Here is a 57671-nt window from a genome sequence, read left to right on the forward strand (position 1 = left end):
CGCCAAACCGGGCCCCCCCCCGCCCCCCCCCCCGCCCCCCCCCCCCCCCCCCCGGGGGGCCCGCGGGCCCCCCCCCCCCCCCGCCCCCCCCCCGGGGGGGGCCCCCGCCTCCCAGGCGGTGCTCAGACGGCGCTCAGCCCGTGCGGCGGCGGTTGCCGCCCCCGCCACGGGGCTGGCGGCGCTGCTGCTTGCGCTCCGTGGCCGCCGACGGGGCGATGTCGTCGTCGTCCGAAGCCAGGTCGGGCGACTGGAAGATCACCGTGAACGGGTTCGGCGGGACGATCCGCTCCTGCTCCGTGCGCACCGGCGGAGGCGGCGTCGAGAGGAAGCTCGGCGCCGGCTCGCTGACCGGAGGAGCGGGCGGGGCCTCGGCGACCGGCACCGGGTCGGCGGCGCGGCGGGAGCGGGTGCTCTTCGCCGGCGTCTCCTCGACGGTGTCGGCCTCAGGGGCCGCCGTGACGGCGGCGGCCCGCCGCGACCGGGTGGCCTTGACGGGTGCCTCGGGTGCCTCGGCGAGCGCCTGCTTCGACCGGGTGGCCTTGACGGGCGCCTCGGGGGCCTCGGCGAGCGCCTGCTCGATGGCAGACGAAGCCGCCCCCCTCCGCGTACGCGTCCGCTTCGGCTCGGCGGCCGCCTCGATCTCGTCCGTCGAGAAGATCGCGGGAGTCTCCTCCGTCTTGGCATCCACGGGCTCGACCTCCTGAGTCTCGACGGCTGCGGTCTCAGCCAGCTCCTTGCCGCCACGGGTGCGGCGGCGCTGGCGCGGCGTACGGGCAGGGCGCTGCTCGCGCTCTTCGCGCTCGTCGCGGCGACGGCCGCCGCCACGAACACGTGCCCTGCCGGTCTCCCCGAGATCCTCGAGGCGCTCCGCGGACAGCCCCGCACGCGATCGGCTCGCGTGCGGCAGGACGCCCTTGGTGCCCTCGGGGATGTTCAGCTCGGAGTAGACGTGCGGCGAGGTGGAGTAGGTCTCCTCGGGCTCGGCGAACTCGAGCCCGAGCATCTGGTTGATCATCTTCCAGCGGGTCAGCTCCTCCCACTCCACGAACGTGACCGAGATGCCCGTGCGCCCGGCCCGGCCGGTGCGGCCGATGCGGTGCACGTACGTCTTGTCGTCCGTGGGGCAGTCGTAGTTGACCACGTGGGTGACGTCGTCGATGTCGATGCCGCGGGCCGCCACGTCGGTGGCCACCAGCACGTCGATCTTGCCGTTGCGGAACGCGCGCAGGGCCTGCTCGCGCTGGCCCTGACCGAGGTCGCCGTGCACGGCCGCGACGGCGAAGCCGCGCGTGTCGAGCTGTTCGGCGACCATGTCGCAGGCTCGCTTGGTCTCGCAGAAGACCATCGTGAGCCCGCGGCCCTCGGCCTGCAGCAGCCGCCCGAGGATCTCGATCTTGTCCATGCGGTGCGCGCGCCACACGAGCTGGCGGACCTGCGGCGTGGTCTCGCCCTCGCCGCTCTCGTGCTCGGCGCGTACGTGCGTCGGACGGTTGAGGTACTTACGGGACAGCGTGACGATCTCGCCCGGCATGGTCGCCGAGAACAGCATCGTCTGCCGCTGTCCGGGGATCAGGTTGAAGATCCGCTCTACGTCGGGCAGGAAGCCCAGGTCGAGCATGCGGTCGGCCTCGTCGAGCACCAGGGTCGTGACCTGGCTCAGGTCGAGGTGCTTCTGCTTGACCAGGTCGAGCAGGCGTCCGGGGGTGCCGACGATGACGTCGACCCCGGCCTTGAGCGCCTCGATCTGCGGCTCGTACGCGCGCCCGCCGTAAACGGTCAGAACCCGGGACCCGAGCTTGCCGGCGGCGGTGACGAGGTCTTCGCTGACCTGCGTGGCCAGCTCGCGGGTCGGTACGACGACGAGCCCGCGGGGCTTCTTGCGGTTCTTGCGCGGCTTGCCGATGCTCTGGAGCATGGCGATGCCGAACGCGTAGGTCTTGCCCGTGCCGGTGCGCGCCTGACCGATGAGGTCCTGGCCGCTCAGGGCAAGCGGGAGAGCCATCTCTTGGATGGGGAACGGTGTGACGATGCCCTCGGTCTCGAGGGCATCGGCGATCTCTGGTGTGACTCCGAGGTCTCGGAAAGTCGTCAGCGTGGCCTGCCTCAGTTCTCAAATGAAGGCGGGCCTGCCGGGACCGACGGGCATGAAACAGCCCCCGTTACGTGGGTCCTCGCGGTAGAGCCAGCCCTCTCGCGTCATCAGCGACCGCGCACCCGGAAGTGGGGGTATTCGGGAGAAACCCCCGAATTTGCACAGTGCGGTCGCACTTTCACAGAGCAGTGTACTCGATACCACAACGCTGGCCGAGCTTACGTATGTTCCCGAAGATTCACGGAAGTACGCTGCCACTCATGAAGGAGTCTCCAGGAGTCGTCGATCTGCTCGGGGTGCTCGCCTACGCCGAGCTTAGTGCGTACGCGCGGATGACCGAGGACGCCGCCACGCTGGCGCCCTCGCTGGCCGACCGCGCGGCGCTGAGCGAGCTGGCCGTGACCGAGTACGCCCATTTCCGCCTGCTGCGTGACCGCCTGGCCGAGTTCGGGGCCGATCCCGACGAGGCGATGTCGCCGTTCGTCGGCGCGCTCGACGCCTGGCACACGCAGACCAGGCCGGCCGACTGGCTGCAGGCGCTGGTCAAGACGTACGTCGGGGACGGGATCGCGCTCGACTTCTACCGCGAGGCGGCCAGGCACCTCGATCCCTCGATCGCCAAGCTGGTGGACGAGGTGCTGGTGGACGAGGGGCGCTCGCAGTTCGCGGTCGAGCGGGTCAGGGCCGGGATCGAGGCGTCGCCCGCGGTCGCCGGACGGCTGGCGCTGTGGGCGCGCCGGCTCGTCGGCGAGGCGCTGAGCCAGGGGCAGCAGGTCGCCTCGGCACGGCCCGAGCTGGCGCTGTTGCTGGTGTCGGGGGAGGGTGCCGCCGATATTTCCCGACTTTTCGCGACGTTGACGGAGGCCCACAACAAACGCATGGCCACCCTGGGCCTCTGACCGGCCCCGAATACGGCCCCCGAAACCACCGGGACGGCGATGGTTGCCGCGCGGGCCACGGCCAGCGTTGCGCCATCCCTGCCGCTCCACCGGCGCCGAGGTGGGTGTGAGGGCCGTTGTTCGGGTCGCGCCACCCGGCCGCTCCGCTGGCGCAGAGGTGGGTGTGAGGGCTCGGGTCGCGCCACCCCGGTCGCTCCAGTGGCGCCGAGGTGGCTGTGGGGCCGTTGCGCCGCTCCCCGCACGCCTTCTCGCCGACGCAGCGCTGAGGGCGTGCTTTGGGGTGGCCGTTGGGTGCGCACTGCCCCGCGAGCCCGGGGCGATCGGGCGCGGTCGCCATGCGCCGACCTCTCGCAGCCGCATTGCCCCACGGGGGTGGTGGCAAGCCCTGGGAGGGGTACGGCGGGTGAGCCGTACCCCTCGGTCAGGAAACTCCTAGAGGGTGCCGCCGAACCCGACGGGCCGGGCCTGGTCCTCACCGATCTCAACGAAACCGATCGAGGCCACCGGCACCACCACCCGCCTGCCCTTCACGTCGGTCAGGGCGAACACGCCACGCTCGACCGACAACGCGTTCCTGATCTCCTCTTCGACCTGCTCAGCGGAGAGTTCGGTCTCGACAACGATTTCGCGGTGTACGGAGCGTACGCCGATCTTGACTTCCATGTGGCTCCCTAGTCGACGGGCTGGCTCACTCCCATCGTGGCGGCTCTAACCCGGGAAAGGGGCAAATGATCGCGCCCAGCGAACGGGTTATGCCGTACGCGGAAAACCGCTGATGCCGCGCCAGGCCAGCCGGGCCATGAGTTGTTCGGCCGCGTCCTTCGGGATCGAGCCGTGCTGGGTCACCCAGTAGCGGGCGCTCACCTCGGCCATGCCGACCAGCCCCACGCCGAGCAGGTGCGCCTCGTCGCTGGTGCAGCCGGTGTCCTCCTGGATGAGCACGCTGACCATCTCCGCGCACTCCTGCAGCGAGCGTTCCACGCGCTGCCGCACCGGCGCGACGTTGCGCAGGTCGGACTCGAACACCAGCCGGAACGCCTCGCCCTGCGTCGAGACGAAGTCGAAGAACGCGCTGAACGTGGCCTGCACGCGGAGTTTGTTCTCGTGGGTGGAGGCCAGCGCCTCCCGGCAGCGGTTGACCATGTCGTCGACGTGGAGGTCGAGCAGCGCCAGATAGAGCTCGAGCTTGCCGGGGAAGTGCTGGTAGAGCACCGGCTTGCTGACCCCCGCACGATCGGCGATCTCGTCCATGGCGGCCGCGTGATAGCCGTTCTCCACGAACACTTCCTGCGCGGCGCTCAGGAGCTGCCGGCGGCGGGCGAGTCGGGGCAGCCGGGTGCCCCGGGGCTTAGCGTCCGGGGTTGCGGTCACGCGGGTCTCCATAGGTCTCTCAGCGGGCTGTGCGGACATCCTACGTGCGGGCAGAGCAGATGTTCATTGCCTTGCTCCGCTCCCCGGTCCGGGCAACGGCGCTCCTCAGCGCCACGAGGCGGGCTCGGTCGCCGCGGAGCCGTACTCAGCGATATTCGTCGTCGTCGAGATCCACCACGCGGTCCTGATCGGCCGCGTCGGCGGGGTCGACGTCGAGCGGCAGCTCGCGGCGCTGCCTCCCGGCGCTCTGGCGGATCTCGAAATGCTGCTCCGCGGCGTCGGCCTCGGGCGTCTCGATCGACAGCTCTGCCTCGTCCTGGTCGTAGGAGAGCTCGTCCCCGCGTGTGTCCATCTCCGACATCTTCTGGTCCCCCTCTTGGTGTGGACGGCACCAGCCTACGCCCGGCCGAAAAGGTCGCCGCGTTTCTCCACTCTGGCGAGTACGTCGGCCGCCGTGAACACCAGCTCCTCAGGCCGTTCGCAGCCCTCGACCTCCGTCCACCTCAGCGGTGTCGAGACGGTCGGCAGCTCCCTGGCCCGCAGCGAGTAGGGCGCCACGGTGGTCTTGGCCGGGTTGTTCTGGCTCCAGTCGATGAACACCTTGCCGGGCCTGGCCTTCTTCGTCATCACGCTGACGACCTGCCGGGGATGCTCCTTCTCGAGGAACTGGGCCAGCCTCTTGGCGTACGCGGAAGGCTCCTCGCGGCCGTCCCAGTCCGCGTACAGCTGCATGCCCTTGTTCCCGCTGGTCTTCGGCAGGGCGGTGAGCCCGTCGGCCGCCAGCACCTCGCGCAGCATGAGGGCCACGCGGCAGCACTCCACGATGGTCGCGGGCGGGCCGGGATCGAGGTCGAACACGAGCGTGTCGGGCGGCAGCGCCTCGCCGTCCTCGTCGACGCGCCACTGGGGCACGTGCAGCTCGAGCGCGGCCAGGTTGGCGTAGTAGACGAGCGTGGGCAGGTCCTCGATGACGGCGAAGTCGATGGCCTCGCGGTTCTTGGTGCTGCCGGGGACGGGGAGCTTGACCCGCCTGACCCAGTCCGGGGTGTGGTCGGGGGCGTTCTTCTCGAAGAAGGACTGGCCGCCGACGCCGTTCGGGTAGCGCTTGACGGTCAAGGGTCTGCCCCGGAGGTGGGGGAGGAGCACGGGGGCCACGCGGCTGTAGTAGTCGATGACCTCGGCCTTGGTGAAGCCGTGCTCGGGGTAGAGGACCTTGTCCAGGTTGCTCAGCGTCAGCGCTCGCCCGTCGACCTTTACCGGCACCTTCGCCGGGCTGTTCACAGCGTCACCTCCGAGGGGAGCTTGTCGGGGCGCAGACCACGCCACACGGGGTGGCGCAGCCGCTGCTCGTCGGTCCACATCGTGTAGGCCACCTCCCCGACCAGATCCGGCCTAACCCACCGATTTCGCCACGGGACCGCGTTGCTGAACGGGCTGTGCGGGATCTCCAGAGACCGCATCCGCCGGTGGAGCTCGTCGAGCACGGTGTCGGTGAACCCGGTCCCGACGTGCCCCACGTACGCGAGCCCCCGATCGGTGAACATCCCCATCACCAGCGAGCCGATCCCGCCCGCCCGGCGCCCCTTGCCGGGCTTCCAGCCGCCGATCACGACCTCTCTGGTACGCAGGTGCTTCACCTTGATCCACCACGGGGACCGGGTGCCCGGCCGGTAGGGGGAGTCCAGCCGCTTGGCGACCACACCCTCCAGGCCCTGCTCGGAGGTGGCCGTGAGCAGGTCGGAGTCTCCGGGGAAGTACGGGGGCGCGCCGACGTCCAGCTCGTCGAGCAGCGCCCGCCGGTCGCGGTAGGGCAGGTCGAACATCGGCGTGCCGTTGAGATAGAGCAGGTCGAACGGCATGTACGTGATGGGGTAAAGCTCCAGCATGACCGGCTCGGGATCGGTCAGGTGCATCCTGTGCTGCAACCGCTCGAAGCTGGGCCTGCCGCGCTTGTCGAGCGCGACGACCTCGCCGTCGATGATCGCGTTCTTGATCCCGAAACCGGATATTTCCGGATACCTCCGCGTGTATTCGACCCCGTGCCGCCCCGTCACCCTCAGTCCGCCGTCAAGATGGACGACGGCGCGGATGCCGTCCCACTTGACCTCCAGTCCGTACCTCTCGCGATCGGGAGGTAGTTCCCCAGGTACGGCCAGCATCGGTTCGACGGGGTATGGCATTGGTTGCCCCATGACGGGTATGTGCCCATTGGCGAACGATTGAGAGCTGAGGAGTGACCATGCGCAGCATCTGGAAGGGTGCGATCTCCTTTGGCCTGGTCACGATACCCGTCAAGCTCTACTCCGCCACCGAGCAGAAGGACGTGACGTTCCACCAGGTCCATCGCGAGGACGGCGGCCGGATCCGCTACAAGCGCGTGTGCACGCAGGACGGCGAAGAGGTGCCGTACTCCGACATCGCCAAGGGCTACGAACTGCCGACGGGCGAGATCGTCGTGCTCACCGACGAGGACTTCGAGGATCTGCCGCTGAGCACGTCCCGCAGGATCGACGTCCTCCAGTTCGCCCCGGCCGAGCAGATCGACCCGATCTACTTCGCCAAGTCGTACTACCTGGAGCCCGACGCGCAGGGGGCGAAGCCGTACGTGCTGCTGCGCAACGCCTTGGAGAGCTCGGGCCAGGTGGCGGTGGTCAAGGTGGCGCTGCGCCAGCGCGAGTCCCTGGCCACGCTGCGGGTACGGGACGGCGTCTTCGTCCTGGAGACCATGCTCTGGCCCGACGAGATCCGCACGCCGGACTTCGGCTTCCTCGAGGAGGACATCGAGGTACGGGCTCAGGAGCTCCAGATGGCCGAGTCCCTGATCAGCACCATGGAGTCGGACTTCGACCCGGGCGAGTACCACGACACGTACCGCGAGGCGCTGCAGCAGGTGATCGAGGCGAAGGTGGCGGGCAAGGAGGTCATCCCGGCCCGCGAGGAAGAGGAAGCCGGACCGGCGGTCGACCTCATGGCCGCGCTGCGCGCCAGCGTGGAGGCCGCGAAGCGGGAGCGGGAGGGCGGGGCCGCCAAGCCCAAGAAGGCCGCCGCCAAGCCCAAGGACGAGGAGAAGGCTCCCGCCAAGCGCAAGCCCCGCAAGACGGCCTGAACACTTTCAGAACCTCTCTCAGCGGTTCCGTATGCCTCCGTAAGGGAGGCGCTCCACGGCCTCGCCGACGCTTCTCGCGTTGAGCCTCTGGCCGCCTTTCCCAGGCATTCACCCCACCGCGAGGTGGGGTTTTCCGTGCTGCCCTTGGGGTCTCTTCGACGCGATCACCGAATAGGACATATCCGGATAAGTCATGTCATTTCGCTCTATAAATCTTTAATGCAAGCAATAAGATTGTTAATGCATAGCAAAACCGGCTAGGTGTCGTTTGTTGGGCTGCTGTCTGGAAATGACACATCATGGATGGCTCTTCGGCAGGCGTCCAAGACCTCTTTCCGGGATAACCGGAAATGTCGAGAACGGGGCAATCGATCCTTTAGGGGGAAAACGCAATGCCCAAGCTCAAGACTGTTTTCGCGGGTCTCGCCGTCAGCACGGCGCTGACCGGTGGCGTGGTAGCCGCGGGCGCGGCCACGACCTCGGCCAGCGCCGGCGCCGCCGCTCAGGTCAAGTCCGCCGCCTCCGTCCTCGCCAATGGCTGCGGCGGCGGGGGCTGGCGCCGCTGCGGCTGGGGCGGCGGCTGGGGCGGCGGCTGGGGCTGGCGTCGTCACCACCAGAACAGCCGCGTGCGGGTCAACGTCCACAACCGGAACATCAACATCAACCGGTTCGAGCGCGAGCGCGAGCACGACCACCACCACCACAACGGCGACAACTGGTCATAGCCGTGTGCTGACGGCGCGGGGATGACCGCGTTCTCGCGGTTGGGGGATTTCTCCGCGCCTCCACGGCGGCCTTTCGACAAGGGCTCCCCAGACCTTAGGGCTGGGGAGCCCTGCTGTGTCCGGATCTATGTGAGGTGCGGCGTTTGCGCAGAATCATGGGGATGTCTGTGGTGGGCCAAATGACGGCAATTCCAGTTTGCTTGCTGTTTCAGCCGGAAATATGCATGATGCGGATGATTCGTTAAGGATCATCCGGGGCGTTTCCTAGTCGATCGGGTTTTCGGGGATTGGCCGGGAACGTGAGGAACGGGGCAATCGAACCTGTAGGGGGAAAACGCAATGCCCAAGCTCAAAAGTGTTATGGCCGGCCTCGCCCTGAGCACGGCCTTCTCCGGCGGCGTGGTCGGCGTGGGCGCGGCCATGTCCGCGGCCGACGCGGCGACCCAGGTCGGCACCGCCACCTCCGTCCTGGCCAAGGGCTGCGGCGGCGGCGGGGGCTGGGGCCGCTGTGGCTGGGGCGGCGGCTGGGGCGGCGGCTGGGGCGGCGGACGCTGGGCCAACTGGCGCCACCACCGCATGCCCCGCATCAAGATCATCATCATCAACACGAACCGCAACCGCAACGTGCAGCAGCGCATGGACGAGCGCCACGAGATGGACCACCACGAGGACAACAACCAGCCCACGTGGCAGTAGAGCTCACCGCACAGGCGAACCGGTGGCGCGGACCGCGCCACACCAGGAGTCCCCTGAGCGATGAAGCTCCGGCCACGCCGATCGAGTGCCCGTATTCACCGGGTCCCGACGTCTGCCCCGACAGCGACGACGTCGACCCACCGAATACGGGCACTCGACGTGTCTCCTACCGCCGGCGCCCGAAGACGGTCCCGGCCGGGGTCGCCCCGAAGACGGGCCTCGCCGTGGCCACCCGAAGACGGGCACAATCCGGGGCCACCCCGAAGAGGGCCGGGACCGCCCTCTTCTCGGGGAACGGACGGTCCACGGCGATGACGGCCGGCGCCGGGGGACAGGGGCGCTCGGCTTGTGGGGGCCGCATGAGACGGGGCGACGACCGTAGAAAACAGAAGTGAGTGCCCGTATTCGCTTGGGCGGCGCCGGTCGGAGGGTGGCGCCGGGTCCCGATGAATACGGACACTCGTTTGGCGTGGGCGGAGTGTCATCGCTCGGGGACTCCGCCCGCTACGGCGGCCTCAGAGGCGCGCCAATGCTCAGCTCAGTGTCTGAGTCCTACCACTCGTCACGGTGGCCACCGTTGATGTTGTGGTTCTGGTTGACGATGACGATCCGGACCCGGGCTCCCCTGTTGTGACGGCCCCAGCCGCCGCCCCAGCCGCGACCGCCCCAGGCCCAGGGGCCGCCCCAGGGGCCGCCCCAGCGGCCGCCCCAGCCCCCGCCGCACCGGCGCCAGCCCCCGCCGCGGCAGTTGCCGGCGAGGACGGGTGCGGCGGACTTGACCTGGACGGCCGCGCCGGCCGGCGACGTGGCCGCGCCCGCGGCTACCACGCCACTGGTCAGCGCCGAGCTGACGGCGAGACCCGCAATAACACTCTTGAGCTTGGGCATTGTTTTCCCCCTAAAGGTTCGATTGCCCTGTTTCACGCCCCCCGGCACAGACGGATACAGATCCGGCCGCATCGGGGAAACGCTACGGACGATTCCTAGGGAATCTCCCGCACGCTGCATATTTCCGGACAAATCACCAGCAAACCGGAACTGCCTTGATTTGGTGGACCACAGACTCCCTCATGGCCGAAACAAAAGATTCCACCCCACTTAGCCCCGTCCCCTGCTGTACTGGTATAAGTCCGCCGGCACTGCAGCCTCGCCGTACAACGCAGTGAGGGCTCCCCCGGCCAAAGGCCGGGAGAGCCCTCACTAAACCCCCCGCGGAAGACGAGAAGATTGGACCTACCCGAAGGTGCGGACGTTCATCCTCCCGCCATTAACACACGGCTTTGTTACCAGGTACGCCGGCGGCGCTCCGGCCTGTTGTCGTTGACGTTGTCGTTGCGGATGACGACGCAGACCTCGCCGCCACGGCGGTGGCGACCCCACCAGCCGCCGCCCCAGCCGCCGCCCCAGCCGCCGTGGTGACGGCGGCACTGCCGGCGGTGACGGTCACGGTCGCGACGGTCGATGACGATGTTGCGGCCGAGGTCGTCATCGAGAAGGCCGTCGTCGATGCCGTCGTCGAAGTCGTCGTCGGTGCCGGTGAGGATGGATGAGGTGTTGAGCTTGATGGCGTCGGCGCTGACCGCAGTGGTGGCCGCGCCCGCGCTGACCATGCCGCCGGTCAGCGCCGTGCTGACGGCGAGGCCTGCGATAACACTCTTGAGCTTGGGCATTGCGTTTTCCCCCTAAAGGATCGATTGCCCCGTTCTCGACGTTTCCGGGTACCTGAAAACAGGTCTTGGACGGCTGCTGAAGAGTCATCCATTGAATGTCATTTCCGGGGCGACGGGCGGGCAAACTGGAGAGACCCTATTTTGCTATGCATTAACAATCTTATTGCTCGCATTAAAGATCTATCCAATGAAATGGCATGATATGTCCGATTGTGGCGCAATTGATAGGGCGGCCACGCATGGCAATGCTCGCGCGCCGGCCTGGCCTGTCGTCATCGGCCATGCCGGTTCTGCGAGTGGTGATTTGCCTGCTGCGGTGCCGCCCCCGGACCGATGAAAGTCCGCGAACATATCGATGGCCATTACCCCGGACGCTTCGCCGACGCCCGGCGTCATTATTCGGAGGACGCCATTGTGCGCCCTCCGAAAATGTCTCCCGCTTTTTGCGGCACCCGGCAGTGGTGCGTTCGAGGCTGGTCTGTCCCGCCATTAACGGTGCGTTCCTCAACCGTCACGCTAAGTGCTGCTGGTTGTCATGCTTTCCGACCTTGGTGCGCCATAAACGATGAACGGTGCCTTTTGCCACACTCTTGGCATGCGATGAGATCGATTAGACCTCTAAGCCGCGATATATGGCGATATGTCCGAACACGGCGATGATCGCCACCGATCCGCCCGCCGGCCCGGTTCCGGGTGTCGCACCGGGCCCCGAGGCGCGGCCGCCCTCGCTGGGGATCGCATCAGCGGGGTGTTTGAGGCATGTGTGACGGTGTGTACCTGATGCCGGAAAAGGTGATGTAAGCAGGCTTCTGTACGGAATCCAGACCTCACCCAGACGGGGTGGTTATCGTTGAGAGAACGAGAAGGAACGGCGGGGAGGACGCATGATGGCGAAGCCGGTCCCGGACTGGCCGGGTCGCATGGTCGGGTCGGTGCACGTCCGATCGACGAGTGACCACAGGGGACAACGCGAGCAGGCCGTCTTCGTGCACGGCCTGGCCGGGTCGGCCACCAACTGGACCGACCTCATGGACGAGCTCAAGGACACGGTCACCGGCCACGCCCTCGACCTCCCGGGCGCGGGCTTCTCGCCCGCCCCGGCCGACGGCGACTACACCGTCGCCGGCCACGCCAGAGCCGTGGCCGAGCTGATGGAGCACACGGGCCCGGCCCACCTGTTCGGCAACTCGCTCGGGGGCGCGGTCGCCGTCCGGGTGGCCGCCACCCGCCCCGACCTGGTCCGCTCGCTCACCCTCGTCTCCCCGGCCCTGCCCGACCTGCTCCCCAGGTACGGCCCCGTCCGGGTGGCCGCCGCCGCGGTGCCCGTACTGGGCGAATGGGTGGCGAGCAGGCTCCGCCTGGTGCCCGCCGAGCACCGCGTCAACGCCTCCGTGGCCATGGTCTGGGCCAACACCAGCTCCGTCCATCCCGTACGCCTGCGCGACGCGATCGACGAGCTCCGCAGGCGCGACGACCTCCCCTACTCCGGCGAGGCCATGATCGGGTCGGCCAGGGGCATCGTGGCCGAATACTTCCGCCGCGGCGAGGACAACCTGTGGCGCCAGGCGGCCAACGTCAAGGCCCCGACCCTGATCGTGCACGGCAGGCATGACCGGCTGGTCCGGCCCGCCATGGCCGCGAAGGCATACCGTACGTTCCCGCAGGTCCGGCTTGTCTTGCTGCCGACGGCGGGCCACGTGGCGATGATGGAGATGCCGCAGGTCGTGGCGGCGGAAGCACGCCGTCTGATCCGTGAGACTCGATTGGGGAATGCCCCACTCGCCAGCTAGGTTTCAAGGTGAGATAGGACCCCCTGGAACGGGAGCGTAGAAAGTGTCGTTGCCACCGCTGGTCGAGCCGGCCGCAGAGCTGACCGTCGACGAAGTGCGCCGCTACTCGCGCCACCTGATCATCCCCGATGTGGGTATGGCGGGGCAGAAGCGGCTGAAGAACGCCAAGGTGCTGTGTGTGGGCGCCGGGGGCCTGGGCTCGCCCGCGCTGATGTACCTCGCGGCGGCGGGCGTCGGCACCCTCGGCATCATCGACTTCGACGTGGTCGATGAGTCCAACCTGCAGCGCCAGATCATCCACGGCCAGTCCGACGTGGGCAGGCTGAAGGCCGAGAGCGCCGCGGCGTCCGTCCGCGAGATCAACCCCCTGGTCGACGTCGTCATCCACAACACGGCGCTGACCACGGAAAACGTCATGGAGATCTTCTCCGGCTACGACCTCATCGTCGACGGCACCGACAACTTCGCCACGCGCTACATGGTGAACGACGCCGCGGTGCTGCTCGGCAAGCCGTACGTCTGGGGCTCGATCTACCGGTTCGACGGCCAGGCCAGCGTGTTCTGGGCCGAGCACGGGCCCTGCTACCGCTGCCTCTACCCGGAGCCCCCGCCTCCCGGCATGGTGCCGTCGTGCGCCGAGGGCGGCGTGCTCGGCGTGCTGTGCGCGTCGATCGGCTCCATCCAGGTCAACGAGGCCATCAAGCTGCTGACGGGCATCGGCGACCCGCTGGTCGGGCGGCTGATGATCTACGACGCCCTGGAGATGAAGTACCGCGACGTCAAGGTCCGCAAGGACCCCGAGTGCGTCCTGTGCGGCAAGAACCCGACGGTCACGCAGCTCCTCGACGACTACGAGGCCTTCTGCGGCGCCATCTCGGACGAGGCCGCCGAGGCGGCCAGCGGCTCCACGATCACCGCGGCGGAGCTCAAGGGCATGCAGGACCGCGGCGAGAGCATCTTCCTCGTCGACGTTCGCGAGCCCAACGAGTACGAGATCGTCTCGATCCCCGGCGCCACGCTGATCCCCAAGGGTGAGTTCCTCAACGGCTCCGCCCTGGAGAAGCTGCCCCAGGACAAGCGCATCGTGCTCCACTGCAAGTCCGGCGCGCGCTCGGCCGAGGCCCTGGCCATCGTCAAGAACGCCGGGTTCTCCGACGCCGTGCACGTCGGCGGCGGCGTTCTGAGCTGGGTCAAGACCGTGGACCCGAGCCTGCCCTCCTACTGATGGTTTCCGGAGTGTTATCCGGAAGGCCCGGTTAAGGTCGGTGGCGTGAACACTGCCCGTCCGTGGCCGACGCTCGTGGTGGCCTCCGCGCTGACCCTGGTCTGCGCGGTGGCCGCCGGGGTGTCGGGCAGCGCGGCGGGCACGGAGCTCACCCGGGGCCCCAGCGCCGCCGAGCTCCAGGCGGCGGCCAGACGCGAGGTCGCCGAGCGCTGGCGCACCTGGCCCAGCGGACGTATCTTCCCCGCCACATTGCCGTACTCCGCCGAGCAGGGCGGCCGGGAACGTGCCAGCCGGATCGGCATCTCGCCCGGGACCGCCTGCGACCCGGTCGACCCCAAGGCGGTCAAGGCCCTGCGCAAGGCGGGCTGCAAGGGCCTGCTGCGGGCCACCTACATCGACGCGCTGCGCGGCGTGCTCGTCACGATCGGCGTGGTCGCGCTGCGCGACGAGCCGGACGCCGTACGCGCGAAAGCCGCCTTCTCCGACAGCGGCAAACCCGTGCCGGGCCTGTACCCGCTGGCCTTCAGCGGCACGGTCGCCGACCGCTTCACCCCCGGCGTGCGCCAGGCCGGCTCGGTGCGGCAGGCGGGGCCCTACCTGGTGCTGACCACGGCGGGCCAGGTGGACGGCCGGCCCGCGGACGCGGCGGACGAGCAGCGGCCCTCGATCTTCGCCTTCGCGACCGAGATCTCCGAGCGAGTGCTGACCGACCTGAGCACGCCGCGGATGCCCGACTGCACGGCCGAGGAGTGGCGGTGCTGAGCCGGGGCAGTACGGGGGTCATGCTCAGGCGGGGAACGGCGGCCGTGGCGGCCGGGATGCTGCTGTACGCCGCCGCGCCGGCGTGGGCGGACGACGTACGCGGCGGGCAGCGGCCGGTCATCAAGACGCTGGCGCTGACCGAGGCGTGGCGCACCAGCAAGGGCGGCGGCGTGACGGTGGCGGTGCTCGACTCCGGCGTCGATCCGCACCATCGCGACCTGGTCGGCTCGGTGCGGGTGGGCAAGGACTTCACCGACGGCGCGAACCCGCCGGGGGTCGCCCCGAGCCGCCTGCACGGCACGTACATGGCCTCTCTGATCGCCGGGCACGGCCACGGCGATGGGGGAAATCTGGGGATCATCGGCGTTGCGCCCGAAGCGGACGTACTGTCAGTAAGAGTCATCCTTGAGGACGAGGAGCCGGGTTTCCGGGAGTTCAACTCGGCGGAGCGCTTCGAGGACGTGGTGGCCCAGGGCATTCGCTACGCGGTGGACGAGGGTGCGGACGTGATCAACATGTCGATCTCCAAAGAGCTGGCGACCAGGGAGGAGCGGGCGGCCATCCGCTACGCCATCTCCAAGGGCGTCGTGCTCGTGGCCGCCGCCGGCAACGACGGCGACCGGAAGATCGACGGCGACTTCGCCCCCTACTCCTATCCGGCCGCGTTCCCCGGGGTGGTCTCGGTGGGGGCGACGGACCGGCGGCTGCGGCGGGCCACGTTCTCCAACTGGAACTCCTCCGTGCTGGTGGCCGCCCCGGGCGTGGACATCATGGGCGCGGGTCCGGGCGACGAGTACTGGGTCGGCAGGGGCACCTCGCAGGCGACCGCGCTGGTCTCGGGCATAGCCGCCCTCATCAAAGCCAAATATCCGGGCATGTCGCCGCCGCTCGTGGCCCGCGCCCTGACGGCCAGCGCCACCGACAGGCCCCCGGGCGGGTACGACACCGGCACCGGCTTCGGCGTCGTGAACGCGGCCAGAGCCCTGTCCGAGGCCCACAAGCTGGCCGGCTACACCGAGACCGCCGCGGGCGACCAGGCCCACGACCCGGCCGCGCCGCTGGCCGGCGGCCGGACGGCCCCCATCCAGGTCATCGTCAGGGACGAGAGGCGCGTCACCGTCTACGCTGCCGTCGCCGCCGCGGCGGCCGTCGGCGCGTTCGCTTCCCTGGGCGTCATATTCATCCTGGTCAGGCGCGTACGTCGGGTGTACAGCTCACAAGACGCATGATCCGCCTACTAAGGGGGACGAAATAGACACGGGACGCCAACGGCTCCCCAGCCCGCCCCACGCAGTGAGGCAACGGGCAGGGAGGACGGCGAGGATGAGGCGGTGGTGAGGGCTCGTAGGTCGACTTCAGGGCTACCGCGTTCCGAGGGCGGGGCCACGCCGGAACGGAGGAATCCGCTCGGCGCCACCACCGGCCGGCGGTCGCGTGTGCGTACGTGGCCGGCCGCGGGTTCACGCACGCGTGCGGCCGCCAGGGACCGCGTCGAGAGGGTGGCGCTCCAGCAGGGCGTCCGGTATCGGCGCATCTTCGTGATGCTGCTGAGCGTCATCGTGGTCGTGTCGTCCGTGGTCGTGCTGCTCGGCACGGTCGGCCTGTTCGCCGAGACCCGCTCGCGCCCCCTGACCCCCTCCGAGCAGAACCAGTACAAACAGGAGGAGATCGCCAGGCGCTGGCAGGCGTGGCCGGCGACGGGCGTCTTCCCGGAAGAGGTCAAGTACCTCGGGCTCGACCGGGCCCAGCAGTACGCCAGGCGCGTCGGCATCGCCCCCGAGACCGAGTGCGGCAAGGGCGTGGACGCCTCCGTGGCCGGGGTCCTGGAGAACCACGGCTGCGTCACGGTGCTGCGGGCCACGTACGTCGACCAGACGGCCTCGTTCGTGATCACGGTCGGGGTGGCCGTGCTGAAGGACGAGGCGTCCAGGGTCTCGGCGAGCGAGGAGCTCACCCAGGACGACCGCGTGGGCGTGCTGCCCGTCGCCTTCCCCGGCACGGTGACCGAACGCTTCGGCCCCGACCAGCGCCAGCGCACCGGCTGGGTGGGCGCCGGGCCGTACATCGTGTTCTCCACGGCCGGCTACGCCGACGGCCGGACCAGGGCCGCGATCCCGCCGGAGGAGATCCTGCACTCCGAGCTGTGGCCGGCCGCGAAGTCCGTCGGCAACCAGATCGCCTACTTCCTCGCGGACCCGCCCAAGGTGCCGCCCTGCACCCAGGGGAACGTGTGCTAGCGACCGTACGCGCGCTCACCGCGGCCCTCCTCGTACTGGTCGGACCCACCGCCGACCCCGTGCAGGAGCAGCAGCAGTGGGTGCTCGACGCCCTCAACGTCGAACAGGCCTGGACCGTCACCAAGGGCGAGGGCGTCACCGTCGCCGTCGTGGACAGCGGCGTGGACGACCAGGTCAAGGAGCTGAAGGGCCGGGTGACCGCGGGCCCCGACATGACCGCGGGCGCGGTGGCCAAGGAGACGGCGCCGGGCCGGCACGGCACCGCCATGGCCGGGCTGATCGCGGCATCGGGGCAGGACGACGGGCTGGTCGGCGTCGCCCCCGAGTCACGCATCCTGTCGCTGCCCATGGTCACCGACGACAACCCCGAGCTGGGCGTCCCGCCGCTGGACGACGAGGAGCAGACCTCGGAGAGCCCCCTCGCGCGGGCCCTGCGGTACGCGGCCAACCACGGCGCCAAGGTCATCAGCATGTCCATCGGCTCCTACGGCCCGCTCAGGTCCGAGCGCGAGGCCGTCTCGTACGCGCTCGGCAAGGGCGTCGTCCTGGTCGCCGCCGTGGGCAACGACGGCCTGACCAACTACGCCAGGGAGAACGGCACCTCCTACTGGAGCTTCCCGGCCGGCTATCCGGGGGTCATCGGCGTGGCGGCCACCGACAAGCAGGGCAAACGGGCCACGTTCAGCAGCGACAACCTCTCCGTGCTGGTCGCCGCGCCCGGCGTGGGCGTGCCGGTGGTCAAGCGCAAGAGCGGCTACGAGCTCTCCGAGGGCACCAGCTCGGCCGCCGCGCTCGTGGCGGGCGTGGCCGCGCTCGTCAAGTCGCGCTATCCGGACCTGCCGCCCGAGCAGGTCGCCCAGGCGCTGGCCTCCAGCGCGCGGGGCCGGCCCGCCCCGGGATACGACGACCAGACCGGGTTCGGGGTGGTCGACGCGGCCGCGGCGCTCAACGCCGCCGAGCGGCTGACCGGTGAGCAGCGCAGCGTCATGTCAGGTCAGGACCACTTCGGGCAGGGCGAGGACTCACCCGTGCCGACCAGGCCGGGGCCCGATCCGCTGCGGCTGTGGTTGTACGGAGGAGGCGTGCTGGTCGCGCTGGCCATGTTCTGCGGCGCGATCATCGTGCTCAATCAGCGCAAGGAACAGTAAAGATCCGCTATGGTCCCGCGTCATGGGATACGAGCTGCGGGTGGTGCGCGAGTCGCCACTCGCCTTCGCGGAGCTCGCGAGGGCCATCGCACCGGCCGGTTTCGGGCTGCGCGGAGATGATGAGATCGTGGCCGCGCACAGGGGCGGCACGCACGCGGTGGCGCGCTGGCAGGGCCACCTGGTCGGCGAGCCCGGCTCCGACTGGCAGGTCGCGCAACTCGTCCGGCTCTCGGCCGCGCTCGGCGCCCGGCTCGTGGGCGAGGACGGCGAGGTCTACGCGCTGCGCGACGGCGTCATCGAGGTCGTGACGGGCGGCAGCGCGATGGAGATCGGCAAGTTCGAAGAGATCATCGAAGCGGGCCCGGCGGCATGGACCCCCTGAACCCCTTCGCCGAGCGGGTGCTCGACCTCGTCGAGCGCATCCCGCCCGGCAAGGTCATGGCCTACGGCGACATCGCCGAATACCTCGGCGAGGGCGGCCCCCGCCAGGTCGGCAAGGTGATGTCGACGTGGGGCGGCGGCGTGCCGTGGTGGCGCGTCGTCCACGCCGACGGCTCCTGCGCGGCCCCTGACCACCTGCAACGCTGCCTGGCCCATTGGCGCGAGGAAGGCACCCCGTTACGGGGCGAACGGGTGAACATGAGAGAAGCTCGCTGGGACGGGCCTTCAGCGGATTTTCAGTAAGGGTCATGACCTGCCGTTTCGCCGAACCGGCGAATTTGTGACATGTGACTCGCATTACCATGGGCAGAACACTGAATGGCGGCCCGAAAGGCGGTGCCACCCCAATGGCCACCGGCGTCACAGCCCAGAGCCAGGGCGGCGATTCGCTCGCCGACCGCCTCAAGGCTGTCCAGGATCTTTGTGATCGTGGAGAGCCCCTCGAAGCGGTCATGCGAGCCGTCGGCCCCGGCGGTCGCGACGCGGCGTACGACACCGAGGTGCTGAGCGGCCCACTCGGGTCCCGCATGGACCTCGCGGTCAAGCGCGGCGCGGCACGGCGGCGCGAGATGCTCGACCTCGTCCGGCCCTACCTCGCGGCCGTGGACGCGCGCGTCAAGCACGACCTGCCGGTCGCGCGGCGTGTCATATGTCACCTGATCGAGCACCGGCCCGACGAGGAACTCGTCGAGGGCGAGACGCTCGCCAAGGTCGTGACGGCCGCCGCCGAACCGTCCAAGCGCATCCGCAAGGGCCTGCGCTGGTACGCGGACCTGCCCTTCCGCGACGAGCTCTCACCTGACCTCTACCGGCTGCGGCGTGCCGACATGGTGCCGGTGACCCACATCGACGACATCGTCTGGGTCGACGGCAAGCTGCGCGTCACCGGGTTCGCGTATCTGGCGGGGCTCTCCGTCCGCAGCCGCAGGTTCAACTGGGCGACCGTGGTGCTGCGCGGGCCGCGCTGGCTGCCGCCGATCCGCATGCGCACGCGGCGCGTGCTCGCGCCCGAGGCCACCCATGGCGCGCGCGAGCCCGGCTGCAACTACGACTGGTCCGGGTTCAGCGCCGAGCTGAGCCCGTGGCCGCTGCGCTGGCGCGGCGCCGTACGCGATGTGGTGTCCGCCGTGCGGCGGCGGATGCGGCACCGCCCGTCCGTGCCCGACACGACCACCTGGCGGGCCGAGATCGTGTTCTGGAGCCGGGGCGCGCGGGCCACGGGCCTGCTGCGCGGCTCCTCGGTCGGCCGTCCCGAGCGTCCCACCGGGCTCAAGCTGAAGCCGGGCCTGTGGATCCGGCCGGTGTGGACGTCCGACCGGGCGCTGCAGATCGTGCTCCAGCCCAACCGGGCCGAGCTGAAGGGTGTGTCCGTCGAGGGCGAGCGCCTGGAGCTGAAGATCTCCCTGCCCGGCCGCACGGTGACCAAGGGTCACGCCCGCCTGGGCGGCCACCGCATCGCCGCCGACTTCACCCCGGCCGGCGACGGCACGGAGGTCACGGTGGGGCTGGCCGTGCCCACCCTGCTGCAGGAGAAGGACGGGCGGCGGCTCTGGGTCGAGCCCAAGGGCGATCCGGCGGCCTCCGTCATGCTCGCCGACCTCGTGGAGACCCGCACGCCCGTGGGCGACCGCGAGATCACCGTGCTCGGCGACCGCCGTGACCGCGTGGTCGTCTCCGCCCACCGCATCCGGCCGGTGATCACCTCGGCCGTCTGGGAGGGCTCCGCGCTCCTGCTGCGCGGCCACTATCCCGACGCCCCGGGCCCTCGCACGCTGACGCTGCGGCACCGCTCCGGGCTGTCCTATCTGCTTCCTATGGAGCGCTCCGGCGAGGAGTTCTCCGTACGCGTCGAGCCCTCGGCCATGGACCGCTTCGGCGAGCCCGTGCCGCTCGCCTCCGGCACCTGGAACATGTCGATCCGGCACCCGTCGGGCGAGATCGTGCCGTTGCGCATGGACCACGCGGCCCTGCCGGGGCTCGACGAGGAGCCGCGCACGCTCGACGGGCACACGTACCGGATGATCTCCACCCGCTTCGACGTGCCGGTCGTGACGGTCGAGGAGGCCAGGCCCGCCGACGAGCGGGGCGTGGCCGGCACCCACGTGCTGCGCCGCGTGTTCTACCCGGCCCAGCGCACCGAGCCGCTGAACGACGCGACCGTCTACGTCGTCAACGACGGCCGCCTCTACGCCGACAGCGTCCGCGCCATCTACGAGGAGCGGCTGCGGCGGGGCGACGATCGCGAGCACATCTGGGTCGTCAAGGACGGCGCCTTCGTGCCGCCCGGCGGCGCGACCGTGATCCGCGCGGGCAGCCGCGAGCACCACGCCGCGCTGGCCAGGTCCCGCCACATCGTGACCAACTCGTTCCTGCCGGTCTGGTTCAGGGCCCGCGAGGACCAGGTCGTGCTGCAGACCTGGCACGGCACCCCGGCCAAGCACATCGGCAACGACCAGGCCCACATGGCGCGCGACCCGAGGCCGCCGATCTGGCACCGCCAGGCGGCGGAGGTGCGCGGCTGGGATCTGCTGCTGTCGCAGTCGCCGTGGGCCACGCCGGTGCTGCGCAAGGCGTTCGGCTACAAGGGCGAGATCCTGGAGAGCGGGCTGCCGCGCAACGACGTCCTCAACTCGCCCGACCGCGAGGCGCTGGCCGCCGCCGTGCGCGAGCGGCTGGGGCTCGTGGAGGGCAAGCGGGTGATCCTGTACGCGCCCACGTGGCGGGACTACGACCGCAAGAACGCCATGGTCAAGCTCGACCTCGCCAAGGCGCGCGAGGCCCTCGGGGCCGATCACGAGATTCTGGTGCGGGCGCATCCGATGCAGGCAGTTCCGGCCGTCCCGGACATCGCCCACGACGTCACCACTTATCCCGATATTGCCGACTTGCTGTTGGTGGCGGATGTGCTGGTGACGGACTACTCGTCGGTCATGTTCGACTTCGTGTGCACCGGCCGGCCGATCGTGTTCTACGGCTACGACCTGGCCAAATACTCGACCAAGCGGGGGCTCTACCTGGACCTGGCCGAGCAGGCGCCGGGGCCGGTGCTGTCGACGTCGGCCGACGTGATCGAGGCCCTGCGCGACATCGACTCCGTGTCGGCGGCCCACGCCGACCGCTACGAAGCCTTCCGCGCCACCTTCGCCCCCCGCGACGACGGCAAGGCCACGGCGCGCGTGGTCGATCACCTCTTCTCGTAGTCGCCGCTCCACGGGCGGGCCGCTTCCCCGCCCGTGGGGGCTTTCATTTTTTGCGGCTGCGCCCGGTGGGCCGCGCGCATCAAGGCCTTCATCCTTTACGGCTGCGCCCGGTGGGCCGCACGCGCCGACGTCGGTGGCCGTCTGTCGTGGCCGGTCGTGAAGGCTCACGGGCTGCTCGCCGTGACGACGCGCGTCCTTGACCGGCTCCATGGTCAAGGACGCACCACTCTCCGCCCCCACTCACCCGCCGCCCCGCACCACCCGCCCGCCCGGGGAACGTCCCCGTCAGCGCCCGTTCGCCATACGACGTCCAGCCCCTTCGACGCGAGCTCTCCGTACGGCGCCTCACCCCGCCCTGAGCGGTGGCGTTAGAAGAGGTTGGGGAGGTCGGGGAGGAGGAAGCGGCGGTTGGGGTCGTAGTCGGAGGTGAGGTCTTCGGTGCGGTGGAATCCGCCGTTCGGGAGGTTCTCCACCAGGAGGTAGAGAAGGGATGACATGGTGGTGCCGCAGACGATCTCGCCGCTCTCGATGAGCTTGCGGAGGCGCGAGGCGTGCACCCACTCCACCCGCTCCGCCTCGTACGGGTCCGACGGCGGCCCGATGCGGGTGGCCGAGTCGGCGCGGTAGATGTGGTGCAGGCTGTCGGTGAAGCCGTTGGTCGGCTGGATCGACAGCAGCGGGCGCAGAGGGCCGGGACGCCAGCCCGTCTCCTCCTCGACCTCGCGCGCGGCCGCCGCCTGAGGCATCTCGCCCTCGTCCACCTGGCCCAGCGGGATCTCCCAGGCCCACGTGTCGGTGATGAAGCGATGCCGCCAGATCAGCAGCACCCGGTCCTGGTCGTCGGTGACGACCGCCCCCGCGCCGGGTGCAATGCGTACGAGCCGGTGGTCGAGGCGGCGTCCGTCGGGCAGCTCCACATCCGCCACCCGGATGTCCAGCCACGGGTCCGCGTACAGCGACCTCTCGGAGTGGACCTGCCACCGCATGCGATCAACCCCCACACCGAGGCGAAATGTTGACCCTACGTTACAAGCCGGAACGCTCCGTGGGCGAGGTTGTCGATCACTTCCGCAGTTCGATGTCGAGCGCCAGAGGCGACGTGTGGATGCCGTACGTACGGAAGCGCGTCCGCGCGATGAAGTCCTCGAACTCCGGCTTTGTGTACGCCCGCCGAGGCAGGAAGGACCGCAGGGCGAACTTCGTGAAGAGCCTGGACAGGCCGCTCATCCCCATCCGGGCCACGTCGGCGTCCACGGCCTCCTTGGACACGTCCCTGCGCAGATCGATGACGAGGGCGTGGCCGCCGGGCCGCAGCACCCGATGCATCTCGTGGAGCGCCCCGACGGGGTCGGAGAAGTTCTTGAACGCGGCGCAGCAGACGACGAAGTCGAAGCTCCCGTCCTCGAACGGCATCGCGGAGGCGTTCCCGCGGCGGAAGTCCACCCGGACCCCGGCCTCGGCGGCCTTCGCGCGGGCGATCTCGACGAACGTCTGGCTGATGTCGAGCCCCGTGACCGTGTAGTCGCCGGTCGCGGCCAGGGCGATCGACAGGTTGCCGGGCCCGGGGGCCACCTCTAACACCTCGCTGCCCGGCTCGGCCAGCTCGCGCACCCGTTCGACCTGGTCGGAGAACCGGTCGGGCGACCTGTCGTTGCTCGCGGCGTACCAGCGGGCGATCGCGCCCTCCATGCCGACGCCCTTGTATCCCTTGTCAGTCATAGAGACACGATATGTCGCGTCTAGGAGAAGTCAAGATATATCGCGGCAACGCCGTCGGCGAACATGAGGGCGGCGTGTCGCGCGAGAAAGTGGAGATTCGCCCCGATACGGTAGGCGGATCGCGTGGGGAGACCGGGCAAGTCGGCACGATCTGTCCCTGTGGTCTGGTGGAATCTAGTGCTGTGAGTGGTCAGACCTGGCGGTTGGTGCGACGCGGCAACAGTGGACCTGTTGCGCCCCCTGTGCTCGATGAGCACCAGCGTGCCGTGGTCGCCCACCGGAGCGGCCCGCTGCTCGTCCTCGCAGGTCCGGGCACCGGCAAGACCACCACGATAGTCGAGAGCATCGTCGACAGGATCGAGCGCCGCGGCGTCGACCCCGAGCGCGTGCTCATCCTCACCTTCAGCCGCAAGGCCGCCGAGGAACTGCGCCAGCGGGTCACCGCCCGCCTGCGCCGCACCACCCGCACGCCGCTGGCCCTCACCTTCCACTCCTACGCGTACGCGCTCCTGCGCCGCGAGGCCGTGCTCGAGGGCAAGGCCCCGCCGCGCCTGCTGACCGGCCCCGAGCAGCTCCTGGAGATCCGGCGGCTGCTCCACGGCGAGCTGGAGAGCGGCGCGCTCGACTGGCCGGTGTCGCTGCGCGAGCCGCTCAAGACGCGGGGTTTCGCCGAGGAGCTGCGCGACTTCCTGTCCAGGGCCAGCGAGCGCGGGCTCGACCCCGAGCGGCTGATCGCCCTCGGCAGGCTGCACGGCAGGGGCGACTGGGCGGCGGCGGGCAGGTTCGCCGAGCGCTACCAGGACAGGTTCGACCTCGACCCGGAGGAGACCTACGACTACGCCGAGCTGATCGGCGCCGCCTCGGCGTTACTGGCCCGGCCGGAGGTGCGCGAGCGGGAGCGGGCGGCGCACGACGTGGTGTTCGTGGACGAATACCAGGACACCGACCCGGCACAGGAGTTCCTGCTGGCCCAGCTCGCCGGCGACGGGGCCGACCTGGTCGCCGTCGGTGACCCCGACCAGTCGATCTACGGCTTCAGGGGCGCCGACGTGCAGGGCATCATGAAGTTCCCCGAGCGGTTCAAGACCAGGGACGGCCGCGAGGCGCCGGTGCTGGCGCTGCGGGTGTGCCGCAGGAGCGGGGCCGACCTGCTGGAAGCCTCCCGCCGGTTGGCGGCCAGGCTGCCGGTGGCGCCCATGCCCGACCACGCGTATGGGCACGAGCACGACCACCGCGACCTGGCTCCGCTGCCCGACGCGGACGCCGGCGACGCGCGGGTGCTGCTGGCCGACAGCACCAGCCAGGAGGCGGCGATCGTGGCCGACACGCTGCGGCGCGCGCACCTGATCGACGGGGTGCCGTGGCACCGGATGGCGGTGCTGGTCCGCTCGGCCAAGCGCCAGGTGCCGCTGCTGCGCCGGGCGCTGGTCAACGCGGGCGTGCCGACGATGATCGCGGGCGACGAGGTGCCGATCGCGCAGGAGCCCGGCGTGCGGCCGCTGCTCACCATGCTCCGCGTGGCCATGGACCCCGCCCAGCTCGACGAGGGCGTGGCCGAGGAGCTGCTGACGGGGCCGCTCGGCGGCACGGACATGATCGGCGTACGCCGCCTCCGCCGCGCACTCAAGATCGCCGAGAACGAGGCGGAGGGCACGCGCTCGTCCGGCGAGCTGCTGGTCGCGGCCGTGCAGGACGTCAGGGAGCTCATCCGCGTCGAAGATCACGTCGCCGTCCCCGCCGAGCGCGTGGCCAAGCTCCTTGCCGCCGCCCGCGAGGCCGCGCAGGAGGAGGGGACGGCGGAGGACCTCCTGTGGGCCGTGTGGCACGCCAGCGGCCTGGCCGGGCGCTGGACCGAGCAGAGCTTGCAGGGCGGCCCCAGGGGCGCGCAGGCCGACCGCGATCTCGACGCCGTGGTGGCCCTGTTCGACCACGCGGCCCGGTTCGTGGACCGGATGCCCAAGGCGGGCCCCGAGGTGTTCATCGACGATCTGGCCGCCCAGGAGATCCCCGGCGACACGCTGGCCGACCGGGCCCCTGACGGCGACGCCGTACGCGTGCTGACCGCCCACCGCTCCAAGGGCCTCGAATGGGACGTCGTGGTCGTCGCGGGCGTGCAGGAGGGCGTCTGGCCGGACCTGCGGCTGCGCGGGTCGCTGCTCGGCGTGGAAGACCTCGTCGAGGTGGTCGAGGGCACCAAGCCCAACGCCGCCTCGCTGGTCTCCAAGCTGCTGGCCGAGGAGCGCAGGCTGTTCTACGTGGCCGCCACCAGGGCCAGGCGCAGGCTGGTGGTGACCGCGGTGGGCGGCGAGGACACCGACGAGCGCCCGTCCAGGTTCCTGTCGGAGCTGATGCCGGGAGCGGTGGAGTCGGCCACGGTGGACGACCGGGCCCGCTGGCTGAACATGTCCGCCCTGGTGGCCGACCTGCGCAGCGCGGTGACCGACCCCACCAAGCCCAGGAAGATGCGGCAGAAGGCGGCCAGGCAGCTCGCGCGTCTCGCCGCCGCGGGCGTCCAGGGGGCCCACCCCAACGACTGGTACGCCCTCACGCCCATCTCCGACGACCGCCCGCTGAGCTGGCCCGACGACGTCGTCAGCATCTCGCCCTCGGCGGTCGAGAGCTTCACCAAGTGCGGCCTGCGCTGGCTGCTGGAGACGGCCGTCGGCGCCGCGGGCACCAGCACCGCCCAGGGCCTGGGCAACATCATCCACGCACTGGCCGTCCTGGCGGCCACCGACCTGCCCAGCGAGGATCTCCTGGGCGACCGCCTCAACCAGGTCTGGAACGACCTCGACTTCGGCGGCGTCTGGTACAACCGCAAGCAGCGCCAGGTCGCCGAGCAGATGATCGGCAAGTTCCTGCGCTGGCACAAGGAAAATCCGCGCGAGCTGGTGGCTTTGGAGGAGGCGTTCACGGCGATGGTCACCGAGGGCGTCCAGATCAAGGGCCGCGTCGACCGGGTCGAGCGCGACTCCGACAACCGCGCCGTGATCATCGACCTCAAGACCGGCGGCTCCAAGCCCAAGGCCGGCGACCTCGACCGCCATCCCCAGCTCGGCGTCTACCAGCTCGCCGCGCTGCTCGGGGCCTTCGCGCGCCACGGCATGACCGAGCCGGGCGGAGCCGCGCTCGTCCAGGTCGGCAAGGCGGCGGGCAAGAATGACGCGCTGGAGCAGGCGCAGCCCCCGCTGGCCGACGACAAGGACCCGGGCTGGGCCGCGGACCTGGTCGACACGGTGGCGACCGGCATGTCGGGCCCGTTCTTCCAGGCCAAGGTCAACGACGGCTGCCGCACGTGCGCGGCCAGGGCGAGCTGCCCGGTCAACGACAACGGGGGCCAGGTGTGCTGACCCCCGCCGAACTCGCCGGCAAGCTCGGCATCCTGCCCCCCACCCGTGAGCAGGCCACGGTCATCGAGTCCCCGCTGGAGCCCATGGTCGTCATGGCCGGCGCGGGCTCGGGCAAGAGCGAGACCATGGCCGGTCGCGTGGTCTGGCTGGTCGCCAACGGCCTGGTCAAACCGGAAAACGTGCTGGGCCTGACCTTCACCCGCAAGGCCGCCGCCGAGCTGGCCAACCGGGTCAGGGAGCGGCTGAACGCCCTGGCCGAGGCGGGCCTCGTGGAGCCGGGCGCGCTCGACAACGAGCCGACCGTGTCCACCTACCACGCCTACGCCGCCCGCCTGGTCACCGACCACGCCCTGCGCGAAGGGTTGGAGCCCACCATGCGCCTGGTCACGCCGGCGGTGTCGTGGCAGCTCGCGTCGCGGGTGGTGGCGATGTACGACGGGCCGATGGACCGGATCGAGCTGGGCCCGCCGTCGGTCACCGCCGCGGTGCTGGAGCTGGCCGGCGAGCTGTCGGAGCACCTGCGCTCGGCCGGCGACGTGCGGCGGATGGGGGAGTGGCTGCGGGGCAGGCTCGACCTCCTGCCCGGCAGGACGACCGTGGCCCAGCGCAAGCCGCTCGGCGTCCAGTCCGCCAGGGAGCAGTTGCTGCCGATGGTGGAGGCGTACGAACGACTCAAGCGCGGCAGGGAGGTCATCGACTACGGCGACCAGATGTCGCTGGCCGCCAGGATCGCCGCCAACCACAAGGAGGTCGGCGAGATCGAGCGCGGCCGCTACTCCGTGGTCCTGCTCGACGAATACCAGGACACCAGCCACGCCCAGCTCGTCCTGCTGCGCTCCCTTTACGGCGGCGGCCACCCGGTCACCGCCGTGGGCGACCCCTGCCAGTCCATCTACGGCTGGCGCGGCGCCTCCGCGGGCAACCTCCGCCGCTTCCCCCAGGACTTCCGCGACAGCTCCGGCGACCTCGCCGAGGTCCGCCAGCTCAGCGTCAGCTTCCGCAACGGCGACCGGGTGCTCGACGTCGCCGCCCGCGTCCAGCTCCCGCTGCGCATGGAGGCCCGCGAGGTGCCGGTCCTGGTCCCGGGCCCCAACCGGGTCGACCGCGGCCGGGTCACCTGCGCCTTCCACGAGACGGCCGAGGACGAGGCGAAGTGGGTCGCCGACGGCATCGCCAGGATCCTCGGTGCGGAGACGGCGCCCGACGGCCTGCCCTGGGGCGAGAAGGAGCGCAAGAAGACGCTCGCCGTGCAGCCCCAGGACGTCGCGATCCTGGCGCGCAAGCGCTCGCAGTTCCCCGCGCTGCGCAGGGCGCTGGAGGAGCGCGACATCCCGGTCGAGGTGGTCGGTCTCGGCGGCCTGCTGACCGTGCCCGAGGTGACCGACATCGTGGCCACCCTGCGCGTCCTGTACGACGCGACGGCCGGCGACGCGCTGGCCAGGCTGCTGGCCGGGCCCCGCTGGCGGATCGGGCCCGCCGACCTGCGGGTGCTGGGCGAGCACGCCAGGCTGCTGGCCCGCGAGCTGAGCGAGAGCGGCCGGGAGGAGGACCCGCTCGACCAGGTGGTGGCCGACCTGGCCGAGGAGCGCGGCAGCCTGGTGGACGCGCTGGACGAGCTGCCCGACCGGGAGGAGTGGCTGGAGGCGTTCTCGCCGCTGGCCCGCACCAGGCTGGTGGCGCTCGCCCAGGAGCTGCGCCGGCTCAGGGCGCACACCGCGCAGCCGCTCCCCGACCTGATCAGCGAGGTCGAGCGCACGATCGGCCTCGATGTCGAGGTGGCCGCGCGCAGCGGCACGACGAGCACGTTCGCGGCGCGGGCCGATCTCGACGCGTTCCTCGACGCCGCGTCCAGGTTCGCGGGCGACGCGGAAGACCCGACGCTGGGCGCCTTCCTGGCCTACCTGCAGGCGGCAGAGAGCGAGGAGTTCGGGCTGGAGGCGGGCCGGGTCGGCGACAGCAACAGCGTCAAGCTCATGACCGTGCACGCCTCCAAGGGTTTGGAGTGGCCGATCGTGGTCGTGCCGGGCTTGTCGCAGCTCGTCAGCTCGAAGGGGACGATCGCGACGGGCAGCATCTTCCCCGCCACGCCGGTCATGAACAGCCGCTGGACCGAAAACCCGCGCAAGCTCCCCTACCCGCTCCGCGGCGACGCCGCCGACCTGCCGAGGCTGAGCGGGCTGAGCAAGGAGGAGCTGGGCGCGTTCGACGAGCACTGCCGCGAGCGCGACCTGATGGAGGAGCGCAGGCTGGCGTACGTGGCCGTGACCCGCGCCCACTACCACCTGATCGCCTCCGGCTACCGCTGGGGGAGCGCCACCAAGCCGCTGGAGCCGTCCGACTTCCTGCTGGAGATCCGCGACACCGCCGACCGCGTCTCGGTCTGGGCCGGCGACCTGGCCGACGGCGCCACCAACCCGCTGCTCGCCGAGCCCGCCGAGGCCATCTGGCCGGTCACGCCCGAGGGCCTGCGCTACGAGTCCGTGCTCGACGGCGCCCGCCTGGTCGAGGACGCCCTGGCCGGGGCGCTCGCCGACGACGAGGAGGAGGACGAGCAGCTGCGGGCGTTCGAGGAGGAGCGGCTGCGGGCCTGGGAGCGCGACACCGACCTGCTGCTGCGCGAGCGGGAGCTGCACCGGCGCCGGCCCGCCACGATCGTCGAGCTGCCGGTCAAGCTGACCGTGTCGTCGCTGGTCACGCTGGCCGGCGACCCGCGCGAGCTGGCCCGCAGGATCCGCCGCCCCGTCCCGGTCAAGCCCGCGCCGCTGGCGCGCCGGGGCACGTCCTTCCACAAGTGGCTGGAGACGCGGTGGGACCAGCAGCGGCTGATCGACGACCTGGAGCTGTACGACGAGGAGCTCGAAGAGGCGGATGTGCGCCTCGCCGAGCTGCAGGAGCGGTTCGAGCGGAGCGAGTGGGCCGATCGTCGGCCGGTCGATCTGGAGGTGCCGTTCGAGACCATGATCGCCGACCGGCTCGTGCGCGGGCGGATGGACGCGGTCTTCGAGCTGCCCGACGGCGGCTACGAGGTCGTCGACTGGAAGACCGGCGAGCCGCCCAGGGGGAAGAAGGCCACCCGGGTGGCGGCGGTGCAGCTCGCGGCGTACCGGCTGGCCTGGTCGCACCTGGCGGGGGTGCCGCTGGAGAAGGTGCGGGCGGCCTTCCACTTCGTACGCGCCAACCGCACCGTGCGCCCGGTCGACCTGCTCGACGCCGACGGCCTGGTCGCGCTCATCGAGGGGGTCAGGCTCGTAGATGGTGGAAAGCCGGCTTCGGGTGCATGAGGAAGTCGTGGTGGGAGATGTTCCAGGCGTAGGCGCCGGCCATCTCGAAGACCACGGTGTCCCCGACGCGAGCCGAGGTCACGATTTTTCGGGAAAAAACGTCCTTTGGGGTGCATAGCTGGCCGACGAACGTGATCGGCTCGTCCGCCAGGCCCGGCCCCTTGCCCGTGGGTAGGATCGTGAACGGCTGGTCGTGGCCCTTGGTCGCCGGCGTCCGCAGGTGGTGGGTGCCGCCCAGCAGGATCGCGTACGCCTCGCCGCGCACCCGCTTCACGTCCACGACCCTGGTCACGTAGGAGCCGCAGTACGCGGTCAGCGCCCGGCCGGGCTCGATCCGCAGGCGTTTCCCGCCCCGGACGGCCGCGAGGCCCGCCCCGTACGCCGCCCAGTCGAACCTGGACTCCGGCACCGCGTACGACACCGCCATGCCGCCGCCCAGGTTGACCTCCTCGTGCTCGTTGTCCAGCAGGGCCCTGGCGAGGGTCAGGAGCTGAGGGGCGTCCAGGCCGCTGGCCAGGTGGGTGTGCAGGCCGCGCAGGCGTACCCGCTCGGTGAACAGCGGCAGGCACTCCGCCACGCCCTGCTCGTCCATGCCGAACGGCCCGCTCATCGTGAGCGCGGCGCCCTCGACCGGCAGGTCGGGGTTGAGCCTGAGCAGCACGTCGGCCTCCAGGCCGGTGGCGAGGAGGCGGCGCAGCTCGTTCGGGGACTCGACGTGGATGCGGTGGTGCGGCAGGCGCAGCTCGGCGTCGGTCTTGCCGGGGCCCCCGAGCGCGACCGGCTTGCCCGGGAACAGCGTCGTGACGTGCGCGTGCTCGCCCGCCGACGACGCCTCGAACCCGTCCACGTGCCCGGCCAGCACGCGCAGCAGCTCGGCGTCGGGATTGGCCTTGACGGCGTAGTAGAGCTCGACCTCGCCGAGCGCCCGCCGTACGGAGGCGGCGTGCTCGTCCAGCGCGGGCAGGTCGTACAGGTAGGCGGGGGCCGCACCGAGGCGCAGCGCGGCGTCCTGGACGCGGTCGGTGATCATGCGAGCGGGTTCGCGATCGGGACGTAACCGGCGGCGCGGTCGGCCGCCCGCGCCCAGCGGACGCCCAGGTTCGCCTTGGCGGGAAGCGGCGCGCCGGCCAGCAGGTCCGACAGGGGCAGCGGCCGGCCGAGCTCGTCCGCCTGGCCGGCGAGCAGGTCGCGGGCGATCCGCCACAGCTCGCGCAGCAGCCCGTCGTCCGCCCCCGCGACGGTGGCGGCGATCTCGGTGAGGTGGTTGACGAGCAGGCAGTACACCACGCGGGCCCAGCCGCGCTCGGCGTCGTAGGTGAGGGCCGCGGCCACCTCGGGGTGCAGGCCGGCGAGGTCGTGGCGGCCGGCGACGAGCTTGGTGCCCTCCAGGTCACGGAAGACGGCCTCCGCGGGGAGCCCGTCCCCGTCCAGGCCGACCAGGACGTTCTGCAGGTGGGGCTCCAGAACGACGCCGTACGCGAAATACAGCTCCAGGACGGGCAGCGCGACCGCCGCCACGTACGCCCGCCACCAGGCGAGCGGGTCCTTGACCGGCGCTCCGAGGGCGAGCGCGGCGGCCAGCACCGGGGTCACGCCGGGGGAGCAGGCGGTCCAGGGGCTCTGCCGGACGATCACGCCCAGGCCCTCGTGGAGCCGGATGCCGAGGGCCGCAGAGCGGTAGCCGGGCTCGGGGAGCCAGCGGGTGGCGGGGTGCCTGTTGGCGACCTCCTTGAGGATCGGGCCCAGGCGGGAGGTGAGCTCCACGGCGCCGGCCAGCTCGTACCAGGCGTTCTTGCGCACGCAGTTCGTGATCCGGACGTCCAGGGAGAACTTCAGGCACGCCTCCGCGCCGGGCGCGTACACGGTCCGCACGGACGAGGTCGGCAGGACCATCGGCCCCTGCCCCAGGTCGATCAGCTCGGCCCCGAACGCGGGCCTCAGCAGCTCCACCTGCCACGGATGCGCCGGAAGCAGCCGGTAGCCGCGCGGCGCCTCGCCCATCGTGTCGAGCACCGACGCGTCGCCCCCCTCGGCCAGCACGTCCTCGCGCACGCCGAGCAGCCGGACGGGGAACTCGGCGTGCGCCTCGGGCGCGTAGCGCAGCCAGCCGTCCCCGCCGCGCGCCTTGGGGCTGGGGTGGAAGGGATGGCCGAACACCAGCGACTGCTCCGAGGCCAGCCACGGATCGGCGGGCGGGACGGCGTCCTCCCGCGCGCGCAGGATCATGGCCACCGCCTCGCGGCTGGCCGCCACCTGCTCGGCGAACTCGGCGTTCGCCCCATGGAGGTCGGACTCGACCATCCGTACCAGCTCGCCGGTTGTCAGCGGCTGCCAGGCGCCCTCCTCCAGGCGCTCAGGCCGGCCGTCGAAGCGCAGCGCCGCGCCGCCGTGGGTGCGGACCCGCAGCAGCGTGCCCGCCACCCGCAGCAGCAGGTACGGCGGCGCGGGCCAGACCAGACCGCGCGGCCCGGCCACCTCCCGCACGCAGCAGCGCAGCAGGGCCGCCAGCGTCGCCTCCTCGGCTGTTTCCTCAGCCGGGGCAGAGGGCGCGTCGAGGGCCGGAGCGTGCATTCAAGCTCTCCTCAGGTAGTTGGGCCCGCTGGTGCCGTAGAACTTGTTGACGTCGCGGGCGCCGGAGCGTTCCTTCGCGACGAGCGTCCCAGCGGTGATCATGGACTTGCCGGTGAGCCTGGCCGCGTCCAGAGTCCTGGCGCGCAGGATCCTGGCCATGGGGTCCTCGCCGTACTCGTCGAGGGCCTCGGCCAGCGTGCCGCGCAGCAGCGCCGCGGCCTCGGCGTGCGGCATCGTCCCGAACGCCACGGCCGCGGCGGCCAGATGCAGCGTGATGGTCACGAACACGTCGGCCAGCGCGTGCGGATCGTCGTTCAGCATCCGCTCGTCGGCGAACGCGGGCACCTCGATCCCGGCCGCCCGCAGCCTCGCGGGTGAGGCCAGCAGCCCGTCGTTGTCCTTGACGAGCAGCCGCGTCCGGTCGCCTTGGAAGACGAGGGCGAGGTTCTGCTGGTGGGCTTCGAGGGCGACGCCGTAGCGCACGAAGAGCCGTACGTTCCAGCGCAGCAGCAGCCGCAGGTAGGCGGGGACGACGTCGCCCACCTCATTGAGCACCCCGGGCGCGCCCAGCGCGGCCACCGGCACGATCTTGCCCTCGGGCAGGCGCCTGACCATCCAGGCCAGGTACTCGTGCCCGGCATGCGCGTGGACCTGCTCGTCGGCCAGCACCACGTCCGGGCCGGCCAGCTCCCGGAGCAGCAGCTCGGCCTTCGCCCCGTCGCCGAGCGTGCCCGGCTTGATCGACCGTCTGTTCCGGGCGCCCAGGGTGCTGATGGGGAGGGGCAGCTTGAGGTGGGTACGGGGGTCGATCTCGACGGTCCGCATGGACAGGGTGGGCCGCACGGTCAACCGCGTCTCGTCGAGCAGCCGTACCCCGTCGATCTTCCGCACCTCGCCGACCGTCAGCGGGTGGACGGGGAAGAGAACCTCGTCCGGCCCCACCTCCCACCTGCCCGCGTCGGTGGGGAAACGCCCGGCGGAGCCCGGCGCGAGCGCCCGGCGGGGCACGGCAGCCCACCGCAGCTCGAACGAGGGCGCGAACTCCGGCGCGTACGCCAGCAGCTCCTCCTCCGACAGCCCCACCCGCGCCCGGGACGTCGGATAGACGGGATGGTCCACGAAGGCGGCCAGCGCCTCATAGGACGGCCCACGCGCGAGCACCTCGCCGGCATGGGAGTCGTGCAGCTCCAGAGCGGTCAGCGCCGCCAGGCACTCCTCGAAGAAGGCCGCGACCCCCTCCGAGTCCGCCGGGTCCGCCACCTCGACCAGCGTCTCCAGCGCCTGCTCCAGCCCGAGCCGCTCCTCCGAGGCCACCACGAAGTCCTGGAACAGCGCGCCGGGCTCCAGGCGCACCCACCGGCCGTCCGCCAGAAGCAGCCCCGCGCCGTCCTTGGTGCGGCTGATCCGGGAGGACAGCCCGCCGTAGTCCTCGCGCAGCAACGCGTTCAGGACCCGGGCGGCCAGATAGGCCTCCCGATCGCTCATTCGACCACCCACGGCCGCGCGGCCCGGTAGGCCTCGACGGCCGCGTTCACGGCGGCCCGGGAGGGCCCCACGGCACGTACGACGCCCAGATAGTCCCGGTTCGTGTGCGTGAGCGAGATGACGTCCCCGACGGCCCGCAGCGGCCGGTGCCACAGCCGGACGTCCCCTTCGACGAAGGTCTCGGCACCGGGGGCGTCCTTGACGGTCCCGGCCCGGTCGGCGACGAGGCTGACCGCACTCCCGTACGACGAAATTTCCGGAATGTCGGGCACGGCCTCCCCGAGATGCACCCGCAGGATCCACTCGAACAGCGGCACCCCGAGCACATCGCCGAGCAGGAAGTCGCAATGGTCGCCGATCACCCGGTAGTTCACCTCGACGATCCGGGGCCCTCGCGGAGTGACCACGTACTCGGTGTGGCACGCCCCGAACCCGACCCCCAGCGCCCGCAGCGCCGCCAGCACGTGCTCGTGCGTCCCGTCCCGCGGCGCCCAGTCGAGCCGTTCCTCGATGAAGTACGGCAGCGCCCCCAGCGTCGTCTCGAACCCGCCGAGCACCCGCGTCCCGGACGCGTCCCCCAGCGTCTCCAGCGTCCGCAGCGGCCCTTCCAGGTACTCCTCGACGACCAGCGTCTCGCCCGGCCGCCGCTTCCTGACCAGGGCCACGGCGCCGGCCAGGTCGCGTTCGACGAGCATGACGTCCTCGCTGGCCACGCCCTCACGCGGTTTGAGCACGACCGGGTAGGGGAGGCGCTCGGGCACCGGATCGCCGGGGGCGAGCCGGATCGACCACACCTGCTCGACCCCGGCCTCGAGGAGCCTGCGACGCGTCAGGAACTTGTTCTTGGCGGCCACGCAGGCCCGCCAGTCCTTCCCGGGCAGCCCGAAGTAGGCCGCCGCGAGCGCCGTCTCCGCCTGCAGGTGGTCCGAGTTGGTGAAGATCGCGTCCGGCCTGCCGAGGCTCTCGACGGCGTCGATGAGGGCCCGCGGGTCGCGCACGTCGCACGCCACCGCGTGCGGATGCCGCTCCGGCCGATCCGTCAGGACCGTGACCTCCAGCCCCAGCGCCTCGGCCGCGGGCAGGAAGCCGTCCGTCACGGAATCGGTTGTTTTGAGCGCGGTCAGGTAGAGCCGCAACGCGAAGGCACCCCCGAAGGATCAGGTAAGGCTAACCTAACTCGTCGATCTTAGCCCGAGAGAGATCACCCCGGGGCCCGGATACCGTAATCGCCGGCTAACTGCGAGGTCATAGGATGACAGGGGATTTCGGGAGGGGACGGCCTGTGGAGACGACCGCGGAAGAGCAACTCATCGGGCCTCTGCTTCTGGCACGCGGCACCATCGACAGATCCTCGGCGCTGCGGGCCAACGAGCAGTGGCTGGAGCAGGCGTGGACCGATCCGTCGACCAGGGTGCTGGTGATCGACGACGGTCACACGCTGGTGCGGCGGTCGGGAGACGCGGTGCAGGCGGTGCTCTACGCGCCGGCCGACGCGCCGCCGGGCGAGCGCTACCTGCTCGGGGTCGAGGACGGTGTGGCCTACTTCGCGGTGGCGGCGCCGCTGCCCAGCGGCCCCGGAGGCGACGTCAACGGGCGCGTGACGGTGCCCATGAGCCTGCGCGACACGCCCGAGGGCGAGGCGGTGGCGGCCGGGCTGCGCCAGGTCGGGGGCCTGCTCGGCGACCGCGACGCCGGCCTGCTGGTCTACGCGGTGGCGCTGGAGGCCTGGCACACGACCCACGAATACTGTCCGCGCTGCGGCACCCGCACCGACGTGCGGGCCGGCGGGCACATCCGCGTCTGCCCGCAGGACGGCAGCCAGCACTTCCCCCGCGTCGACCCCGCGGTGATCATGCTGGTCCGCGACGAGGACGACCGCTGCCTGCTCGCCCGCGGCCCGCAGTGGCCGGAGGGGCGGCTGTCGATCCTGGCGGGGTTCGTGGAGCCGGGGGAGTCGCTGGAGCACGCCGTCGCCCGTGAGGTGGCGGAGGAGGTCGGCGTCACCGTCGTCCGCCCGCGCTATCTCGGCAGCCAGCCCTGGCCGTTCCCGCGCAGCCTCATGCTGGGCTTCTTCGCCGAGGCGATCTCGACCGAGCTCACGCCGGACGCCGAGGAGATCGCCGAGGCCCGCTGGTTCTCGCGCGAGGAGCTGGCGCGAGCGCTGGAGTCCGGCGAGCTGCGCCTGCCCCCGCCGGTGTCGATCGCCCGCCGCCTGATCGAGACCTGGTACGGCGGCGAGCTGACCGGCGACTGGTGATCAGGCGGCCCCGAGCAGGGCCTTGACCTCGAGAGCTGAAGGGTTCGTGCGCACGACGCGGCCGCCGGGGGTGTCGATCACCACGGTCGGCACCACCTGGTTGCCGTTGTTGACGCTCATCACGAACTCGGCCGCCGACGGGTCGCGCTCGATGTCGATGTCCTTGAAGCTGATGCCCTCGCGGGTGAGCTGGGACTTGAGCCGCTTGCAGGGGCCGCACCAGGTGGTGCTGTAGACGGTGAGCGCCATGTCGGGAGATCCCTCCGGAGATCGGGAAAATAGGCGCTCCTTGCAACAACCGGACTGTGCAAGTTCATTCCTGAGGCGGGAGTGTCCCGCCTCGGGCGCTCAGCCGATGCGCTCGGCGATCCAGGCCTGCACCTGCTCGGCCACCCCGGGCTCGCGATAGAGCGGGTTGCTGTGGTTGATGCCCGGCTGGGTGATCACCGTCACGGGCACGCCGACCTGCCCCAGCATCGTCTTGAGCACCTGGCTCTGCAGCGGCGGCACGAACTCGTCCTTGGAGTGCACGGTCAGCATCGGCGCGTCCTTGCGGCTGGCGTGCCAGGCCACCTCCATGCTGGCCCAGACCCGCGAGCACTTGCCCTTGGGCGCGCAGCCCCCGGCCAGGCGGATGGCGGCCGTACGGAGCTTGCGCTTGTTGGGGTCGTCGGACTTCTCGCCGTCGGAGTAGGCGCGCAGCGGCGAGATGATCGGCGACAGGCCCACGACGCCCTTGAGGCCGGAGATGCCGTCGCCGTACGTGCCCACGGCCGCGGCGATGTGGCCGCCGGCGGAGAAGCCCACCACCACGTAGTTGCTCGGGTCGAACGCCCACCGCTCGGCGTGCTTGCGGGCCAGCGCGATGGCAGCCAGCGCGTCCGACCGCTGAGCGGGCCACGCCGCGTCGCCGGAGAGCCGGTAGTTGAGGTTGAAGACCGTGTAGCCCAGCTCGGCGTACTGGCGGACGATCTCCTTCATGTAGCGCTTGTCGCCGCCCGACCACCAGCCGCCGTGGATCAGGAACACACCGGGGCGCTGCTGGCCGTCGGGCGTCCACCAGACGTCCATGGCTTGACGTGCCTGGGGGCCGTACGAGACGGTCTCGGAGGCGAAGTCGCCGAGACCGTACTGGTCGACGATATCGGTGGGGCCGGGCGTCGGCTCCTTGTTGGCGCTGGCGGCCACGGGTGTGAGCACGACGGCAGCGAGCGCGAGCACGCCCGCGAAAACCGCAGTTCGCACGGCCTTCCTTTCCCCCATGCAGATGGTCGGACCCATTGTGAGGGAAGAGACCGGTTCTTTGCATCTGGTGGCTATGAACATACGTCGGCCCGCATGTTGCCAGAATAAAGAGGCTGTCCGCTACACCTGAGAGTATGAACGGGTGAACAACATGGATGACGTCCTGGCCGGTCTCGACCCCGAGCAGCGCGCGGTGGCCGAGGCGGTGCGCGGTCCGGTGTGCGTGCTTGCCGGCGCGGGCACCGGCAAGACCAGGGCGATCACCCATCGCATCGCGCACGCGGTCCGCAGCGGGGTGGTCGACGCGCAGAGCGTGCTCGCTGTGACGTTCACCACTCGCGCGGCGGGGGAGCTGCGCCAGCGGCTGCGCGCGCTCGGGGCGCCCGGCGTGCAGGCCCGCACGTTCCACGCGGCGGCGCTGCGGCAGCTCACCTACTTCTGGCCGAAAGTCATCGGCGGCGCGGCGCCCTCGGTGATCGAGTCCAAGCTCCCGGTGCTGGCGGAGGCCTGCCGCCAAGTCCGGAAAACTCCGGATCGGTCCGAGTTGCGGGACATCGCGGCCGAGGTCGAGTGGGCCAAGGTCACCCAGATCGGGCCGGAGGACTACGTGACGGCCGCGGCGAAATACCACCGCACGCCCCCGGTCCCGCCGGAGGAGGTCGCTCGCCTTTATGAGGCGTACGAGCAGATCAGGCGCGAACGCCACCTGGTCGACTTCGAGACCATCCTCGAGCTGACCGCCGCCGTGATGACCGAGCACAAGGAGGTCGCGGGGCAGATCCGCCAGCAGTACCGCTACTTCGTGGTGGACGAGTACCAGGACGTCAACCCGCTGCAGAAGCTCCTGCTCGACACCTGGCTCGGGGGCCGCGACGACCTCTGCGTGGTCGGCGACCCCAACCAGACGATTTACTCCTTCACCGGCGCCACCCCGCGCTACCTGACGGGCTTCGCGGTCGAGCACCCCGACGCCGCCGTCATCAAGCTGGTGCGCGACTACCGCTCGACCCCGCAGGTGGTCGAGCTGGCCAACCGGCTGATCGTCAGATCCCCGCACCGGCTCGACCTGGTGGCCCAGCGTCCCGACGGCCCCAAGCCGTCGATCTCCGACTACGACGACGAGCCCGCCGAGGCCGCGGGTGCGGCCCGCGCGATCAGGAAGCTGCTGGACAAGGGCATGCCTTCGCGGGAGATCGCGATCCTGTTCCGCGTCAACTCGCAGTCGGAGGCGTACGAGGAGGCCCTGTCCAAGGCCGAGATCCCGTACGTGCTGCGCGGCGCCGAGCGCTTCTTCGACCGCCCGGAGGTCCGGCAGGCGGTCGTCCTCCTGCGCGGCGCCGCCCGCGCCTATGCCGGGGAGCCGCTGGCCGCCGAGGTCCACCACATCCTGACCGGCATCGGCCTGACCCCGTCCCCACCGGGCGGCGGCAAGGCCAGGGAGAAGTGGGAGTCCCTGAAGGCGCTGGCGGACCTGGCGGAGGATATGGCGGCCGAGGGCGCCGACCTGCCCGCGTTCGTGGCCGAGCTGGAGCGCCGGGCCTCCGAGCAGCACGCCCCGCCCGTGGAGGGCGTCACCCTGGCCTCGCTCCACGCCGCCAAGGGCCTGGAGTGGGACGCCGTCTTCCTGGTCGGCCTGACCGACGGCATGCTCCCGATCATCTACGCCGAGTCCCCGGAGCAGATCGAGGAGGAGCGCCGCCTCCTCTACGTGGGTGTCACCCGCGCCCGGGAGCACCTCTCCCTCTCCTGGGCCGGCGCCCGCGCCCCCGGTGCCCGCAGGACCCGCCGTCCCTCCCGTTTCCTCGACGGTCTCGGCTCCCGCGCCTCCTCCGCGATCCCGCCCCGCGTCTCGACCGCACCCCGCGAACGGCGTGCGGTGGCGGCGCCGGTGAGCTGCCGGGTGTGCGCGAAGACGCTGGTGGCGGCCGCCGAGCAGAAGCTGGGGCGCTGCTCCACGTGCCCGGCGGACTACGACGAGGCCCTCCTCGAACGCCTGAAGGCCTGGCGCACCGCCACCGCCAAGGAGGCCAAGGTCCCGCCGTACGTCGTCTTCACGGACGTGACCCTCCAGGCCATCGCGGAGCGCGCGCCTTCCACGGAGCAGGAGCTGCTGTCGATAGCGGGCATCGGCAAGATCAAGGTGGACCGCTACGGCGAGGCCGTCCTGTCTCTCTGTCGTGCCGACTGACAGCCCCGCTTTAGTCCCATATAAGGGGCACGTCAGACTTGTCCCCAACACCCGAGAGCCCAAGGGGGACGGACACGTGAACGAGGCGCTGAAGGAGCTGCTGGATCTGCTCGACCTGGAGCAGATCGAGCTCGACATCTTCCGGGGACGGAGCCCGGAGGAACGCATCCAGCGCGTCTTCGGTGGTCAGGTGGCGGCCCAGGCCCTCGTGGCGGCCGGCCGTACGGTGCCGAAGGACCGTCACGTCCACTCTCTGCACGCCTACTTCATCCGCCCGGGCGACCCCTCCATCCCGATCATCTACAACGTCGACCGCCTCCGCGACGGCCGTTCGTTCACCACCCGCAGGATCGTCGCCGTCCAGCACGGCAAGGCGATCTTCACGATGTCGGCGTCGTTCCACATCGCCGAGGAGGGCGTGACGCATCAGGCGTCCGTCATGCCGCAGGTGCCCGACCCCGAGACGCTCCCCACGTTCCGGGAGCGGATGTTCGAGGCGGTCGGCGACCACCCCGAGCTCCGCGAGTGGTTCTCGCGCCCCCGCCCGGTGGACGCCAGGTACGTCTCGCCGCTCACCTGGGAGGCGTTCAAGAACCCCGACCTGCGCAGCGCCGAGACCAACGTGTGGTTCCGCTACCACGCCGACCTGCCGGACGACCCGCTCCTGCACGTGGTGCTGGCCGCGTACGCGTCCGACTTCACGCTGGTCGACACGATCCTGCTGGCCCACGGCATGGCCTGGGGCGCCTCCAACGTCTCCGGCGCCTCGCTGGACCACGCCATGTGGTTCCACCGCCCCTTCAGGGCCGACGACTGGTTGCTCTATGCTCAGGAATCCCCCTGGTCGGGGGGAGCTCGGGGACTCGCACGCGGCGAGATGTTCACTGCCTCGGGTGAGCTCGTGGTCTCGGTCGTCCAAGAGGCCATGATCCGCCTGACGAAATAGTGCCGACACGCCGCGTGCAATAGGCCGCCAGGCGCGGTCAATGTAACAAAATCGCAGGTAGAAAATATGTTGCCCCTTCCCGGCTTCCCGGTTTAGGGTCATGGTCAAGCGAGTCGGACACTACTGTTCCGACGATCCAGAGAGTGGAGGTGAGTCACCGTGATCAGCATTCAGATGCCAGCCACGCAATGGCTCGCTTCCGCATGCCGTAACTCGGTGAGACTCGTCGATGGTCCCACCAAGCTGCGGCAGGAGAAGTCTGCCCGTAGCCAGGCTGCCGCCTACGGCGCGCGCGCCCACTTCGGGGCTGCCACGCCAGCTGCTCCTGTCTACCACGCACGTATCGAACTGCCGGCTTACCAGCTCACCAATGGTGGACTGTGGGGTCCGCAACCCTGGAGGGATACACCGGTCATAACCTGACCGGCGTAGACAGCCCCCAGGCCGCGGATCCTGCACACGGATCCGCGGCCTTACTTATTTGTCCGTGATTCCCGACCACCTACGAGGTGTCCGACCAAGATCAAAAAGATCTGAACAAAAGGAGAAAGCAGATGGGGGCGAAGACGATCATGGACCTGATCGACGAAGCCAAGATCCCCTGCCGTACCGACCCTGACCTGTGGTTCGCCGAGTCGCCGGAGGACGTCGAGTTCGCCAAGGCTCTCTGCGGCGGCTGCCCGATCCAGAAGGCCTGCCTGGCCCGCGCGCTCGAGCGCGAGGAGCCGTGGGGCGTCTGGGGCGGCGAACTCATCCTCAGGGGAGAGATCGTTCCCCGTAAGCGTCCGCGCGGGCGTCCCCGCAAGCACCCGGTCGCTGCCTGAACACCGCACCTTCAACCAGAAAGCGAACAAACCAATGAGCACTCAGATCACGAGGAGCCGAGCAGTGCCGGATCTCATCCATGACCTGGTGAGTGACCGAATACAAACCCTCCACCGCGAGGCGGAGGAGCAACGCCTCATCGCGCGCGTCACCCGTGTGCAGCGTGCGCGGCGCAAGGTCCAGCGGGCGAACGACCGCCTCCGCGAAGCCCTGAGCCGCCAGGTCTGACCGGGGAGATCCTGCCGCCGGCGCAGGATCTCCCCGCAGATCCCATTTCAGAGAGCCGGGCGCCCGAAGCGCCCGGCTCTCCGCGTACAGCTACGCCCCCGATCCTCGCCGCCCGCACCCCGAGCCCCGGACCCCGAACCCCGCCCCCCGAACCCCGCAGCCCGGACCCCCGCAGCCCGGACCCCCGGACCCCGCAGCCCGGACCCCGCAGGCCGCGCCCGCAGTGCGGGGCCTGTCGGACGCCATCGCCTTCGGGTGACGCATCCCCGGAGCCGCCACCGATGATCGCTCAGGCCGTCGGCCGTACACCCGTCGTCCGTGACGGATGCGCGACGAACTCCTCCTCCGCCCGCCACAGCCGGGCCGCCATCCAGGCGACCCCGATCGCCGCCACCACGAGCCCGGCCAAGTAGACCGGCACCGGCACCACGTTCCGCAACGACCCCGGAACCATCCCCGCCGCATAGAGCACCACCCCGACCGCAGGCATGGCCCCGCTCCTGATCGCCGCCACGCTGAAGGTCAGCACCCCCGCCAACAGCACGGCCGACGTGACGAGGAATGCCCGCCCCGTGCTCCCCGCCAGCAGTTCGCTGACCGTGCCCCCGCCGAGGTAGGGGAAGACGAAGTGCAGGATGTACTCGATGGCGAACGCCCCGGCCAGCCCGGCCGAGTTGAGCACGTACCCGATGAGTCCGAGACCACCTGCCGTACCCCGAACGATCAGGTAGATGCCGGTGATCGCGAGGAGACCCGTCAGCGCCCCGAACGGCGCGATGGCGTGCGTGAACGCCGTCTCAGGCAGCAGCCCGGCGCGCCGGGCCGAGTTCACCACGAGCAGGACGGCGCACACGAACCCGGCCGCCGCCGTGACCCGGTAGACACCCATCTCTGGAGCCCTTTCTCTCGGTGATATCAAGCGATAACGCTCGTTATGATGCGCGTTATCGCCGGATATGGTGAGAGCGTGCCGAGAGACGTAAGCACCCCGAAAGAACTCGGCGCGCTGCGCCAGGGCCTGCTCGACGCGGCCATGCGTGTTCTCCGCGAACAGGGCGCCCTCCACCTCACCCTCCGCCGTGTCGCGGACGTCGCGGGCACCTCCACCATGGGCATCTACACCTGCTTCGGCAGCCGCTCCGGCCTCTTGGAAGCGATCTACGAGTACGGCTTCAGCCTCCTCCACGACGCCATGACCTCGTCACTGAACGGCCACGCCGACCCGCTGGCCCGGATCATGGCGGTGGCACGCGGCTACCGGGAGTTCGCGCTGGCGGATCCCGCTCTCTATGCGCTGATGTTCGAGCGCCCGCTTCCCGACTTCGACCCGTCACCCCAGCGCCGGAACGACGCCCTCAACCTCACCTTCGACCTCCTCACCCAAGCCACCTCGGCCGCGGCCCAGGCCGGGCTCATCCAGTCGAACGACCCGATACGTGCGGCGTACCTGGTGTGGACCACGATCCACGGCATCGTCAGCATCGAGCTGACCTGCTCACTCCGCAGCCCGCTACCGGGCTGGTTCCTGAACTCACGCGAGGAAGGCGAGCGCGTACTCACCGAAGGCGTCCACGCCCTCCTCATGGGCCTCACCTGAACGACCGCGGAAGCGGCGCCCGGCCGCCTGCCGTGATGTCGGCACCGCGGGAAGAAGGCCCCTCGCGAACGGCACCGACTCCTACCGGCCGGCCAAGACTCAGGCCGCCACAGCCAAGAAATCCACAGCGGGCTGACAATTCACGACCCACTCGACGTGCAGTAGGTAGTCGCGGCTATTCCGTGGGCCGGCGTGCCTGTCTTACTTCCCGGTCGACTGCCCAGGCGTCCGCCACCGTGCCCAGGTGCCCGAGCTTGTCGGGGTTGATCACCGCGCGGATCGTCTGGATCTGCCCGTCGAGTACGTCGAGCGTCAGGGTGTGGAGCACCTTGCCGTCCCGGTCGCGGAAGATCGCCCCCGGCTGGCCGTTGACCTCGTGCGGCTCGCCCGTCACGCCGATCAGAGCCATCCGAGGGAAGGCAGAGGCGAGCAGCCGGGCCACGTTCTGGGCGCCGATGACGGCCTTGGCCAGCTGCGGGGCCTTTCCGCCGCCGTCGCCGACCATCGACACGTCGGCAGCCAGCAGGTTCTGCAGCCCGACGACGTCGCCTTCGCGGAGAGCGTCGAAGAACCGCGACGCCAGTTCGTCCCGCTCTTTGCGGTCCGCCTCGAAGCGGGGCCGGCCTGCGGCCATATGGCGCCGCGCCCGTACCGCCAGCTGGCGGCACGCCGCCTCCGAGCGCCCCACGGCCGACGCGACCTCGGGAAAGCCGAAGTCGAACACCTCCCGCAGCACGAAGACCGCGCGCTCGAGCGGGCTGAGCCGTTCCAGCAGCAGCAGGGCCGCCATCGACAACGAGTCGGCCAGCTCCGCCGACCGTTCCGGGTCCTGGTACGGGTCGGCGAGCAGCGGCTCGGGAAGCCACGGCCCCACGTACTCCTCCCGCCGGACGCGGGCCGAGCGCAGCACGTCGATGGAGATCCGGGTCACCGCGGCCGACAGGAACGCCTTGGTCGACCTGGGCTCGGTCGGGGTGGCCTCGAAGCGCAGCCAGGTCTCCTGAACCGCGTCCTCGGCCTCGCTCACGCTGCCCAGAATCCGGTAGGCGAGCGAGAACAACAACGGCCGCAGCCCCTGAAACTCCTCGGCCCTGCTCATGCCAACTCCTCCTTGAAACCCTGCCATCACGAGGGGCAGCGCAGCTGCCGGCCGAGCTCCCGCTTGGCCTTGGCATCGGACAAGCCGCGCCCCTCGCCCATCATCGTCACCACCACCTGCCCGCCCAGCAGCCGGGTCGGCCATACGGGCACCCACTTCGGCCACTTCGCTCCCGCACGCTCCGCCAGATGGGGCAGCTCCGCTCCCGCCTGCCACGAACACTCGCATGATCATCTCCCCACGTGAACGACCACCGGCCCCTCTGCGGGCCGGGGTCAGAAGATCGGAAACTGTGCGTCGTCGCCTGTCAGCCGGTGAAGGCCCAGGGACCGAAGCGGCCCCACGCGACGAACATCGCAACCGCGAAATAGATCAGATTCAGCACCACAAACGCGGCTTCCCCACGTCGGCCGTGGGTGATCATCGCGCCGACCATCAGCAGGACCCAGCACACCGCGGTCACCGCCACCAGAACCGGCGCGATGCCGAGCACGGCGGGCACGATCAAGCCCACCGCGGCCAGGAGCTCAAGGACGCCCAGGGCCCTGACGAAGCCGGCGCTGGCGTCCGCGGTCCATCCCCCACCACGGAGCACAGCCAGCTTCTCCCTGGGCACGAACGTCTTGCTGATCCCGCCGCTCACCGCAACCACGGCCAGCAGCCCGGCAGCGATCCACAACGCGAGGTTCATCGTCCACTCCTTGACAGAGAATTGCCTGCACCCCCTAGACGAGACAGCAACCCTCGCCAGTGACATCGCGTGCGTACGGCCATCTCGGGCACGTCCTCACCCCGCCGGCAGGCTGATACCCGCCACCGGCCCGTAAGGGGCTCCCGATCGTGAGGACGCTCACACCGTGTCACAGCCCAGCGGGGCGTCTCGTCTCAGAGGGCATGACGAACTCGGAACAGACCACAGTGCTGATCACCGGCGCCAACAAGGGGCTCGGTTTTGAGGCGGCCAGGCGGCTCGGGGAGCAGGGCTGGACGATCTTCCTCGGCTCGCGCGACGAAGAGCGAGGGCGGGTGGCCGCCGCCAAGCTGACCGACGGCGGCGCGAACGTGGTCATGGTCCCCCTGGACGTGACCTCGGACGAGTCGGTGAAGGACGCGGTACGGCTCGTTCGCGAGCACACCGACCGACTGGATGTGCTGATCAACAACGCCGGCGCGCCGGGAAGCGTCGTCGCGCCTGCGGACGCGACGGCTGACGAGATTCACTCCGTCTACGACACCAACGTGTACGGACCGATCAGGGTCACGCACGCGTTCCTTCCCTTGCTGCAGGCGGCGGACAATCCGCGGGTGGTGATGGTGTCCAGCGCCGTCGGTGCCTTCGCGGTCGTGACCGATCCGGAGCAGCCCGCCTCGAAGATGCACGAGCTCGCCTACAGCTCGTCGAAGGCAGCACTGAACATGATCACCGTCCGGTACGCCCAGGCGCTCCCAGAGATCAAATTCAACCTGGTCACTCCCGGAGAAGTGGCCAACCGCAAGTTCGCCGCCACCGACATGAACCATCACACCGGCCAGCTGACGGTCACCGAGGGCACCGACCCGATCGTCAAGCTCGCAATGATCGACGCCGACGGGCCAACCGGCATCTTCATCGACCGCCTTGGCCCCGTTGCCTGGTGACTGCCCGGAACTCGGGCACCGGTACCCACCGGCAGGTAGCGTCCGCGGGCACGGTCGCCCGTGACGCCTACAGGCCACGCCTCGCATTGCCATAACGGTTCCGGTGCCCTGACCTGCGAGAAAGTCCCCCTAGGCGCCGACCGGCGGCCCCCTCACCCACACGCCCGCTTTCGACCGCTCATAGACGACACCAAGACACGAACGACCCGTCTGGGAGATCGAGCCCCGGACGGGCCGCTCGTCGGCATGGGTTCGGAATCGTCGGACGACGTGCCCTGCTGCTGCCCGTCCACTGACCCTGATGTCGGCACCGAAAGACGGGGACGTGTCTTGGTGCGTGGTTCCTGGCCTCGGCTCGACACTGCCGGAAGGCGTGTCCTGATGCTCGCCTCTCGGCCTCGGCTCGGTGCTGTCGGAAGGCGTGTCCTGGTGCGTGGCTCCTGGCCTCAGTTCGACGCTGCCGGAAGATGTGCCCTGGTGCTCGGCTCTCAGCGTCGGTTCGACACTGCCGGGGGATGTGCCGTGTTGCTCACCCACCGGCGCCGGCTCAGCACCCTGGAGGGGGTGTGCTGACCATCAGCGCCGGTGGGATCACCGAGCATGGCACGGGCACATGCACGGGCCTTGTGGACCGAGCCGGCCGGAGGTCACGGACCCGGACGGGCCGTTCCGGAAGCCGGATCGGTCACGGACATCGGGGCGCCGCACTCACTTCAGGCACCATGACGCCGAACCGTGCGCGAGCTCATGCCGGCCTGACCGCGTTCGTGCTACCCGTGCCATGGGGGGTGGGGGAGCGAGTGGGTCCGCGGAGGTGGTGAGCAGGCGCGCGGATCGGCGCATGTGGATCCTTTCGCGTTGGTAACGGCTTGCACTCGTATCATTACACAGCGAAGTCAGAAGTTAACCTGATGTTCAGTAAAATCCTTGCGGCCCGCCAACAAGCCGCCGGATCAGCCCCAAGGGCCGGGACGATCAACCGATGGCCAGGGCCTCGTCGTTGGGATCATCGGCGAAGCCGGGAACCCAGCGGATCACCTCGTCGCGGAAGCGCGCCGTGGTGCCCAGCTGGCACAGGACGCCGATGCCCGCCGCGTGGACCCGGTGGATGAGCACGTACGAGGCAGGCAGGTTGAGCTGGCGGACCACGTTGGTGGGCCGCAGATCCGCCACGCTCGCGGCCTGGGCCTGCAGCCACTCCCGGCTGAACGTGAACTCCTCCACCGCCGTGGGCTCCACGTACGGCGCGAGAAAGGCCCGCAGCGCGTCCGGATCGATCTCTATGTTGCTGCGGATGAAGCCTTCCCGGCGCAGGCCCGCCGTGACGGTCTCCATGTCGCCCTCGTTGAAGATCCTCGTCAGCCGCCCGAACGCCTTGGGGTAACCCCCCGGCAGGCGATTGACCGCGCCGAAGTCGAGGACTCCGAGCTTGCCGTTGGCCAGCATGCGGAAGTTGCCCGGGTGCGGGTCGGCGTGGAGCATCCCGACCCGCGCGGGGGAGCAGAAGAGGAAGCGTACGAAGAGTAATCCCGCCCGGTCGCGCTGCTCCTTGGTGCCCTCGGTGATGACGCGGGACAGCGGGGTGCCGTCCATCCACTCGCTGACCAGCACCAGCTCGTTGGCCGCGACCACATCGGGGACGTGGAAGTCGGGATCATCGTTGAACTCCAGCGCGAAGGCGTGCTGGGCCTCGGCCTCCCGGAGATAGTCGAGCTCCTCCGCGACCCGTTCGCGCAGCTCCGCCAGCACGGCCTTCACGTCGAGGCCAGGCAGCAGCACGCCGAACAGTTTGCCCAGCCGCGCCAGCTGCGCGAAGTCGCCGAGCAGGGCCTTGCCCGCCCCCGGATACTGGATCTTGACGGCCACCTCCCTGCCGTCGTGCCACACGGCCTTGTGCACCTGGCCGATGGACGCCGCGGCCGTCGGTTGGTCGTCGAACGACAGGAAGTTTTCCCGCCAGTCGTCACCCAGCTGCTCGGTGAGCACCTTGTGGACGGTGGACACGGGCAGCGGGGGAGCGGCGTCCTGAAGCTTGGTCAGCGTGGCTCGATAGGGACCGACGATCTCCTGCGGCAGCGCCGCCTCGAAGATGGACAGCGCCTGCCCGAGCTTCATCGCGCCGCCCTTGAGCTCGCCGAGCACCTTGAAGATCTGCTCGGCCGTACGCTGCTGAACCTCCTGAGCCACGATCTCCGCAGACTTGCCGCCGAGCCGCTTGCCCAGCCCGAGAGCGGCGCGGCCGGCGAAACCGAGCGGAAGGGCGGCCAGCTTGGCGGAACGCGTGACAGCACGGCGCGGAAGATCGCTCACCCTCATGCGCGGAACCTCGACGAGATGCCGCTTCCCCCCTTCATGGTCATCCTCTGAGCACGTCAGTCGCGGTTAGGAGACATGACCATTCTTAGCGAATATGGATTGTTTCGCATACAACGACATTGCGGATGTATGGCCCACGACCGTCTTTTCCAGCGCCAATCAGGTGTTACGTCCATTGTGCCGTTGGTCACAGCCGACTCTCTGCCATCAAGGTAGGCAAGCGCATGGCCCGCCACCGCCGCCGCGACCAGCGCCGCCAGGGTGACGTCGCAGGCGATCTCGCCCGGCGGATAGCCACCCAACCGGGCGGTGACGATCGGCCACATCGGGTCGCGATCCCGCCGCGTCAGGTCCAGGCAGTGCAGGCACGCCGTCTTCCCCGGGATGACCAGCGGGCCCACGGTCCCGTGCCCTTCGAAGGCCGAGGCCAGGAGGTGCGGGATCCCGAGCGAGGTCAACTCGTTGACCAGCACCCCGTCGAGAGGGGCGACGGGTGTGAGTATGACGAGGTCGGGGCGGTCCGACTGATCCCCGAGGTAGGGGCCTCCCGCCATCGCGTTGATGGACGGCCGCCACGCGCTCTCGTCGTCCTCGGTTTGGGAGATGTGGGTGCCTTGTGTAGCTCGGGTGGTGCGAGGACCTTTCCCGGCTTGCGGGCATTGGGGTTGGGCGGGCTGGGCGGTCGGGGTTCCTTGGGTGCGGGGGCCGTTTGCGGTGTCGCGGGGGTTGTCGCTTGCGGGGGTGGAACCGGTGCCGGCGATGGCGATGGGCTTGCCTGGGTTGGTGCCGGTGGTGGCGATGGGTTTGGGCGTGGCGGTGCCGGTGGTGGCGATCGTCTGGGGTGGGTTGGCGCCGGTGGTGGCCATGGGCTGGGCCGCGGCGGTGCCAGCGGTGGTCTGGGGTGGGACGGTGGCGGCGGTGGCCATGGGCTGGGCCGCGGCGGTGCCGACGGTGGGCTGAGGTCGGGCGGTGCCGACAGTGGGCTGGGGTGGGACGGTGGCAGTGGGCTGAGGTGGGGCGGTGTGGAAGGGGGCGGGAGGTGCGGTGTCGGGGGAGGCGGCCGGACTGCGCCGCTCCGTGGGGGTGCGGCCGCCTGAGGTGAGTCGCCTGGCGACCATCGCGGCGCCGACCTCACGAGGGAGGCCCACCTCCGCCCACGTCAGGCCGCCCGGTGTGATGTCGCACGGGCGTGCCGTGGACGGGTCGAGGATCCGGATGGTGCCGACTCCGGAGGCGGCGAGCAGGGCGGCCACCTGGGCGCCCACCCGGCCCGCCCCATACACGCGCACCCGCCGCTCGCGGCGGCGGGCGATGAGGCCGATCGCGCCGTCGGGGGCGGTCGAGGCGAGGTCGAGGGCGTCAAGGTCCGGTCGCAGGCGGTCCCGTTCGGCCAGGGAGAGGTCGGCGATCGGCGCGGGGCTGGTGGCGGCGTCGTGGAGAGCGCCTTGGGCGGCGAGCTGATCCAGCAGGGAGCGGGCGCGGATCTCGTCCAGGCCGGCGGCGGCCGCGTCGTTCAGGACGCACTCCAGGTCGCGGGTGCCGTCGAGGCTCTCTATCCATCGACGGACGGCCTGGGTCAGGCCGCTCAGCAGGACGGCCCGGAGAGGGTGCGCGCCGTACTGGAGTGTGTGCTTGTCGCGGATGATGCGCCGGAGGGCGGGCTTCACACGTGGCCTCATGGCGGGAAGGGTTCCATGCCGGAGCAAGATCCCGAGGGGGTTCGGTGATGGCTGTGGATAACTACGGGTCGTGAAGGCGCCTGTGGAAGCAAGCAGGTCAGAGCACCGATGGGCGGCATATCCCGTTGATGACGGGCAAGGTCACCCACCCGGTTGGCCAGGGAGGGCTGGGGGCGGTTGCGGGTGAGCCGTGTGGCGGGCGTCGGAACGTGGTCTCGGACGGTGGCTGTCGGGTGGTTGGGGTGAGGGAGGGGCCCTTGGGGGTCGGAATGTGGTCTCGGACGGTGGCTGCCGGATGGTGTGGTGCGGGTGGTTGGGGTGAGGGAGTGGTCCTTGGGGCACGAAAGGGTGGCCTCGGGGTTCCAAACGCAGGGGCGTGACGCGGCCAAGGAGGGCGGCTGAGGGGGATCGCTAGATAAAAGGTCTGGTAAATCAAGCTTTCCCGAAAAATGACCGAATGTCGGAAGCTCGAGGGGCCGGAATGAAGATCATTTAGAACGCTCCCATCACCACAAGACCCCGCAAACTACCCCAGAACCAAGACCATCAAGGCTTGGAAGCCGTGCTGAGGTGGGAATCTTCCGTCTGGCCCATGACCACGGCCTCCACCCGCATGATCAGGCGCTCGACGCCCATCGGGAAACGCCGCATGCCCAAATTCACCGGCTCTTAATCATCTGACCAGCAGAAACAACGTCCACCCTCTGTGGAATTTCGCCAGGGTCGGCTACCGTGCATATGTGCCCCCCGAGACAGTCGAGGTTCGTCGCAGTTCTCGTCGCCGGCGTACGGTCTCCGCCTACCGCGACGGCGACAAGACGATCGTGCTCCTGCCCGCCTGGCTGAGTGGCGAAGACGCAGATGAATGGGTGAGCCGGATGCTCGATCGGCTGGCTGCGAAGGAACGCCGACGAAGGCCCACCGACGAGGCGCTGCTCGAACGAGCCAGAGAACTGTCGGCGAAATTCCTCAACGGCATGGCGGAGCCGGCGAGCGTGCGCTGGGTCGACAACCAGCAGCACCGATGGGGCTCGTGCACCCCCGAGAACGGCACGATCAGGATCTCGACCAGGCTCAAGGGCCTGCCCGAATGGGTCATCAACTACGTGATCATCCACGAGCTGGTGCATCTGCTGGTGCCCAGCCACGGTGCCAAGTTCTGGGCGCTGGTAGAACAGTATCCCAAGGCAGAACGCGCGCGCGGGTTTCTGGAGGGATTCTCGGCCGCGGCCCAGACGGCACCGGAGGAGTGTTGACGCGCATCGCCGCGGTCCTGGTACGACAGCGCATGGCACAGGCGGCGCCCCCGGGCGTGGATCCCGCACGCTTCCTCGAAGCGGTGGCGGAGGACACCTACGAGATGGTCGCAGGGCTGGAGCTCGTCACCCCGGTCCTGATCACCAGCGTTCCAGAGCTGGAGGAGATCGTCTGGCCGGGCACCGAAGTAATCACGATAAAAGACGACGAACCGCTAAAAATCATCCTTCAGCGCCTCAAAGCCGACCAAGTCGCAGTGATCAGCGCGGACGCGCCCGACCTGCCGCCCCTCCTCGTCGGCAAGCTGTTCAGGGAGCTCGGCAGGGCCGAGATCACCATCTGCCCGGCGGAGAACGGCGGCGCCGTGGCCATGGCCTGCGCGCTCCCCCCGCCCACCTGGGCGGACCCCGACCTCGACGACGAGCGGATCGTGGCCACCCTGCGCGCCCAGGCCCCGGGCCCCCGTAAGGTCGCCACCACCCCGGGCTGGCACCGCCTGCGCACCCCCGAAGACGTCGAACGCCTCGACCCCGGCCTGGAAGGCTGGGAAAGCACCAGGGCGCTGATCAGGGCACGGTGAGCTCGGCCAGCACCGCCCGGTGGTCGGTCCTCGGCACGTCGCGCACGCTGACCTCCTTCACCCCCACCCGCTCGTCCACCAGTACGTGGTCGATCGTGATGATCGGCGGCACCCGCTTGTTCGCCGGCCACGTCGGTATCAGCCCGGCCCCCACGGTGCCGGCCGCGTCCTTGTAGCCGCGAGCCAGCAGCCCGCGCAGGGCGGCGTGGTCGAGGGAGGCGTTGAAGTCACCCGCGATGATCCGGATCCGGTCGGGGGAAGTGGAGGGAAAGGCCGCCATGGCCTCGTTCCACTCGATGACCTGGGGCCCGAGCGGTGGGAACGGATGCGCGTCGATGAACTCGATCGGCTTCCCGCCCGGCAGCGAGATCAGCGCGGCGGGCATCTGGTGCCCGACCGGCGGCATCAGGTTCCACAGCGGCTCCACCGGATGCCTGGAGTAGAGCCCGCTCCCGCCGGCGCTCCACTCGTCCTGCAGTACGCGGTACGGCATCAGCTCCTTGAGCCCGGCCTCGTCGAGGTCGGTGACCGCCCCGGGGGTGAGCTCCTGCGTGCTCAGCACGTCGGGCTGGAACTCGTGTACCAGCTTCATGATCGTCGCAGTGTCGGCCCGGCCGAACAGCATGTTGATCGTCATGACCTTCAGCGGCCTGCCCGTGGTGGCCTCCGCCCTGCCCAGAGCCCTGGGCAGCACGCTGAAGCCGAGTGCGGTCGTGGCCAGCAGCGCGACGGCGGTCGCCGCCCGCTTACGCCCGACCGCGGCGATCAGGAGCGGGACCAGCGAGCCGGCCGCGGCGTACGGGGTGGCGGTCATGATCTGCGTGGGCAGCGACCCCCGCTCCAGACCGGCCACCCGCACCACGGCCCACGCCGCGAACGGGGTCACGGCCAGCCAGGTCAAAGTAGTCGCGGGGAACCTCCGGCGCTTGCGCCCGGGTGTCACGATCGTGCCGCCGACGGCAGAAGTCTCCACGCAGCCCCCTATTTGGAACGACGCAAAAGACTCTAGCCAAACGCGCGTGAGCCCGAGCCAAGAGCCGCCTGTCCACGTGCGGCCAGCCGCCGCGTCGCCTCGTCGGACAGCTCGGGGATCGCGTCCACGGGGAACCAGCGCAGGTCGAGCGACTCGTCACTGATCACGGCCTCGGCGCCGGGCGGGGCCACGGCCGCGTACTCGACGTCGAGATGCCAGCTGTACGGGGGATGGCACCACACCTCGTGCCTGTCGACCGCGAGCGGCCCGGGCAGCAGCTCAAGCCCGGAAATTCCCGACTCCTCCCATGCTTCCCGCAGAGCAACATCCACGAGCGACATGTCGGAAATCTCGCAGTGGCCACCCATGGGCAGCCACTTCTTGGCCTTCGGATGCAGCGTGAGCAGCACCTGCGTGCCGTCGTGCGACAACACCGCCGTCGTCGCCGTCAGATGCCCCGGTACGCATTCCCGCAGCATCGCGTCATCATGCGCACGCAAATGCTCCAGGAACTCCAGGCGCAACGCCTCTTCCTCGGGCGTGGGCGCGCTCCACGCGGACAGCACCGCCACCGCGTCGCCGTGCAGGCTCAACTCTCGTCGCCCTTGTCGCCCTTGTCACCTTCGTCGTCCGGCTTCGCCTCCAGCTGGGAGATGTCCCAGGCCGCCTCACCGCGTACGAACGCGTCGGGATCGTCGAGGTCGTCGGCCGTCGGCATGAGATCGGGGTGGCCCCACAGCGCGTCGCGCCCCTCGAGCCCGCGCTCGCTCTCCAGCGCGCGCCACAGCGCCGCCGCCTCACGCAGCCGCCGGGGCCGTAGCTCCAGCCCCACCAGCGTGCCGAACGTCAGCTCCGCGGGCCCACCGGTCGCGCGCCGCCGGCGTACGGTCTCCGCCAGCGCCACGGCGGAGGGCAGCTTGCCCTCGGCGGCCTGGTCGACCACGGTGGCCACCCACCCCTCGACCAGGGCGAGCATCGTCTCCAGCCGCGCCAGAGCGGCCTTCTGCCGCTCGGTCTCCTCGGGCTTGAGCAGGTTGCCCCCGCTCAGCGCCTCCTGGATCGCCTGGGGATTGTTGATGTCGAGGCCGCGGATCTGCTCCTCGAGCGCCGAGGTGTCGACCGTGATGCCCTTGGCGTATTCCTCGACCGCGCCCAGCAGGTGGGAGCGCAGCCACGGAACGTGCTGGAACAGCCGGTGGTGCGCGGCCTCGCGCAGCGCCAGGTAGAGCCGGATCTCGTCGGCCGGGATCTCCAGCCCCTCGCTGAACGAGGAGATGCCCCCGGGCAGCAGCGCGGCCGTGTCGGACAGCGGCAGGCCGATGTCGGTGGTGCCGACCACCTCGCGGGCCAGCGAACTGATCGCCTGCCCGATCTGCTGGCCGACCATCATGCCGCCCATCTGCTTGAGCATGCCGAGCAGCGGACCGGCCATCTGCTGGGCCTCGGGAGGCAGCCCGGATCCGCCCAGCGCGCCGCCCATGGTCTCGACCATGCGCTCCGCGATCGGCTCGCAGAGCTTGCGCCAGACCGGGATGGTGTTCTCGATCCACTCGGACCGGCTCCAGGCCTGCGGGTTGGACACGCCGCTCGGCAGCGTCGTCGCCTCGTTCAGCCACAGGTCGGCCAGGCTCAGCGCGTCGACGATCTGACGGCGCTCGCCTTCCATGACGCTCGGATCGCCTTGGGCGACCACGGCGTGCCGGGCGATGTTCTTCGCCATGTCCCAGTTGACAGGGCCTGAACCCTGAGGCGCCGACAGCATGTCGGCGAACTGGCGCATCGCCTGAGCCATCTGCTCAGGGTTGCCGAACATGGCGAACGGGTTCTCGTTAGGGTCGTTTTCGCGACCTGGCAGGTCAGTCACCGCTCTACCTCGTGCAGGATGGAGGAGTCCACATCCGCCACGTTAGTCGTCCTACGGCGGATCAGTGCAAAGTGAGGACCTGGTGCCTACCTCGAAACGCCCGAGCCAACCCGTAGTAGCCGTCACCGGAGCGGCCTCCGGCATAGGCCGAGAGCTGCTCGCGAGGCTCGTATCCTCCGCGGATTTCCGCAGGGTGGTGGCCATTGACGAGGAGCGCGGTGATGTCGGGGAAGCCACGTGGAGAGTGATCGACGTACGGGATCCGCTCTTGGCGAACCGGATCTCCGACATCGACGTCCTGGTCCATCTGGCCGGTGACTACGCCGTCGACTCCGACCCGTCCGAGCGGCGCGCGTACAACCTGCGGGCCGCCCAGACGGTGCTGACCGCCTGCGCGGCGGCGCGCGTGCGGCGTGTGGTGCTGGTCACGAGCGCGATGGTGTACGGCGCCGCGCCCGACAACGAGGTGCCCCTGCCCGAAGACGCCCCTGTGGCGGCCGAGCCCGACACCGGCGTCGTGGGCGACTACCTGGAGATCGAGTCCCTGGTACGCCGGTCGCTGCGCAGCCACCCCGGTCTGGAGGTCACCGTGCTGCGCCCGGCCGCGGTCGTCGGCCCGGGAGTGGACACCGTCATCACCCGTCACTTCGAGTCCCCCAGGCTGCTGACGGTCAAGGGCTGCAACCCGCGCTGGCAGTTCTGCCACATCGACGACCTGGTCTCGGCACTTGACCTGGCCGCCCGCGGCGCCGTCACGGGCGTGGTCGCCGTCGGCTCCGACGGATGGATGGAGCAGGAGCAGGTCGAGGAGCTGTCGAGCATCCGCAGGTTCGAGCTGCCCGCGGGGCTGACGTTCAGCACGGCCCAGCGCCTCCACCGGCTCGGCATCACCCCGGCCCCGGCGACCGACCTGCACTACGTCGTCTACCCGTGGGTCGTCGACTGCACGGCGCTGCGCGAGGCGGGCTGGAAGCCCTCGTGGACGAACGAGGCCGCGTTCGAGGAGCTCCTGGAGCTGCGCGAGAACAGGACGACCGTGGTCGGCCGGCGCCTGCCCGTCAAGGAGGCTACGCTCACCGCGGCCGGCGCCACCGTGGCCGTCATCGGCACCGCCGCTATCGTCCGCCAGGTGCGCAAGAAGCGGCGCGGCTGAGAAATCCGCCGTCAACCCGGCCTTGACCAGGTACGACGGCGTTTCGGGAGTCCAGCGGGCGGATTTCTTGTTGGTAGGCTCTTTGCGTGGACGTCATCCGGTTGCTCGGCATTCGTGATACCGCGCTCTCCGTCGACGAGGTGCTGGCCGCCGTGGGCGACCACGCCGCCGGCGGCACCGCCCTCTTCGTGGGCACCGTGCGCGAGCAGGACCACGGAAAACCGGTGACCAGGCTCTCCTACTCGGCCCACCCCTCGGCGGAGGCCGAGCTGCGGCAGGTCGCCGAGAAGGTGGCCGCCGACTTCCCCGTGACGGCGCTGGCCGCCGTCCACCGCGTGGGCGACCTGGAGCTGGGAGAGGCGGCCGTCATCGTCGCGGTGGCCGCACCCCACAGGGACGAGGCGTTCAAGGCTTCGAGACGGCTGATCGACGACCTGAAGGCAAACGTCCCCATCTGGAAACACCAGGTGTTCGCCGACGGTGAGACCGAATGGGTCGGCGCCGGCGAATAAGCTCATCGACATGTCACGACGCGCCCTGACCCTTCTGCTCGCGGGATTCCTTGTGCTCGCGCTCGGCGTGGTGGGCGCGTTCAGTCCGGTCCCGTACGTCGTGCTGAGCCCCGGCCCGACCGAGAACACGATCGGCGAGGTCGACAAGAAGCCCGTGATCTCGATCAAGGGGCGGGAGACCTACCCGACCAGCGGTGCGCTGAGCCTGGTCACGGTGGCCTACCAAGGCGGCCCGGCCGCCCAGATCGACCTGCTGACGGCGTTGCGCGGCTGGATCGACCCGACCGTGGCGGTGGTCCCGCAGGAGACCATCTTCGCTCCCAACCGCGACCCCAAGGAGGTCGAGGAGGAGAACACGGTCGAGATGACCAACTCCCAGGACTCCGCCAGGGCCGCCGCCCTCAGCGAGCTCAAGATCCCCTTCAACATGGTCGTGACCGTGGTCTCCACGGAAAAGGGCCGGCCCGCCGACGGCAAGCTGCTGAAGGGCGACGAGATCAACTCCGTGGACGGCAAGCCCGCGAAGGACGTCGACGTCGTGGGCGACGCGGTCAAGGCACACAAGCCGGGCGACAACGTGGCCTTCTCCGTCACCAGGGGAGGCCAGAAGCTCGACGTCACGGTGCCCACCGTGGCCGGGCCCAAGGGGCAGACCCTCGTGGGCGTGGTCATGCAGGCCAAGTACAAGTTCCCGTTCGACGTCGACATCAACGTCGGCGACGTCGGCGGGCCGAGCGCGGGGCTGATGTTCTCGCTCGGCATAGTCGACAAGCTGACGCCCGGTGAGATCACCGGCGGCAAGCGGATCGCCGGCACCGGCACGATCCAGCCGTCGGGAGAAGTCGGCGCGATCGGCGGCATCGCCCAGAAGATGGTGGGCGCGAAAGACTCCGGCGCGACGGTCTTCCTGACGCCCGCCGACAACTGCGCCGAGGCCATGCAAGCCGTGCCCGACGGGCTCCGGCTGGTCAGGGCCGACACGCTGCATGACGCGGTGCTCGCGCTCGACGTGCTGCGCACGGGCAAGGGAAACGTGCCCGCGTGCGAGGCCGGATGAAACTTCTGGAGCTCGCCGTGCGTTAGCCGTAGGGCTGGCACTGCGGTGTAAGTTGCCAGACACGGACCGTTTCTTCATCACGACGAGGGGTTGGCCTTGAGCTTCCGGACCCCAGGAGCCGGTAGGGCGATGCGCTTGCCCCGCCGTCCGAGACTGCTTCTGCCTGTGGCGATCGCTCTGGTGGCGATCGTGGCGCTATTTTTCCTATTTTCCGGTATTTATACCGACTATCTATGGTTTGACGCGGCCAAGTACACGTCGATCTTCACCGGCGTCCTGCTGACCGAGATCGTGCTGTTCCTGGTCGGCGCGCTGCTGATGGTCGGCATCGCGGGCGGCAACATGCTGCTGGCCTTCCGGACGCGGCCGATGTTCGGGCCGGCGATGTTCGGCGGGGGCAGCGGCGCCGACCGCTACCGCATGGCGCTCGACCCCCACCGCAAGCTGATCTTCATTGTCGGCATGGGCCTGCTCGCCCTCTTCTCCGGC

Annotated in this window: 53 protein-coding genes (1 of these 53 running past the window's edge); 28 read left to right on the plus strand and 25 right to left on the minus strand. The window is 70.1% G+C overall.

From position 1 onward, the window contains the following. Positions 1-133: 133 nt before the first annotated feature. Positions 134-2002 carry a DEAD/DEAH box helicase gene (locus ACIHFD_RS60120; protein ID WP_397374602.1) on the minus strand — a complete coding sequence of 623 codons (1869 nt, stop codon included), beginning with the start codon at positions 2000-2002 and terminating at the stop codon, positions 134-136. Between the two features lie 350 nt (positions 2003-2352). Between ACIHFD_RS60120 and ACIHFD_RS60125 the strand changes: the two genes are divergently transcribed. Next, entirely contained in the window at positions 2353-2991 is a 639-nt protein-coding gene (locus ACIHFD_RS60125) for a ferritin-like fold-containing protein (protein WP_350725449.1), read from the plus strand. A gap of 432 nt (positions 2992-3423) precedes the next feature. On the opposite strand, the gene ACIHFD_RS60130 is transcribed toward ACIHFD_RS60125, so the two are convergent. From ACIHFD_RS60130 to ligD (ACIHFD_RS60150), 5 genes are all read right to left on the minus strand, one after another. Beyond that, complete coding sequence (locus tag ACIHFD_RS60130) at positions 3424-3654, minus strand: DUF3107 domain-containing protein (RefSeq protein ID WP_350725447.1); 231 nt, start codon at positions 3652-3654, stop codon at positions 3424-3426. Positions 3655-3741: 87 nt separating this feature from the next. Further along, complete coding sequence (locus tag ACIHFD_RS60135) at positions 3742-4362, minus strand: TetR/AcrR family transcriptional regulator (protein WP_313043020.1); 621 nt, start codon at positions 4360-4362, stop codon at positions 3742-3744. Between the two features lie 145 nt (positions 4363-4507). Further along, positions 4508-4714 (minus strand): hypothetical protein, encoded by a 207-nt coding sequence (locus ACIHFD_RS60140; RefSeq protein ID WP_355197151.1) that lies wholly within the window; start codon positions 4712-4714, stop codon positions 4508-4510. Positions 4715-4758: 44 nt separating this feature from the next. Continuing rightward, complete coding sequence (ligD, locus tag ACIHFD_RS60145) at positions 4759-5643, minus strand: non-homologous end-joining DNA ligase (RefSeq protein ID WP_397374603.1); 885 nt, start codon at positions 5641-5643, stop codon at positions 4759-4761. Further along, positions 5640-6542 (minus strand): non-homologous end-joining DNA ligase, encoded by a 903-nt coding sequence (gene ligD / locus ACIHFD_RS60150; RefSeq protein ID WP_397374604.1) that lies wholly within the window; start codon positions 6540-6542, stop codon positions 5640-5642. The genes ligD (ACIHFD_RS60145) and ligD (ACIHFD_RS60150) overlap by 4 nt, the downstream gene beginning before the upstream one ends. A gap of 59 nt (positions 6543-6601) precedes the next feature. On the opposite strand from ligD (ACIHFD_RS60150), the gene ACIHFD_RS60155 reads away from it, so the two are divergent. The 3 genes from ACIHFD_RS60155 (at position 6602) to ACIHFD_RS60165 (ending at position 8889) form a co-directional block, all read left to right on the plus strand. Next, positions 6602-7468: a Ku protein gene (locus ACIHFD_RS60155; RefSeq protein ID WP_350725439.1), complete on the plus strand. Its 867-nt coding sequence runs from the start codon at positions 6602-6604 to the stop codon at positions 7466-7468. Positions 7469-7860: 392 nt separating this feature from the next. After that, positions 7861-8193: a hypothetical protein gene (locus ACIHFD_RS60160; RefSeq protein ID WP_397374605.1), complete on the plus strand. Its 333-nt coding sequence runs from the start codon at positions 7861-7863 to the stop codon at positions 8191-8193. A 339-nt stretch (positions 8194-8532) separates the two neighbouring features. Then, positions 8533-8889, plus strand: coding sequence for a hypothetical protein (locus ACIHFD_RS60165; protein ID WP_397374606.1), 357 nt, complete (start codon positions 8533-8535; stop codon positions 8887-8889). 552 nt (positions 8890-9441) lie between these two features. On the opposite strand, the gene ACIHFD_RS60170 is transcribed toward ACIHFD_RS60165, so the two are convergent. Further along, on the minus strand, positions 9442-9777 hold the full coding sequence (locus ACIHFD_RS60170; RefSeq protein WP_397374607.1) for a hypothetical protein: 336 nt from the start codon (positions 9775-9777) through the stop codon (positions 9442-9444). Between the two features lie 395 nt (positions 9778-10172). Beyond that, positions 10173-10559 carry a hypothetical protein gene (locus ACIHFD_RS60175; RefSeq protein WP_397374608.1) on the minus strand — a complete coding sequence of 129 codons (387 nt, stop codon included), beginning with the start codon at positions 10557-10559 and terminating at the stop codon, positions 10173-10175. 884 nt (positions 10560-11443) lie between these two features. Between ACIHFD_RS60175 and ACIHFD_RS60180 the strand changes: the two genes are divergently transcribed. The 9 genes from ACIHFD_RS60180 (at position 11444) to ACIHFD_RS60220 (ending at position 21362) form a co-directional block, all read left to right on the plus strand. Then, positions 11444-12349, plus strand: a complete 906-nt coding sequence (locus ACIHFD_RS60180; protein ID WP_397374609.1) for an alpha/beta fold hydrolase — start codon at positions 11444-11446, stop codon at positions 12347-12349. 43 nt (positions 12350-12392) lie between these two features. Further along, on the plus strand, positions 12393-13574 hold the full coding sequence (moeZ, locus tag ACIHFD_RS60185; RefSeq protein WP_350725428.1) for an adenylyltransferase/sulfurtransferase MoeZ: 1182 nt from the start codon (positions 12393-12395) through the stop codon (positions 13572-13574). Positions 13575-13619: 45 nt separating this feature from the next. Further along, entirely contained in the window at positions 13620-14336 is a 717-nt protein-coding gene (locus ACIHFD_RS60190; protein WP_350725426.1) for a hypothetical protein, read from the plus strand. A gap of 20 nt (positions 14337-14356) precedes the next feature. Beyond that, the gene (locus ACIHFD_RS60195; protein WP_397374610.1) at positions 14357-15565 is read left to right on the plus strand and encodes a S8 family serine peptidase; all 1209 of its coding nucleotides are present in this window, start codon (positions 14357-14359) and stop codon (positions 15563-15565) included. A 270-nt stretch (positions 15566-15835) separates the two neighbouring features. Beyond that, on the plus strand, positions 15836-16573 hold the full coding sequence (locus tag ACIHFD_RS60200; protein ID WP_397374611.1) for a hypothetical protein: 738 nt from the start codon (positions 15836-15838) through the stop codon (positions 16571-16573). Further along, complete coding sequence (locus ACIHFD_RS60205) at positions 16567-17721, plus strand: S8 family serine peptidase (protein ID WP_397374612.1); 1155 nt, start codon at positions 16567-16569, stop codon at positions 17719-17721. Before ACIHFD_RS60200 ends, ACIHFD_RS60205 begins: the two co-directional genes overlap by 7 nt. Positions 17722-17743: 22 nt before the next feature. Beyond that, on the plus strand, positions 17744-18103 hold the full coding sequence (locus tag ACIHFD_RS60210) for a hypothetical protein (protein WP_350725418.1): 360 nt from the start codon (positions 17744-17746) through the stop codon (positions 18101-18103). Continuing rightward, entirely contained in the window at positions 18091-18405 is a 315-nt protein-coding gene (locus tag ACIHFD_RS60215) for an MGMT family protein (RefSeq protein ID WP_397374613.1), read from the plus strand. The genes ACIHFD_RS60210 and ACIHFD_RS60215 overlap by 13 nt, the downstream gene beginning before the upstream one ends. Before the next feature lie 209 nt (positions 18406-18614). Continuing rightward, complete coding sequence (locus tag ACIHFD_RS60220) at positions 18615-21362, plus strand: CDP-glycerol glycerophosphotransferase family protein (RefSeq protein ID WP_397374614.1); 2748 nt, start codon at positions 18615-18617, stop codon at positions 21360-21362. Between the two features lie 368 nt (positions 21363-21730). On the opposite strand, the gene ACIHFD_RS60225 is transcribed toward ACIHFD_RS60220, so the two are convergent. Further along, a complete protein-coding gene (locus ACIHFD_RS60225; protein ID WP_397374615.1) occupies positions 21731-22348 on the minus strand; it encodes an NUDIX hydrolase in 618 nt (205 codons plus the stop codon). A gap of 76 nt (positions 22349-22424) precedes the next feature. Further along, entirely contained in the window at positions 22425-23081 is a 657-nt protein-coding gene (locus ACIHFD_RS60230; RefSeq protein ID WP_397374616.1) for a class I SAM-dependent methyltransferase, read from the minus strand. A gap of 242 nt (positions 23082-23323) precedes the next feature. Here ACIHFD_RS60230 and ACIHFD_RS60235 point away from each other — a divergent pair, with 242 nt between their 5' ends. Together ACIHFD_RS60235 and ACIHFD_RS60240 are read left to right on the plus strand one after the other, a co-directional pair. Further along, positions 23324-26431, plus strand: coding sequence for an ATP-dependent helicase (locus tag ACIHFD_RS60235; RefSeq protein WP_397374617.1), 3108 nt, complete (start codon positions 23324-23326; stop codon positions 26429-26431). Beyond that, positions 26425-29712 (plus strand): ATP-dependent helicase, encoded by a 3288-nt coding sequence (locus ACIHFD_RS60240; protein WP_397374618.1) that lies wholly within the window; start codon positions 26425-26427, stop codon positions 29710-29712. The genes ACIHFD_RS60235 and ACIHFD_RS60240 overlap by 7 nt, the downstream gene beginning before the upstream one ends. On the opposite strand, the gene ACIHFD_RS60245 is transcribed toward ACIHFD_RS60240, so the two are convergent. From ACIHFD_RS60245 to ACIHFD_RS60260, 4 genes are read right to left on the minus strand one after another with little or no spacing between them, the layout of a single operon-like run. After that, a complete protein-coding gene (locus tag ACIHFD_RS60245) occupies positions 29672-30742 on the minus strand; it encodes a type III PLP-dependent enzyme (protein WP_397374619.1) in 1071 nt (356 codons plus the stop codon). The two genes, ACIHFD_RS60240 and ACIHFD_RS60245, sit on opposite strands and share 41 nt — an antisense overlap. Beyond that, positions 30739-32283 (minus strand): IucA/IucC family protein, encoded by a 1545-nt coding sequence (locus ACIHFD_RS60250; protein ID WP_397374620.1) that lies wholly within the window; start codon positions 32281-32283, stop codon positions 30739-30741. Before ACIHFD_RS60250 ends, ACIHFD_RS60245 begins: the two co-directional genes overlap by 4 nt. Next, on the minus strand, positions 32284-33768 hold the full coding sequence (locus tag ACIHFD_RS60255) for an IucA/IucC family protein (RefSeq protein WP_397374621.1): 1485 nt from the start codon (positions 33766-33768) through the stop codon (positions 32284-32286). Continuing rightward, the gene (locus ACIHFD_RS60260; protein WP_397374622.1) at positions 33765-34904 is read right to left on the minus strand and encodes a siderophore biosynthesis protein; all 1140 of its coding nucleotides are present in this window, start codon (positions 34902-34904) and stop codon (positions 33765-33767) included. The genes ACIHFD_RS60255 and ACIHFD_RS60260 overlap by 4 nt, the downstream gene beginning before the upstream one ends. 146 nt (positions 34905-35050) lie before the next feature. Between ACIHFD_RS60260 and nudC the strand changes: the two genes are divergently transcribed. Beyond that, positions 35051-36025 (plus strand): NAD(+) diphosphatase, encoded by a 975-nt coding sequence (gene nudC, locus ACIHFD_RS60265; RefSeq protein ID WP_350725396.1) that lies wholly within the window; start codon positions 35051-35053, stop codon positions 36023-36025. On the opposite strand, the gene ACIHFD_RS60270 is transcribed toward nudC, so the two are convergent. After that, positions 36026-36274 (minus strand): glutaredoxin domain-containing protein, encoded by a 249-nt coding sequence (locus ACIHFD_RS60270; RefSeq protein ID WP_364241892.1) that lies wholly within the window; start codon positions 36272-36274, stop codon positions 36026-36028. A gap of 99 nt (positions 36275-36373) precedes the next feature. Then, positions 36374-37270, minus strand: coding sequence for an alpha/beta hydrolase (locus ACIHFD_RS60275; RefSeq protein WP_397374624.1), 897 nt, complete (start codon positions 37268-37270; stop codon positions 36374-36376). 151 nt (positions 37271-37421) lie between these two features. Here ACIHFD_RS60275 and ACIHFD_RS60280 point away from each other — a divergent pair, with 151 nt between their 5' ends. The 4 genes from ACIHFD_RS60280 (at position 37422) to ACIHFD_RS60295 (ending at position 41457) form a co-directional block, all read left to right on the plus strand. After that, positions 37422-39458, plus strand: coding sequence for an ATP-dependent DNA helicase UvrD2 (locus tag ACIHFD_RS60280; protein ID WP_397374648.1), 2037 nt, complete (start codon positions 37422-37424; stop codon positions 39456-39458). Between the two features lie 76 nt (positions 39459-39534). Beyond that, the gene (tesB, locus tag ACIHFD_RS60285; RefSeq protein ID WP_363971040.1) at positions 39535-40404 is read left to right on the plus strand and encodes an acyl-CoA thioesterase II; all 870 of its coding nucleotides are present in this window, start codon (positions 39535-39537) and stop codon (positions 40402-40404) included. Positions 40405-40958: 554 nt separating this feature from the next. Further along, positions 40959-41228 carry a WhiB family transcriptional regulator gene (locus ACIHFD_RS60290; protein ID WP_397374626.1) on the plus strand — a complete coding sequence of 90 codons (270 nt, stop codon included), beginning with the start codon at positions 40959-40961 and terminating at the stop codon, positions 41226-41228. Between the two features lie 64 nt (positions 41229-41292). Further along, positions 41293-41457, plus strand: a complete 165-nt coding sequence (locus ACIHFD_RS60295) for a hypothetical protein (RefSeq protein ID WP_397374628.1) — start codon at positions 41293-41295, stop codon at positions 41455-41457. 289 nt (positions 41458-41746) lie between these two features. Here ACIHFD_RS60295 and ACIHFD_RS60300 read toward each other — a convergent pair whose 3' ends face one another. Beyond that, on the minus strand, positions 41747-42346 hold the full coding sequence (locus ACIHFD_RS60300) for a hypothetical protein (RefSeq protein WP_397374629.1): 600 nt from the start codon (positions 42344-42346) through the stop codon (positions 41747-41749). A 78-nt stretch (positions 42347-42424) separates the two neighbouring features. Between ACIHFD_RS60300 and ACIHFD_RS60305 the strand changes: the two genes are divergently transcribed. Then, positions 42425-43054, plus strand: coding sequence for a TetR/AcrR family transcriptional regulator (locus ACIHFD_RS60305; protein ID WP_397374630.1), 630 nt, complete (start codon positions 42425-42427; stop codon positions 43052-43054). A gap of 175 nt (positions 43055-43229) precedes the next feature. On the opposite strand, the gene ACIHFD_RS60310 is transcribed toward ACIHFD_RS60305, so the two are convergent. From ACIHFD_RS60310 to ACIHFD_RS60320, 3 genes are all read right to left on the minus strand, one after another. Next, on the minus strand, positions 43230-44153 hold the full coding sequence (locus ACIHFD_RS60310; RefSeq protein ID WP_397374631.1) for an RNA polymerase sigma-70 factor: 924 nt from the start codon (positions 44151-44153) through the stop codon (positions 43230-43232). Positions 44154-44179: 26 nt separating this feature from the next. After that, the gene (locus ACIHFD_RS60315; RefSeq protein WP_397374632.1) at positions 44180-44305 is read right to left on the minus strand and encodes a hypothetical protein; all 126 of its coding nucleotides are present in this window, start codon (positions 44303-44305) and stop codon (positions 44180-44182) included. A gap of 155 nt (positions 44306-44460) precedes the next feature. Next, positions 44461-44844 (minus strand): DoxX family protein, encoded by a 384-nt coding sequence (locus tag ACIHFD_RS60320; RefSeq protein WP_397374634.1) that lies wholly within the window; start codon positions 44842-44844, stop codon positions 44461-44463. Positions 44845-45071: 227 nt separating this feature from the next. Here ACIHFD_RS60320 and ACIHFD_RS60325 point away from each other — a divergent pair, with 227 nt between their 5' ends. Continuing rightward, on the plus strand, positions 45072-45791 hold the full coding sequence (locus ACIHFD_RS60325; RefSeq protein WP_397374635.1) for an SDR family NAD(P)-dependent oxidoreductase: 720 nt from the start codon (positions 45072-45074) through the stop codon (positions 45789-45791). 975 nt (positions 45792-46766) lie between these two features. Here the strand turns inward: ACIHFD_RS60325 and ACIHFD_RS60330 are convergent. Next, positions 46767-48101 (minus strand): ABC1 kinase family protein, encoded by a 1335-nt coding sequence (locus ACIHFD_RS60330; RefSeq protein WP_397374650.1) that lies wholly within the window; start codon positions 48099-48101, stop codon positions 46767-46769. A 62-nt stretch (positions 48102-48163) separates the two neighbouring features. After that, the gene (locus ACIHFD_RS60335) at positions 48164-49774 is read right to left on the minus strand and encodes a hypothetical protein (protein WP_397374637.1); all 1611 of its coding nucleotides are present in this window, start codon (positions 49772-49774) and stop codon (positions 48164-48166) included. A gap of 752 nt (positions 49775-50526) precedes the next feature. On the opposite strand from ACIHFD_RS60335, the gene ACIHFD_RS60340 reads away from it, so the two are divergent. Together ACIHFD_RS60340 and ACIHFD_RS60345 are read left to right on the plus strand one after the other, a co-directional pair. Beyond that, positions 50527-51042 carry a M48 family metallopeptidase gene (locus ACIHFD_RS60340; RefSeq protein WP_350725375.1) on the plus strand — a complete coding sequence of 172 codons (516 nt, stop codon included), beginning with the start codon at positions 50527-50529 and terminating at the stop codon, positions 51040-51042. Beyond that, positions 51039-51623: a hypothetical protein gene (locus ACIHFD_RS60345; protein ID WP_397374638.1), complete on the plus strand. Its 585-nt coding sequence runs from the start codon at positions 51039-51041 to the stop codon at positions 51621-51623. The genes ACIHFD_RS60340 and ACIHFD_RS60345 overlap by 4 nt, the downstream gene beginning before the upstream one ends. Here the strand turns inward: ACIHFD_RS60345 and ACIHFD_RS60350 are convergent. Genes ACIHFD_RS60350 through ACIHFD_RS60360 form a run of 3 tightly spaced genes read right to left on the minus strand, consistent with a single transcriptional unit; the run spans position 51610 to position 54409 of the window. Further along, complete coding sequence (locus tag ACIHFD_RS60350) at positions 51610-52596, minus strand: endonuclease/exonuclease/phosphatase family protein (RefSeq protein ID WP_397374639.1); 987 nt, start codon at positions 52594-52596, stop codon at positions 51610-51612. The two genes, ACIHFD_RS60345 and ACIHFD_RS60350, sit on opposite strands and share 14 nt — an antisense overlap. A gap of 32 nt (positions 52597-52628) precedes the next feature. Beyond that, the gene (locus ACIHFD_RS60355; protein ID WP_397374641.1) at positions 52629-53189 is read right to left on the minus strand and encodes an NUDIX hydrolase; all 561 of its coding nucleotides are present in this window, start codon (positions 53187-53189) and stop codon (positions 52629-52631) included. Continuing rightward, positions 53186-54409, minus strand: coding sequence for a zinc-dependent metalloprotease (locus ACIHFD_RS60360; protein WP_363971099.1), 1224 nt, complete (start codon positions 54407-54409; stop codon positions 53186-53188). The genes ACIHFD_RS60355 and ACIHFD_RS60360 overlap by 4 nt, the downstream gene beginning before the upstream one ends. A gap of 130 nt (positions 54410-54539) precedes the next feature. On the opposite strand from ACIHFD_RS60360, the gene ACIHFD_RS60365 reads away from it, so the two are divergent. The 4 genes from ACIHFD_RS60365 to ACIHFD_RS60380 form a co-directional block, all read left to right on the plus strand. Further along, a complete protein-coding gene (locus ACIHFD_RS60365) occupies positions 54540-55613 on the plus strand; it encodes an NAD-dependent epimerase/dehydratase family protein (RefSeq protein ID WP_397374651.1) in 1074 nt (357 codons plus the stop codon). Between the two features lie 86 nt (positions 55614-55699). Further along, the gene (locus tag ACIHFD_RS60370; protein WP_397374642.1) at positions 55700-56125 is read left to right on the plus strand and encodes a molybdenum cofactor biosynthesis protein MoaE; all 426 of its coding nucleotides are present in this window, start codon (positions 55700-55702) and stop codon (positions 56123-56125) included. A gap of 10 nt (positions 56126-56135) precedes the next feature. Beyond that, complete coding sequence (locus tag ACIHFD_RS60375) at positions 56136-57182, plus strand: PDZ domain-containing protein (protein ID WP_397374643.1); 1047 nt, start codon at positions 56136-56138, stop codon at positions 57180-57182. 129 nt (positions 57183-57311) lie between these two features. Beyond that, positions 57312-57671 carry the 5' portion of a UPF0182 family protein gene (locus ACIHFD_RS60380; protein ID WP_397374644.1) on the plus strand. The gene runs 2589 nt beyond the window's last position, so the window shows 360 of its 2949 coding nt (coding positions 1-360); its start codon is at positions 57312-57314; the stop codon falls past the right edge of the window.

The sequence above is a fragment of the Nonomuraea sp. NPDC051941 genome (genome assembly GCF_044593615.1).

Coding starts and splice junctions, on each gene's coding strand:
- ACIHFD_RS60195 (WP_397374610.1), top strand. CDS start 14,357: ATGCTCAGGCGGGGAACGGCGGCCGTGGCGGCCGGGATGCTGCTGTAC.
- ACIHFD_RS60180 (WP_397374609.1), top strand. CDS start 11,444: ATGATGGCGAAGCCGGTCCCGGACTGGCCGGGTCGCATGGTCGGGTCG.
- ACIHFD_RS60155 (WP_350725439.1), top strand. CDS start 6,602: ATGCGCAGCATCTGGAAGGGTGCGATCTCCTTTGGCCTGGTCACGATA.
- ACIHFD_RS60220 (WP_397374614.1), top strand. CDS start 18,615: ATGCGAGCCGTCGGCCCCGGCGGTCGCGACGCGGCGTACGACACCGAG.
- ACIHFD_RS60225 (WP_397374615.1), bottom strand. CDS start 22,348: ATGCGGTGGCAGGTCCACTCCGAGAGGTCGCTGTACGCGGACCCGTGG.
- ACIHFD_RS60270 (WP_364241892.1), bottom strand. CDS start 36,274: ATGGCGCTCACCGTCTACAGCACCACCTGGTGCGGCCCCTGCAAGCGG.
- ACIHFD_RS60245 (WP_397374619.1), bottom strand. CDS start 30,742: ATGATCACCGACCGCGTCCAGGACGCCGCGCTGCGCCTCGGTGCGGCC.
- ACIHFD_RS60310 (WP_397374631.1), bottom strand. CDS start 44,153: ATGAGCAGGGCCGAGGAGTTTCAGGGGCTGCGGCCGTTGTTGTTCTCG.
- ACIHFD_RS60280 (WP_397374648.1), top strand. CDS start 37,422: ATGGATGACGTCCTGGCCGGTCTCGACCCCGAGCAGCGCGCGGTGGCC.
- ACIHFD_RS60215 (WP_397374613.1), top strand. CDS start 18,091: ATGGACCCCCTGAACCCCTTCGCCGAGCGGGTGCTCGACCTCGTCGAG.
- ACIHFD_RS60125 (WP_350725449.1), top strand. CDS start 2,353: ATGAAGGAGTCTCCAGGAGTCGTCGATCTGCTCGGGGTGCTCGCCTAC.
- ACIHFD_RS60250 (WP_397374620.1), bottom strand. CDS start 32,283: ATGCACGCTCCGGCCCTCGACGCGCCCTCTGCCCCGGCTGAGGAAACA.
- ACIHFD_RS60170 (WP_397374607.1), bottom strand. CDS start 9,777: ATGCCCAAGCTCAAGAGTGTTATTGCGGGTCTCGCCGTCAGCTCGGCG.
- ACIHFD_RS60320 (WP_397374634.1), bottom strand. CDS start 44,844: ATGAACCTCGCGTTGTGGATCGCTGCCGGGCTGCTGGCCGTGGTTGCG.
- ACIHFD_RS60290 (WP_397374626.1), top strand. CDS start 40,959: ATGGGGGCGAAGACGATCATGGACCTGATCGACGAAGCCAAGATCCCC.
- ACIHFD_RS60255 (WP_397374621.1), bottom strand. CDS start 33,768: ATGAGCGATCGGGAGGCCTATCTGGCCGCCCGGGTCCTGAACGCGTTG.
- ACIHFD_RS60160 (WP_397374605.1), top strand. CDS start 7,861: ATGCCCAAGCTCAAGACTGTTTTCGCGGGTCTCGCCGTCAGCACGGCG.
- ACIHFD_RS60360 (WP_363971099.1), bottom strand. CDS start 54,409: ATGTTCGGCAACCCTGAGCAGATGGCTCAGGCGATGCGCCAGTTCGCC.
- ACIHFD_RS60300 (WP_397374629.1), bottom strand. CDS start 42,346: ATGGGTGTCTACCGGGTCACGGCGGCGGCCGGGTTCGTGTGCGCCGTC.
- ACIHFD_RS60375 (WP_397374643.1), top strand. CDS start 56,136: ATGTCACGACGCGCCCTGACCCTTCTGCTCGCGGGATTCCTTGTGCTC.
- ACIHFD_RS60210 (WP_350725418.1), top strand. CDS start 17,744: ATGGGATACGAGCTGCGGGTGGTGCGCGAGTCGCCACTCGCCTTCGCG.
- ACIHFD_RS60140 (WP_355197151.1), bottom strand. CDS start 4,714: ATGGACACACGCGGGGACGAGCTCTCCTACGACCAGGACGAGGCAGAG.
- ACIHFD_RS60120 (WP_397374602.1), bottom strand. CDS start 2,002: ATGGCTCTCCCGCTTGCCCTGAGCGGCCAGGACCTCATCGGTCAGGCG.
- ACIHFD_RS60130 (WP_350725447.1), bottom strand. CDS start 3,654: ATGGAAGTCAAGATCGGCGTACGCTCCGTACACCGCGAAATCGTTGTC.
- ligD (WP_397374604.1), bottom strand. CDS start 6,542: ATGCCATACCCCGTCGAACCGATGCTGGCCGTACCTGGGGAACTACCT.
- ACIHFD_RS60230 (WP_397374616.1), bottom strand. CDS start 23,081: ATGACTGACAAGGGATACAAGGGCGTCGGCATGGAGGGCGCGATCGCC.
- ACIHFD_RS60175 (WP_397374608.1), bottom strand. CDS start 10,559: ATGCCCAAGCTCAAGAGTGTTATCGCAGGCCTCGCCGTCAGCACGGCG.
- ACIHFD_RS60165 (WP_397374606.1), top strand. CDS start 8,533: ATGCCCAAGCTCAAAAGTGTTATGGCCGGCCTCGCCCTGAGCACGGCC.